Below are 56,400 nucleotides of genomic sequence, written 5' to 3' on the forward strand. Positions count from 1 at the left end.
GCATTCGCTCAGGAAACTATCCTCCGGACTCGCGTCTTCCCGGCGAGCACGAACTTGCGTCGATGCTCGGCGTCTCCCGCCCGATCGTGCGCGACGCCTTGGCACGGCTGCGCGATCAGGGAATCGTCTATGCCCGTCAGGGAGCCGGAACCTTTGTCAGCGCCCACGGTTCGCCGACCACGCAACTTTCCTATTCGCCGGTCAAGACGATCGCGGATATCCAGCGCTGCTATGAGTTTCGCCTGACGATCGAGCCTGCTGCCGCCTACTTTGCTGCCAAGCGCCGCGACGAGGCGGCGATCCAAAAGATTGCCGCTGCGCTTGCCGATCTGCGCGAGGCAACCAGCCACCAGCTTCATCGCACCGACGCCGATTTCACGTTCCATCGTGCGGTCACCGAAGCCGCCAACAATCACTACTACACAGCCTCGATCGACGCCCTGAAGGCACACATCGCTGTCGGCATGCACCTTCACGGCCTATCGCTTCTTGGTCCGCGTCAAGGCCTGGAGCAGGTCTACGAGGAACACAACAAGATTTACCTCGCGATCGTCGAAGGCCGCGCGGAAGACGCACGAGCCTTGATGAAGGCCCATCTTGAGGGCTCGCAGAGCCGCCTCTTCGAAGGCCGCGCTCTGGACCTTTCCATGTAGTTGCGGCAGTTGGCTTGACAGCTTTGCCGCTCTGGCTCTAACCTTTTCGCATTCACCAGGGGGGTCCCGGCAAGGGGCTGAGATACTGCTATCGCGCGCAGTGACCCGTTGAACCTGATCCAGTTCATACTGGCGTAGGGACGGTGCAAGCGCTCGAAGGCATTGGGTTCTCGCGTGGAATCCGTGCCGGCGTCTTTTCATCATTCCGGCTGATGACTGGGTCTCCAAACCTAAAACTTGGAGCCTCAAACCATGAATATTGCCGCAAAGAACATCCCCCCGACCGTTACAACGGGCCCGCTACCGGCCTCCCGCAAGATCTACATCCCGGGCGAGATCCACCCCCATATCCGCGTTCCCATGCGCGAGATCAGCGTCCATCCGACGTCAGGCGAGCCGCCGGTCACGGTTTATGATTCGTCGGGCATCTATACCGTCGAAAATGCGGACATCCGCATCGAGCAAGGGCTTCCGGAATTGCGCCGCAATTGGGTTCTCACTCGCGGCGACGTCGAAGCCTACCACGGCCGCCGGGTACGCCCGGAGGATAACGGCTTTGCCAGCGGCGAACGGTTGACGCCAGAATTTCCCGCCAAGCGTCAGCCGCTCCGCGCGAAGGACGGCAAAGCCGTCACCCAACTCGCCTATGCGCGCGCCGGAATCGTAACACCGGAGATGGAGTTCATCGCCATCCGCGAAAATCTCGGCCGCAAGGCGAAGGCTGAGGCTGTCAAGCGCGACGGTGAAAGCTTCGGCGCTCACATTCCCGATCACGTCACCCCCGAATTCGTCCGTCTGGAGGTGGCCGCCGGTCGCGCGATCATTCCCGCCAACATCAACCATCCCGAAGCCGAACCGATGATCATCGGCCGGAACTTCCTGGTGAAGATCAACGCCAATATCGGAAACTCCGCGGTTACGTCTTCGATGGCCGAAGAGGTCGAGAAAATGGTCTGGGCAGCCCGGTGGGGCGCCGACACCGTGATGGACCTCTCCACCGGCCGCAACATCCACAACATTCGCGAATGGATCATCCGCAACTCGCCGCTGCCGATCGGCACTGTCCCACTCTATCAGGCGCTGGAGAAGGTCGAGGGCATTGCCGAAAACCTGACCTGGGAGGTCTATCGCGATACGCTCATCGAGCAGGCGGAGCAGGGTGTCGACTATTTCACCATCCATGCCGGTGTCCGGCTTCACTACATCCCGCTGACCGTCAACCGCGTTACCGGCATCGTCTCGCGCGGCGGCTCGATCATGGCCAAGTGGTGTCTTCATCACCATCGTGAGAGTTTCCTCTACGAGCATTTCGAAGAGATCTGCGACATCTGCCGAGCCTACGACGTCTCATTCTCGCTCGGTGACGGGCTGCGTCCGGGTTCGATTGCCGACGCCAACGACGCCGCGCAATTCGCCGAACTGGAGACCCTCGGCGAACTGACGAAGATCGCCTGGGCCAAGGACTGCCAAGTCATGATCGAGGGCCCGGGCCATGTCCCGATGCACAAGATCAAGGAAAACATGGACAAGCAGCTCGCCGTCTGCGGCGAGGCGCCCTTCTACACGCTGGGACCACTGACGACAGATATCGCCCCCGGCTACGACCACATCACCTCGGGCATCGGTGCCGCGATGATCGGCTGGTTCGGCACGGCAATGCTCTGCTACGTCACGCCGAAGGAGCATCTTGGCCTGCCCGACCGCAACGACGTGAAGACCGGCGTCATCACCTACAAGATCGCCGCCCATGCCGCCGATCTCGCCAAGGGGCATCCGGCCGCTCAATTGCGCGATGACGCCCTGTCGCGCGCTCGTTTCGAGTTCCGATGGGAGGACCAATTCAACCTGTCGCTCGATCCGGAGACGGCCCGCAGCTTTCACGACGAGACGCTGCCGAAGGAAGCCCACAAGGTCGCGCACTTCTGCTCCATGTGCGGCCCGAAATTCTGCTCGATGCGGATATCACACGACATCCGCGCCGAGGCGCAGAAGGAAGGGCTCGACGCCATGGCGGCGAAATACCGCGAGGGCGGCGATCTCTATATGCCGATCGACCCCATCGAACAGTCGCGTGACTGAGATGCATGTCCTCGTCAAAGGGGCCGGCGTTGCCGGCCTTGCGGTCGCGCACGAACTCAGCCTTCGTGGCGCCGACATCACCGTTATGGATCCAGGTTCTCACCAAGCGGCCTCATGGTTTGCTGGTGGTATGCTTGCGCCCTGGTGTGAGTGTGAAAGCGCCGATGAAGCCGTCTTGCTGCGCGGCGGGGATGCCATCGACCGTTGGGACACAATGCTGCCTGGCGAGGTCCAGCGAAACGGAACGCTGGTCGTTGCTCCAGCGCGTGACCAAGGCGAACTTGATCGCTTCGCCGGCCGCACCAGCGGCCATGAATGGCTGAACGACGAACAAATCTCTGCATTGGAACCGGCTTTGGCAGGCCGCTTCCGACGCGCGCTTTTCTTCCCGCTGGAGGGCCATCTCAATCCAAGGCGGGCGCTGGGTCTGCTGCGAGAAAAGCTGATCGCTCGACGCGTCAAATTCATCGACCAGATGAATGAAACCACCGGCTACGACGACATCGTCGATTGCACGGGCGCAGCGCGCATAGGGCAGATGAGCGGACTTCGTGGCGTTCGCGGCGAGATGCTTTATCTGGACACTCAGGACGTTGCCCTCGCCAGACCGGTGCGCCTACTGCATCCCCGCTTCCCCGTCTATATCGTTCCGCGTGGAGATGGCTTGTTTATGGTTGGCGCCACCATGATCGAGACGGAACACGGTGGCCCGATTTCGGCGCGTTCAATGATGGAGCTGCTGAACGCCGCCTATGCCGTGCATCCCGCCTTTGCGGACGCGGCTGTCGTCGAAGCGGGTGTCGGAATCCGGCCGGCATTCGCCGATAATTTTCCGCGCGTGTCCCGCGAAGCCGATGCCGTCGTGCTGAACGGGCTCTACCGCCACGGCTTCTTGCTGGCGCCCGCGATGGCGAAGGAAGCGGTCGACCTTGTCTTCTCCCGAACCGAACCAGGAGGAAGTGACCGATGAAACTGATCGTCAACGGTGAGCATCACGACCTGATTGCACCAACGCTGTCCGAACTGCTGACGGTGATGGAATACGAAGGCGACTGGCTGGCGACCGCCGTCAACGGCGAAATCGTCCACCGCGAGGATCGCGCCGACCATGCACTCAACGACAACGACAGGATCGAAATCCTGTCACCAATGCAGGGAGGCTGATCATGCTGAAGCTTTATGACGCCGAAGTCTCTTCCCGCCTGCTTCTAGGAACAGCACGATACCCCTCACCGGCGATCCTCGCGGAGGCCGTTAAACGATCGGGAACGGAGATCGTCACGGTCTCGCTGCGCCGTGAAACCGCAGGCGGACGAAGTGGTGGTGCGTTCTTCGAAATGATCCGCTCGCTTGGCGTTCGGGTTCTGCCGAACACGGCCGGTTGCCATGGGGTCTCCGAGGCCGTTTTGACGGCCAAGATGGCACGTGAGCTGTTCGGCACCAACTGGATCAAGCTGGAGGTGATCGGCAATCACGACACGCTCCAGCCTGACGTGTTCGGTCTGGTAGAGGCGGCAAGCATCCTTTCAGCCGACGGTTTTGAGGTCTTTCCCTACACGACCGACGACCTCGTGGTGGCGGAGAAGCTGCTCGAAGCGGGTTGCGGGGTATTGATGCCCTGGTGCGCCCCGATCGGCAGCGCCGCGGGACCGCTGAACCCAACGGCGCTCCGTTCTATGCGCGCGCATTTCCCGGACATTCCGCTTATCGTTGACGCCGGCATCGGTCGGCCGTCACACGCGACATTTGTCATGGAACTCGGCTTCGATGCCGTCCTCCTGAACACCGCCGTTGCCGGCGCCGGCGACCCGGTTGCCATGGCCAGTGCATTCGCCAAGGCGATCGAATCGGGTCATGAAGCTTTCGGCGCCGGCATGCTCGAACCGCGCGATGTCGCGGTTCCCTCGACACCCATCATCGGAAAGGCCGTATTCGCATGAGGCTCGATCCCTTCTATCTCATCGTTGATAGCGCCGAATGGATCGCGCGTCTGGTGCCGCTCGGCGTCAAGCTTGTGCAACTCAGGATCAAGGAGAAGGAAACGACCGAGTTACGCGCCGAAATTCGAACCGCAAAGGCAATTTGCGCAGCGTATGACTGCCAGCTGATCGTCAACGACTATTGGCAGCTGGCGATCGAGGAAAGATGCGATTTCGTCCACCTCGGTCAGGAGGATCTGGAAGCGGCCGACCTCGATACCATTCGCGCCGCTGGCTTGAAACTCGGCCTCTCTACGCACGACGATGCGGAGCTCGAGACTGCAATGGCGGCAAAGCCGGACTATATTGCGCTTGGTCCGATCTATCCGACCATTCTCAAGCAGATGAAATGGTTGCCGCAGGGACCAGAACGCCTCCGCACATGGAAGGCGCAGGTGGGCGACCTGCCGCTCGTCGCCATCGGCGGCTTGAACGTCGATCGAATTGAACGGGTCTTCGCGCACGGAGCGGATAGCGCCGCTGTCGTGACCGATATCACGCGCAGCGCTGATCCCGAAACGCGGACACGGGAATGGCTCGCTGCCACCACACGCTGGCGAGCTGCCAAAACGTCACCGCATCGGTAGTAGGACCGGGCAGCGAGGGGCGTGCTGTCGCACGCCTTCAAAAATGATTGATTTGCGCATTCTCCTTCGCCATTTTCAAACAGGGGCGAACAACAGGTTGGGCTTGGCACGCATGTTACAACGGACCGAGGAAACGGATGCCGCGCTAATCGACAGGCTTCAGCAAGGCGCATTCAATTATTTCCCGAAGCACTACAATCCCGCCAACGGGCTCGTCGCGGACACGTCCATCACGGGGGTCCCCTGCAGCATCGCCGCGGTCGGTTTTTCCCTATCGTCCTATCCAGTCGCCGTCGAGCGTGGCTGGATGCAGCGGTCCGACGCGATCGACTACACACTGAAGACACTTTGTTTCTTTGCCAACGGTCACCAAGGCCGTGAGCGACACGCGATCGGCTATCGCGGCTTCTTCTATCACTTCCTGCATATGGATACGGGCCACCGCGCCTGGAACAGCGAGCTGTCGACGATCGACACTACGCTTCTGGTGGCAGGCATGTTGACCGCCGCCGCCTATTTCGACCGCAACACCGAAGCCGAAACGGAGATTCGCAGGCTCGCGAGTTTGGTTTACGAGAGGATCGACTGGCACTGGGCGCTAAACAAGGGCCAGACCGTCTCCATGGGCTGGAAGCCAGGCAGCGGCTTCCTGCGTTGGCGCTGGCAGGGCTACGACGAAGCGATCCTGCTTTATACGCTGGCGCTTGCCTCCCCGACGCATCCGATCCCACCGTCGAGCTACGATGCCTTTACCGCGAGCTATTCGTGGATGCTGTTCGGCGACCAGCCTTACGTCTATGCCGGCCCACTCTTCATTCACTTCTTCTCGCATGCGTGGATCGATTTCCGTGGGATCCAGGACAAGGCAATGGCCGAGCGCAACTGGGATTATTTCCGCAACACCCAGTTATCGATCGCCGTGCAGCGAGACTATGCCGAGCGTAATCCCGGCCACTTCGTCGGCTACAACAAGGACATATGGGGCCTGTCCGCCTCGGATGGCCCGCCTCCCACCCGCAACATGCGTGGCGGTCGGCATCCGCGCGTGCTCGGCTATGCTGCGCGTGGCGCACCGCTCGGGCCGGATGATGGCACGATTGCTCCCTGGGCAGCGCTTGCATCGCTCCCATATGACCGCCGAGCCTCGCTCGACGGTCTTCGCGCCCTGATATCCACCTATCCGAACCTGCTCTACGAGGATCGTTTCCCCGGCGGATTCAACCCGACAGTCAAGACCAAGCGACCTGAGGGCTGGGTCGACGACCGCTGCGTCGGCATCGACCAGGGACTGCTGGTGATGACAATCGAAAACGATCGGTCCGATTTCATTTGGAGCCTTATGCGGCGTTCATCGGTTATCCGGCGCGGTCTTGAGCTAGCGGGATATAGCGGCGGCTGGTTATCGGAAGACGAGAGTTCCGAACTCAAGATCGCCTGATCAGCGGCTTCCGAGAACATGCGCCTTGCCGGCGATGTCGAGACGCACATGATCTCCGCGCTCCGGAAGCGCCACGCTTGAGGTCTTGATCATGATAGGGGGCAGGGCAACGCCTTCCAGCGACACGGCGACGGTGCAGGTCGCCCCGCCGAACTCCACCTCGACGACCCGCCCGCGGTAGGTCTGCGCGCTTTCATCGGGAACGACGCGGATCTGTTCAGGCCGCAGCATGATCTCGACCTTACCTTTATGGCCGCCATCGACGGCGACGCGGCCGAGCGCACAATCGGCAAAGCCATTGCGAATAATGGCCGGAAGCATAACCGCGTCTCCGAGAAACAGGGCTGTCTCGCGATCAATCGGCTGCAGGTAAACCGATTGCGGTGACCCGGCCTGGATCAACCGGCCTTCCCGCAGGACGGCGACCTGATCGGCAAAGGAGAGCGCTTCCGCCTGGTCATGGGTGACGAGGATCGTCGTGATGCCTGCTGACTGTAGGACGCGCGCCACGGCCTTACGCATATTCTCACGCAGACCGGTATCGAGTGCCGAAAACGGTTCATCGAGCAGCATCAGGCGCGGCTTGCGGCCAAGCGCGCGGGCCAGGGCCACGCGCTGCTGCTGACCGCCGGAAAGCTGGTGCGGCCGGCGGGTGAGCATGTTGCGGTCAAGCTCAACCATATCGAGTAGATCGACAATGCGTCGCTCGCGATCGGGGGCGCCGCGCTCGAAGCCAAAACCGATGTTGTCGGCGACACTCAGATGCGGAAACAGCGCGCCATCCTGCGACACGATACCGATGCCTCGCTTGTGCGCGGGCACCGTTGCCGGACCGTCGGCCAGAAGCTCGTCATTCAGCGTGACGCGACCGCTATCAGGCTGCTCGAAGCCGGCAATAATGCGCAGCAGCGTCGTCTTTCCCGACCCCGAAGGCCCGACCACGGCGGTGCGGCTTCCGGCGGCGACATCGAATGAGATGTTCTGCAATGCCTGGACATGCCCGTAGCGCTTGCTGATGCGATCAATCGTAAGCAGCGTCATTGTCCGGCAGTCCGTTTCGATTGGGCATAGAGAAGGAGGGTGAGCGGCAGCGATAGCACGACCATCATGAATGCGTAAGGCGCGGCCGCGACGTAGTCGATCTCGCTGGTCAGCGACCAGAACTTCGTGGCGAGAGTTTCCACCCCATTGGGTGCCAGCATCAATGTCGCGGTGAGCTCATTGGTAATGCCGAGACCAACGAGGGCGACGCTGGCCGCCGCGCCCGGCGCGGCCAGTCGCATGGTGATCTGTCGCACAGCCTGGGCAGGCGTCCGCCCAAGGCCCATTGCGGCCCGCTCAAGCTCTACGGGCGCCTGGGCGATGCTTGCCCGCAGGCCTACCATGGCACGTGGCAGGAACAGCAGGATGTAGGCAGCAACAAGGGTCGCGAAGGTTTGATAGAGAGGCAGAACGAGCCGGACCGTAATCGTCACCAGCGCAAGCGCGACGACCACGCCAGGCAATGAGCCGACATAATAATGGCAGGCCTCGAGCAGGCGCTGAAGACGCCCCGGCGCTCGGACGGAAAGCCAAGCCATTGGTGCCGCGGCAATCGTGGCAAGAATGCCGCCGGAGATGGCAAGAATGATGGTTTGCACAAACGCATTGCCGACCGTGTCGACGCGCCAGACTTCAAGCCCACCCAGATAGAGCCACCGCACGAGCGTCACGAGGGGAACCCCGAGGGTCAATGCCGCCAGCCCCACCTGAAGCACGATCGCCGGCACTGCGAACCAGCCGAGCCGACGGCGATCCGCCGGCCGTGCCGAGCCGGAGCCGACGCGGGCATATCGTTCGTTGCCGCGCAACAGGATTTCGAGACCCAGCAAAAGCAAGCAGCAAGCGACCAGAACACCACCCAGCATGTTGGCGGCCGGGCTATTGTAAGCGGATTGGAACTGGTCGACGATCGCGGTCGCGAAGGTGTCGAATCGGATCATCACGAAGAGGCCGTACTCCGACAGCAGGTGCAGCCCGATCAGCAGCGAACCGCCGCAAATGGCGAAGCGCAGCTGCGGCAGGATCGTGCGAAAGAACAGACGCCAAGGCCCGAGGCCAAGGGAAGAAGCCGCGTCCTCAATGGCGGGATCAAGCCGGCGAAGCGCGGCAGCAACCGGCAAATAGAGAAACGGAAAATACGCCAGCACGGACACGAAGACACCGCTCTGCAGCCCACGCATCCCCGGTACGAGACTGATCCAGGCGTAGCTATGGACGAAGGCCGGCACCGCGAGGGGCGCGACAGCCAGCCACGACCAAAGCCGTGCGAAGGGTATGTCCGTCCGTTCGACCAGCCAGGCCAGCGTGACAGCAAGAGCTATCGACAGAGGAATGGTGAAGGCTTCCAACAGCACCGTGTTGACGAGCAGTTCGCCGACACGCGCGCGGAAAACGAGCTCCCTGACGGTCTGCCAGCCGACATCAAAGGTGATCCAGCCGATAAAACCAAGCGGAACCAGGCTAAACAACGCCACGACGGAGGCAAAGAGAATGACGGAAGCGTGAGGCAGACGCGCCCGCAGCCGATCTATTCCTGTCACGGGCCGTGCCATCGGCCCTTCATGGCCGGGAACAAGCAATCTGTTGTCCTGCAGCAAGGCCGCCGCCTTCACACGCTGAAAAAGGAAGGCAACCGCCCACGGAAGACGGTTGCCGATTTCGTCATGCCCTACGTTTTTCTTGAGCCAAAAGCAACAGTTTTGACCAGCCGGACATGTGTCAGAAGGACTTAGATGATACCGGCGGCGGTCATCAGTTCCGTCACCTTCTTGCTGTTCAAGTTGGCCGCATCGACCTTCGGCGCATCGAGGTCAGCCAGCGGGACCAGCTTGTCGTTCGATGCTGCATCCTTGCCGACAGCATATTCGTAGGAGGTGCCATTCTTCAGGATGTCCTGACCGGGCTTGCCGGTCACGAACTTCAGGAAAGCCTGAGCATCCTTGGCATGCTGGCTCGACTTCAAAACGCCGCCACCCGAGACGCTGACGAAAGCACCCGGATCCTGGTTCTTGAAGTAGTGCAGACCTACGTTCTTGCTGTTTTCACCGGTCTTCCCCTGATCGCCGAACCAGTAGTAGTGATAGATCACCGCCCCCTCGACTTCACCCGCATTCACCGCCTTCATCGCGACGCTGTTGCCCTTGTATGGTGTGGAGTTTTCCTTGAGCGCCTTAAGCCAAGCCGCAGTTGCTTCCTCGCCCTTGAGCTCGAGCAAGGCGCTGACGATCGCCTGGAAGTCAGCGCCGGCCGGCGAAGCACCCCAGCGACCCTTCCACGCCGGATCGGCGAGGTCGAGCAGCGACTTCGGGAGCTTGTCTTCGGTCAGCTTCGTCTTGTCGTAAGCAAAAACCGTCGAACGGGCAGCAATGCCGGTCCACATGCCGTCGGACGGACGATATTGCTCGGGAACCTGGTCCAGCGTTTCCTTGTCGACCGGCGCAAAGAGGCCAGCGGCGTCAACGAGCGTCATAGCCGGGGAGTTCTCAGTCAGGAAAACGTCGGCTGGCGACGCGTCGCCTTCCTGGACGATCTGATTGGCGAGCTGCATGTCGCTGCCCTGGCGCATCGTCACCTTGATGCCGGTTGCCTTGGTGAAGGCATCAATCCACTCGCGGCCAAGGCTCTCATGCTGAGCGTTGTAGACGACAATGCCTTCGGATTCTTGCGCCACGGCGGCGCCGGTGGCCAACGACGTTGCGGCAACGAGCGAAGCGGCAAGCGCCAGCGCGCCGGAAACGCGGTTAAGGTAAGTTTTCATGAAGCCCTCCATGGTGTTTCACCCGAGATCCCCAGGGTGATGGAGCCCGTATATTTTTGTTGATTTCGCATTTCAAGTTTTAGTGATGCCGTTGGCATCACAAATACTTGAAAACATTCGTCAACTTTAGAATCATTCTAGAGCGTGCGGATTGCGGCGATGACTTCATCCTCCACGTCAATGCCATGTTCCAGTGCCTGCCGTCGGGCCGTTTGGCCGCGACGTCCTGGAAGCCGTACACCGGGATCGGAGGAAATCTCGCCGACCAGCATAGCCACTCGATCGGCGACGCCTTTCCCACCGCTGGCCGCGGGGTTGATGACCATAAGCATCTGACCAAGGCCGGGCGCCGAGCCCTTGTCGTCAAAGAGCGAGGAGGACTCGAAGGAAAAATTGGCCCCGGTCAATGCACCGGCGAGGAACTCCACCATCATCGCCAATGCAGCGCCCTTGGCTTCTCCAGAGGGCGCCATTGCGCCCTCGAGCGCCGCAACCGCATCCGTCGTCGGCTCGCCATTGCGGTCAAAGGCCCAATCCGCAGGAATGGCGACGCCTTTTTGCCGCGCAGCCATCACCTTGCCGCGGGCGACGCGTGACAAAGCGAGATCAATGACAAGAGGGTCGGCACCCGGAATCGGCGCGGCGAACGCGATGGGATTCGTTCCAAAGACGGGTTTCCGTCCACCCCAAGCGGCCATGGACGCCGTGGCGTTCGCGACCATCAGAGCGACAAGGCCCATTTCCGCAAACCGCTCTACGGTTAAGGCAAGGACGCCGGCATGGTGCGAACGGTGAACCGCAGCCAAGGCGATCCCCTGCTGCAGGACAATCTCCGGAAGCGCAGTGACGGCAAGATCGAAGGCCGGATAGGCGTAGCCATGGCAGGCGTCGATCCGCACGACGGCGGGAAACGGCCGTTCGAGCCGCGGCTTGGCAAATCCATCGACCTTGCCTGCCTTCGCCTGCTTTGCGTAGGCCTCGACCCGGCGCAGACCATGACCACCCTGCCCGGCGGCTTCGGCGGCAACGAGAGCCCTTGCAACCGAGTGTGCATTGGCCTCGTCTACACGATTGCGCACCAGAGCGTCGACAACCAGCGTTTCCGCCGCAGATAGGGTCAGATGCATAGCGACCTGCGAAAAAGAAAGGGTGATGACGTGTTATGCCATCACCCTTACAGCTGCAATGCAGCAACGGTCATTCGACGTCGAACTTTACGCCCTGCGCAAGCGGCAAGGTCTTGCCGTAATTGACGGTGTTCGTCGCCCTACGCATGTAGGCTCTCCAGGCATCCGAACCGGATTCGCGGCCGCCGCCAGTTTCCTTTTCGCCGCCGAAGGCACCACCGATTTCGGCCCCGGACGGACCGAGGTTGACGTTGGCGATGCCGCAATCCGAACCGCGAGCAGAAACGAAGGTCTCGGCCTCGCGCATGTCGTTCGTGAAGATCGAAGAGGACAGCCCCTGCGGCACCGCGTTGTGCAGGTCCAGCACCTGGTCGAAATCCGTGTACTTCATCACGTAGAGAATCGGCGCAAAAGTCTCATGCTCCACAGGGCCGGTTTGATCGGGCATTTCAACGAGCGCCGGACGAACATAGAAGGCGTCTGCCGCGCCGTTTTCGACGCGCTCGCCACCCGTGACCTTACCGCCGCCAGCTCTCGCCTGCTCAAGAGCCGACTGCATGTTCATAAAGGCCTGCTTGTCGATCAGAGGCCCAACAAGCGTTCCCGTTTCCAGCGGGTTACCAATCGAGACCGAGCCATAGGCCTTCTGTAGGCGCGGAACGAGCTTGTCATAGACGCTCTCGTGAACGAACAGGCGGCGCAGCGTCGTGCAACGCTGACCGGCGGTCCCCATGGCGGAAAAGGCAACGCCCCGCAGCGTCAGGTCCAGATCGGCCGTCGGGCAGATGATCGCGGCATTGTTGCCGCCGAGCTCGAGGATCGATCGGGCAAAGCGCTGTGACAAGCGGGGGCCGACAACGCGGCCCATGGCCGTCGAGCCGGTGGCGGAGACGAGCGGCACCTTGGGATGGTCGACAAGGACTTCCCCGACATCGCGTCCACCAATGAGCAACGTCGACAGGTTCGACGGAGCCACTCCGCCTTCGGCGACAAAGCGCTTCAGAGCCTTTTCAAACAGGGCCTGAACGGCAAGCGCCGTCAGCGGCGTCTTCTCAGACGGCTTCCAGACTGTTGAGTTACCGCAAACCAGCGCCAGGGCAGCATTCCAGGACCAGACGGCCACCGGGAAATTGAAGGCCGAGATGATGCCGACCACGCCCAAGGGGTGCCAGCTTTCCATCATCCGGTGCTCTGAGCGTTCGGTGGCAATGGTCAGACCGTAGAGCTGACGCGACAAGCCGACGGCAAAGTCGCAGATGTCGATCATTTCCTGGACTTCGCCGAGACCCTCGGAGGTGATCTTGCCAACCTCGATCGAGACCAAGCGACCGAGTGCGGCTTTTGCCGCGCGGAGTTCTTCGCCGAGCAGGCGGACGAGTTCGCCGCGCTTCGGAGCCGGGACGGCCCGCCACTCGAGGAATGCCTTGTGTGCCGCCTCGATGGCGTCCTTTGCTTCCGAGGCAGAATGCTCCTTCAGCGCACCGATCTCCTTGCCGGTTACCGGCGAGGTAACGCGAAGGGTGCCGCCGGTATAGCGGTCGGCGCCGACGCCCAGTTCCGTAAGCAGGTTTTTCGTCTCGGTGGCGAGATCAAGTGCGGAGATGGTCATGGGTTCAACCTCGGTTCTCAAAATCGGGCGTCTGCGAAATGGGCCACTTGGGCGCCGGCTTCGTACCACATTTCCTTCACGGCGCGGAAGCTCGGTTCGGACGGCGCTGTCAGGGGCAGCGGCAGATCCGCTTCCGTTGTCTGCCCCAGGATGAGCTGCGCAAGCGTGCGGCCAAACACCGTACCGGGCGCGATCCCGCGACCATTATAGCCGGAGAAGCCTACAACATTCGGCGCGAACCTGTGGAAGCGCGGCAATGCATTGTCGGTCATTCCGATCTTGCCGTACCACTCGCATTCGAACTCGACATCGCCAAGCTGCGGAAAGAGCTTCTTCAAGGAGCGTTTGGCCCAGGCCGTGTGGATCTGAAGCCCGGTATTGCGTAGCGCACCGACACTGCCGAAGACCAAACGCCCGGCCTGGTCCATGCGATAGGAGGAGAGGATTTCCTTCGTATCCCATACGCCTTCGCGCCCAGCGAGGATGGAGCGGCGCAAATTGTCGCTGAGCGGCCGGGTTGCAAGATTGAAATAGGGCAGATGGACCTGCTCGTTGCGCACCGCTTCCCAAGGGCCGGTGCTATAGGCGTCCGTCGCCACAATGATCCAGTCGGCCGTAACCTCTCCCTTTGCCGTCCTGACGATCCAGCGATTGCCTTTCCGCTCAGTCCCGATGACGGCGCTCGACGTGTGGATTGAAACGCCAGCCTTGACCGCCGCATGCGCAAGGCCGCGCGCGTAGGCGAGCGGCTGCAGCGTACCGGCGCGCATATCCAGCAACGACCCCGTATAGGCGCTGCTGCCGACGCGCTTGGCCGTCTCCGCCGCGTCGAGCACTGTCACCGGCGCGCCGCGTGCCGCCCATTGCCGCGCACGATCCTCGATTTCCTTCAGGCCACTTTCGCCGACGGCGACGTGAAGCGTGCCGTTTCGTTCAAGCTCGCAAGCGATGCCGTGCTTGTCGATCAATTCCATTACAAGCCGTGGCGCGTTGCCCAACAAGTCGAGCAGACGTCCGCCGTAGACCGGGCCGAGAACGCCCGGAAGATCGTCCGGCATGACCCACATGCCGGCGTTGATGAGGCCGACGTTTCGGCCTGCACCACCGAAGCCGATCTCCTTGGCTTCCAGCAACACGACCTTCGAACCCGCGTCCGCCAGATGGAGACTGGAGGAAAGACCCGTATAGCCGCCCCCCACAACCACGACATCGGCACTCAAACTGCCCGCGAGTGAGGAGGTAACGGGCGGCTGAGGAGCGGTTTTTTCCCAGAGACCATGGGAGCGGGGATCGTTCAGCATCGATCAAAATCCATTGGTTAAGCAGGCAGCATTCTAGCGCCGTGCGATTGCTTGTTAAACCGCTGATCAGGTTGCCGATCGCAGCCCAGGAGGCCGTACCGGGCAGTTCGATCGTAATTTCAGTTCATTCCGATTCTGTCAGATGAATGACTTTACAAAGCTGGATAAGCCCTAAATATCGACATTTAGGAAATAGCTTATTCTGAAATGGAATGATTGGTGCTGCTTTCACGACGCTTTCTTCCATCGACATCCTTGCTTGTGGCCTTTGAGTCGGTCTCGCGCACAGGCAGCGTGACGGCCGCCGCGCGTGAACTCGACCTCACCCAGAGCGCCGTCAGCCGTCAGATAAAGGCGCTGGAAGAGCAGCTCGGCGTCGAGCTGTTCGTGCGCGAACGCCAGACGGTACGATTGACGCTCGCCGGCGACGGCTACGCCCGCGAGATACGCGAAGCGCTTCGGCGCATTTCGAGCGCATCGCTGAACCTGCGCGCCAATCCGCACGGCGGTACGCTCAATCTGGCGATTCTTCCTACCTTCGGGACGCGTTGGCTGGCACCCCGGCTGGGAGGCTTCCTGGCGGCCAATCCGGGAGTGACGATCAATCTTGTCACCCGGCTTTCGCCCTTCGACTTCCGGCTCGATTCGATCGATGCGGCCATTCATTTCGGCCACGCGCATTGGCCGGGGGCGGAGCTGACATTTCTGATGTCGGAGAAAACTGTGCCGGCCTGCAGCCCCGAATTCCGCAGCCGACACGCGATCAAAGTTGCCGAGGACCTGCTTCAAGCTCCGCTACTGCACCTGACGACGCGCCCGGATGCATGGGAGCGCTGGTTCGCAGACAGCGGCGTGAGCTTTCAAACCGTGCACGGCATGCTTTTCGATCAGTTTGCGACTGCGGCGCAAGCAGCGATGGCCGGTCTCGGTGTTGCGCTGCTTCCGACGTTCCTCATTCAAGATGAACTGAAACGCGGCGATCTGGTTGCAGCCGTCGACCGAGAAATGGAAAGCAGCGAGCACTACTATCTCGTCTATCCACCGGAGCGGGCCGACTACGCGCCGCTGGAAGCATTTCGCGATTGGATCGTTCGGGAAGCCGCCATCTGACGAACAGCTTGCGCCGGCATGGTGCTTTCGACCATTATGCCGCAAACCAAAATATGATGCAGGAAATTCCCATGAAGCCCATTTTCGTTCAGCTCCAATGCGCACCCGGCAAAACCTACGAGGTTGCCGATGCCATCTACCAGACAGAGCGCGCTTCAGAGCTCTACTCGACGAGCGGCGACTACGATCTTCTGCTCAAGGTCTACGTCGAGGAAGGCCAGGACATCGGCAAGTTCATCAATGACAACATCGCCAACATTCCCGGTATCGTGCGTTCGCTGACGACGCTGACGTTCAAGGCTTTCTGAGGAAGCCGTTTCAAACCCCTGGCAGCCGCGCAAGGGCGATCTCGGGCATTAAAATGAGGCGGCTCGCGAGCTGCCGAGGCTGGTGATCTGACCGGATGGCGCTTGTTCATCTGCCGATCCCGATAGCGGAAGCAGCCGGATGCGTTTTGCGCCGCCGGGGGCAAGGTGAAACCAGTCGTCGTCCGGTCGATAACCATCGACGCTGACATGGACGGACTGCGCGAACCTGTCGACTGCGATATCGAGCTCCCATTCATTGTCCTGCCGCGTCACCACCGCCTGGATCTCGGTATCGTGGAAGGCCTTGGCGCGGCCCAACGGAAAATGGAAAGCGTCGGCGACCACCGGGCCGCCATCCGGCAGACGTAGACGGGCAACGGTGACGTCGTGCGACGGTGGTCCGAAGCGAAACGCGTAGGTCGTATCAAAAAACGCGCCGAAGAGATCGGTTGCGGCAAACGTTTCACAGCTTCTGGGCGCCAAAGTCAGAATGCGGCCACCGCTGACGACGTGCTGCCTGCCGTAGCGCAGGCAAACCAGTTCGAGATCAAGCTGTAAGGTATGTTCGGTTTCATTCAGCACGTGGACGTCGAGGCCATTCGTCCCCTCGTCGGTCACCACCACCTGAACCGGCCGAAAGGCACGACGCAGGGCATACCACACGGGCTTCGGCTCGCCGGTCGAATCGATCACCCCCCAACCGGGACCTGGCATCAGATCCTGTAAGGTCCACACCAAGGCGCCGTTGCAGGTCGATCCGCTGCGCCGCCATTCGGCGAAGGTCGCTTCAGCAACTTCGCCGGTAACGACACGCGAGAGGTCCAGATAACGGTCGCGATCTTCACGACGAAGTCGCGCCGGATCCTCGCCGTAAAGTTCGGTCAGATAGAAATCGCGAACATCCTCGAAATCCCACGATGCGCCGCGATCGCGGGGAACGCGCGCCTTCCATAGCGGACTGTGGACCGGGGGAACGTCCAGATGCCGTTGCAGCGTTCGTTGTTGCGGCACCTGGGAGAAAGCCAGGCTCTCGGCCGCGAAGCGGACATTCGCACGACGGGCATCCACGAGCGGTCGCATATAGGCGCCGACCCCGTAATAATGAGTAACACCAGCATCTGACGAGAAGGGCATCGCGCCACCCGATGGTGAGTTCACCACATACGGCACGTCGGGCCTCATGCGGCCGGCGATCGCCGGAATGATCTCCTCCGTGATTGGGCCTGCCCAATATTCACGCGGCAGGCCAAGCATCGCCGCCTGCTGATAGACTTCGCTGCCGCCGCAGAGAACCGCCACCGATGGGCATCCCTGGACGGCGTGCAGGAATTCCTCGACCTCCGCGTGGACGTGCGCGGTTAGCGCCTTGTCGTTCTTCGGATAGTCGAAGTTGGCAAACATGAAGTCCTGCCAGACGAGCAGACCGAGTTCGTCGCAGAGCTGAAAGAACGCTGGCGTCTCGTAAGCCATGGTGCCGCCGATGCGGATCATGTTCATGCCTGCCTCGGCGGCAAGGCGCAGGAACGGCTCGTAGTCTGACTTGCCGCCCGGCAGCCGAACGATATCGGCGGTCGTCCAGACCGCCCCTCGGCAAAAGACACGCTCGCCGTTGACCAGCAGCGCAAAGTCATCACCCCCCGATCCGCGATCAACGTCGATGCGGCGAAAACCCGTTCGGCCCGCATGGTGCTCGACACCATCAATGATGATCGAGAAATCATAGAGCTGCGGTACACCGTGCGTATGCGGCCACCAGAGATCGACGTCCTCTAGCCTGAGGATTGCCGAATGGTGGTTCTCTCCGACTTTTTCGAAAGCCTGCTGAACAGCTCCGCACCGAAGCACGAGGTCCGGGTTGTCGACATTGGTATGAAGCGAAACACTCAGTCGCCCAGTGCCATCCGCCTCGAGCACGGCGCGGACCGAAACGTTATCGATCGAAACGACATCGCGGCGGACGACCGTGATGGGTCGCCACGGACCGACAGCATGAATTTCCGGACACCAGCCGGGCATGCGGCCCAGAAGCGTCGTGCGGACATTCTTCAAGCCTTGTGGCGTGATCATCTGCGGCCGCCAGCGGGCGCGTGGGCCGGGCTCGGCCAGCCTCGGCGCAAGGGCTCGGAAGCACAGCGCCAACTCGTCGCCGCCAGAGAGCGTCACAGGTATCTCGTGTATTGTGAACATGCTTTCCGACGACAGGATCTCTTGGCCGTTGAGAAAGACATGACACAGCGTCGCCAATCCCTCGAAGCGAAGGATCGCATCACCGGGCTGGACGTCAAAAAGCCGGCAGAGATACCATGCGTCGCGGGTGTCGAGCGGCTCCGGATTGTCCCGGTCGAACTGCCCCGCCTTTTCCAAAGCTGCGGCGACGGTACCTGGTACTTCGGCGGCAATAAACTGCGCGGACAAGGGAATGTCATGGGGCGTTGCGCAAGCGCCCGATTCCGTCAGGACCAGGTTCCACCCTTCGGCAAGCAGGGTTTCCTCCGCACCGACACTCGCCAACCGTCCCCGCATCCTCAGACTCCCGGCTTCACAAGCGCTCCTTGAGAGAAGCCATCATGGAATCCCATGCATCGGCTGCCGGATCAAGCGCCGTGCGCAGCGGATCGTACTTCTTCCGGGTCACTGCCCGGGCGAGCTGGAACTGCACCGACTTTGCGACTTCGGAAATTCGACGCGCGTCGTCAATGGCGGAGGAAAATTCGCTGGCCGAGACCCAAGCTAGGTGATCGCCGGCAAGCTCGAAATTGGCGCCGAACTGACGCAACGTATTGAACGCGTATTTGTGAAAGAAACCGAAGGGACGCTCTGCCACGGCTTCCACCTGCTGCGGAAACACTTCAGCGAAGGCGCGGATCGGATTGGTGGTCGGTCTGCGGCCGAAGTGAAGTCCGAGAAGCTCGCGTGCCATAGTGCTGACCTGCATCGCATCAGGCATGCGAACGGGAATTTTTGCAAACTCCGTGTAGGGGAGGAACGGCGGATCATCTGCGGACAAATGCAGCTGGAACAGCCCGTCGAAATCCTCTCCCACAAGCTGGAAATAGCCGCCGTTGTGAAAATACTCGATGCGCTTGCCGGTGAAGTCGAGCCTGTTGATTGCCACCGTGGTCTTGCCATGCTCGGTTCGGTAGGCCGTGCCCTGGGTATCGGGCATATAAAACGAGTCCATCTCGATCAGGCAGAGGCGACCTCGCGCAATCTGGGTTTCGACGTGCCGTTCGACCCGATCGAAGATAGCGAGTTCGGTAACCCGGATGTCGTAGAGTGACTCGAGATCCTCGAGAGGCACCTTGAAGAAGGTGAACTGGTCGCCCTCGAAATCCTGCGTCAGCGTGAAGCCAAGCATCGCCTCCGGCGCAGCACCCGCGGCGTTCAACACTTCGATCCAAAGGTCGACGTAGCAATTGGTTTCCGGCCACATGCGCTCGCTGGAGTGCAGCGGATGCGACTGATAGCCGTCCGGGCGCGCCCGCGGGAAGACGGCTGTCATCAAACCACTCAGCCCCACAGCGCTTGCCGCACCTTGGAAGGCCAGTGCTTGAGCTCCAGTCCGTGGTGATGGAAGAGCGCGAGCGCAATACGCTCAAGTCCGAAGCCGACACAGGCGGTATGGGCAACACTGCCGTCTTCAAGATAGAGGTCCCATTTCGTGCCGAACGCGTCCTGATGGTAGTTGAAGCTCATGCAGGCCGTCGGCTTGGCAACCGAGGTGATCGGAATGAGCAGCTCGAACTTCAGGTTCTGGTCGCGTTGGTTGTTGGCCAGCATCTTGCCGGCGCGGCCGAAGAAGGGATCGTTCGCGACATCGATCGTCACATCCAGGCCCACCGCCTTCATCATCTCGACGCCGCGGTCCATCCAGCGCTGCCGGAAATCCGTGACGTGCTGCTCCGTGCCCATACAGATGTATTCGCGCATGCGGAAAAGCTGCTGGCGCGCCGGATCCTGTGATGGCTCATGCCGGAAGCAGTAGGATTGCAGATCGAAAAGACCGCCACTCATCGGCAGTTTGCCGCGACGAGCAACAGTCGGATAGAGCGGGTAGCAGGCCGCAGGCGTCAGTACGATATCAGTTGCCTGCTGATCCTTCGTCCAGTCGTCGCCCACTTCCATGCATTGAAGCAGGCTGATGTGGTCGAGTTCGTTGCCGCAGAAACTATGGACAGTGCCGGCGAGCTGCGGGAAGCTCTTCATGTAACCGCTTTTCTCGAAGAAGGCGCGGTTCATGCCCGGCGGGAAACGCATTGCCTCGGCGCCGTCGGCGCCGCCGAATTTGTCGATCAAGCGCTCGAAGGCGGCAATCACATCTTCGAATTGTCCGCTGCGGCCATAGAGCCCGTCAACGCCGGTATCAATCAAAAGGCCCGATTCAAATAGCCTGTCCAAAAACGTTGTCTGCACGTCCATGTCGTCACCCCAGTAAGCTAGTGTCCTGCTTGTGAACAAGAAGCATGCTCGACGTGTTGCCGAGGATGCGGTCGTTCGAGATCATGAGTTGTGCGGAGTGGGCGTCGCGCAGGTGGCGTCCGACGCTGAACGGCGTGCCGTTCTTGTAGCCCATGATCCCGCAGATCAGCATCACATGATTGACGATCTCGAGGATCGTTTCCGACGATGCGATCTTCACGTTGTTCATCGTGACGGCAAAGCCGATGGAGGAAAGCTTGTCCGCGTCATCCTTGGCTCCTTCGTAAGCCTTGAGACCGGCGACGACATTTGAGCGAACCATCTGAAGCAGGTTGGAGACCTCGGCCAGCCGCAGGGCTCCGGGCGGCGGTGTTCCCGGCGACTTGCGTGCAGCGGCGCGCACGAACGACTGCGCCCGGCCCACCGCGTCGACGGCGATGCCATACCACACGCTGCTCCACAGGAGGTGCGACGATGCCAGCATCGATTGAGCAGCAATCTCGGCAAAGGGCTTCGGCAGGATTTGTTCGGCAGGCGCCTCACCTTTGAAGAGGAAGCCATCCGAACAAGTGCCGCGCATGCCGAGGGTGTTCCAGGCATGGGTCTTTTCCAGCGCGTACTGCTCCTCGAGGAAAACGGTCAGGACCTGATCGGAAGAAGCCGCATTTGCATGGGCCCGCGAGGTAATCATGATTGCATCGGCGTGGGAACCGTAGGATATGACGCTCGCGTCCTTCTCCAGACGGCAGGTATCGCCCTCGACCTCGATCGCGCAGATGCTATTTCGGAGATTGCCGCCGATGCCGCCTTCGGTCGTCGCAGACGCGATCAACAATTGCTCGCCAGCCACGCGTTGCATGAAGGCCCGATGCCATTCGCTCTCGCCGCCATGCTCGACGAGGCTGCAGAGTTTGATGTGATGCATCGCGAAGACCATGGCGGCGGCGGCACAACCCTGTCCAAGCGTCGAGCATAATTCAGCGATCTGAGCGATCGTCGCGCCTTCACCGCCGAGGTGACGCGGGATCTGAATTCCAAACAGCCGCTCGGCTCTCATGGCCTCCACGGCCTCGTGCGGGAACCTCCCATCAAAATCGACGGAGTCTGCATGCTTTGCCGCGATCGCTGCCACGCGGGCGACCCTGGCGGCAAGATCCTCTTGCGCGATTTTGACCGGAAAGTTCATTTAGGCGACCTTCCGGCTATCTTTGATCTGGTCGACAGTCCTCGCGATTGCTGCAATGCTGGCGAATGACTTGCGATTCAAAAGATTGTCAGGAAACTCGATATCGAAGGCCTCTTCGATACCAAGCATGAGCTGGACGGAAGCGAAGGAAGTCAAACCGACGGCATAGAGGTCGTCATCGTCGGCAACTTGGTCAACAGAAACGGGAAGCTTTCCGAATTTGACCAGGAGATCACGGATCGTAGTATTCATTATGACTTCTCCAAGATGATCATATCTCGAGTGGCGAAACGGCCTTGTTCTCGGGATAGGCGTAGTCCGGAAAAGACAAAATTCTGCTAAATGACGTAGTTAAAGCGAACTGATCACTTCAGCTAAATTCTTAGAAGAGACGACGACAGGAAGCGGAACTTAGTTGAGATTTCAAACCCTTGCCGCGATTGCAATCAACACGCCACGAAAGGGGTCTTCTGACACATTGTTCAGGAACAATACTTCTCTCGCGTTTTTTACTAGACGAGCGGCGGGTACAGGTGCTCGGTCCCGCGATAATCCGAAACCGAATAGCAGCCCTCGCCCATCGCTCTGATCGACTGTTCAGCGATCACGGCTTTGCCATGGCCACCAGGTATGTCGAGTATATAGGTGGGCTGGCAGAGACCAGAAATCCGACCGCGCAGAGCCGCGACGATCCTCTGTCCCTCTTCGATCGTGAGCCGAAAATGGCTCGTCCCGGGAGCCAGATCAGGATGGTGCAGATAATAGGGCTTTACGCGCGTCTCGACGAAAGCCTTCATCAGTTCCGTGAGCACGGCCGGATCGTCATTGACGCCCTTGAGCAGCACCGACTGGCTGACCATGACCACCCCGGCATCAATTAGGCGCGCACATGCCGCTCTTGCCTCGTCTGTCAGTTCGCGCGGATGATTGGCATGCAAAGCCACATAAACGCTCTTGCCACTCGCCCTCAGCGCCGCAATCAGGGCCGCATCGATCTTTGATGGATCGACAACAGGAACGCGCGTGTGGAACCGCACGATCTTCACGTGATCGATCAATGCCAGTTCGCGAAGGATCTCTTCGAGCCGTCGCGGGGAGAGGATTAACGGATCGCCGCCCGTCAGGATCACTTCCCAGATTTCGTGGTGGTCGCGAATATAGGCAAAAGCTGCCGACATTGCCTCGGAGTCCAATGTCCCCAAGCCTTGTGGACCAACCATTTCGCGTCGAAAACAGAACCGGCAGTAGACCGGGCACACATGCACGGCTTTCAACAGCACGCGATCCGGATAGCGATGAACGATGCCTTGTACGGGACTATGGGCCTCGTCGCCGATCGGATCCGCACGCTCTTCAGGCGCAACGATCAGCTCGGCCGCGTCAGGAACGAACTGCCGGGCAATCGGGTCGGCGTCATTCGCAGGATCAACCAGACCCACGACCGTCGGCGTCAATGCAATGGCGTACCGTGCGGCGACATCCGCCAAAGCGTCGCGGTCTCTTTCGCCGAGCAACCCGGCGCGTTCGAGACCCTCGACGGTCTTGATGGCTGTGATGCTGTTCATGTGCCGTACTCCGCGACCGGCGCCCATAGCACCTGATCGATCCGTGACGCCCCGGTTGCCAGCATCACCAGCCGATCGAAGCCGAGCGCGATGCCACTTGCCTCCGGCATTTTGGCGAGGGCCTCCAAGAAATCCTCGTCGAGCGGATAGCGTTCGCCGTAGATGCGAGCTTTCTCGGCCATCTCGGTCTCGAAGCGGCGGCGCTGTTCTGCCGCATTGGTGAGCTCCCCAAAACCGTTCGCGAGCTCAACGCCGCAGGCGTAGACCTCGAAACGTTCGGCAACCCGGGGATCGCTCGCGGAAGGACGCGCCAGCGCAGCTTCCGATACTGGATACCCGTCCAGAATCGTGACGCGGCCAAAGCCTAGATGCGGTTCCACCTTTTCGACCAGCACGCGGCTGAACAAATCCGCCCAGCCGTCATCTTCGGCAACGCGCATGCCGGTCCGCTTTACCTGGTCCGCGAGATGCGCCCGATCCGTGGCGCCGTCGGTCGAAACGGACGCCAGCAGATCTATGCCAGCGTAGCGGTCGAAGGCTGCGGCAACGCTTAGCCGGTTCGGCCCCGCGAACGGATCGCACTCGCTCCCGCGATAGGTGAGCCGCGTCGTCTTCATGGTTTCTGCAGCAAGGGCCAGAATGCGAACGCAATCCATCATCAGACTCTCATAGCTTTCGCCCACGCGATACCATTCAAGCATGGTGAATTCCGGATGATGCAACGGACCGCGCTCGCGGTTGCGATAAACGTGAGCGAAGCAGGCGATGCGCTGTTCTCCGGCCGAAAGCAGTTTCTTGCAGGCAAATTCAGGCGAAGTGTGCAGATATAGCGGCGCTGCTGTCTGGCCGTCAGTCGTCAGCGCTTTGGTGGCAAAGGCGTGCAGATGCGCCTCGTTGCCTGGCGACACTTGCAGCGTGGCAGTGTCGACCTCCAGAAAGTCCTCGCTTAGGAAGTAGCCGCGTAGGGCCGTCTGGATCGCATTCCGCCCGAGCAGAAACGGGCGGCGGTCCGCATGCACGCTCGGCGTCCACCACGGCGATACTTTGGCGATCGAGGGTTTCATTGACATCGTCCTGACCGGTCTATCCAACGCTGGGGCTGGCTATTTGCCGGATTTTAGGTTAGTTGCGCCCCCAAAGAACAATCAGTTGCGTCTCGGAGGCCGTATCGACAGTCCTCTACGACGCCAAAAGCCGAGTTACAAGGAAGTCTTAATGGTCAAGGTCATCGCCTCTTCCGTCCGCAAGGGCAACGTTCTCGACGTAGATGGCAAACTCTACGTCGTTCTGACTGCCCAGAACTTTCATCCGGGCAAGGGCACGCCGGTCACCCAGGTTGACATGCGTCGTATCGTCGACGGCGTAAAGGTTTCCGAACGCTGGCGTACGACCGAACAGGTCGAGCGCGCCTTCGTCGAAGACGTGAACTTCCAGTATCTTTACGAGGACGGCGAGGGGTTCCACTTCATGAACCCGGCGACCTATGACCAGGTGGTCGTGAACGATGAAACGATGGGCGATCAGAAGGCCTACCTGCAGGAAGGCATGACCTGCATCCTGTCGATCCATGAAGGTGTTCCGCTAGCCCTCGAGCTGCCGCGCCACGTCATTCTCGAAATCACCGAAACCGAACCGGTTGTGAAGGGCCAGACGGCGTCGTCTTCCTACAAACCGGCCATGCTTTCGAATGGCATCCGCACCTTGGTACCTCCGCATATTGACGCCGGCACGCGCGTCGTTATTGCAACGGAAGACAATTCCTACGTCGAACGCGCCAAGAATTGATCGATCGACAGCCGTGAATCAGAGGTCGCGTTTGCAGCGCGGCCTTTTTCTTTCTTACGGCTTTCGCCAAATAAAAAAGCGCCGGTCTAGCCGGCGCCTTGAACTTTCAAATCATGCCCAGCAGGGCAGCCCGGCCTAGTAGCGCGGGCAACGGGCCTCGTAGCGACGGCCATACCGGTCTCTGTAGACGCAGTAACCGCGACGCTCAACGGACTGGCCGATCAATGCGCCAGCAAGACCGCCGGCTACGGCACCAATTGCTGCCCCACCCCAGCTGTGGCTTACAGCACCGCCAATAATGGCGCCGCTGCCTGCACCAATCGCGGTTCCCTGTTCCGTCGCCGTACAGGACGCAAGCGCGCCAACCAGTGCACCAATAAGCACAATCTTTTTCATCATGACATATCTCCCAGATTTTTCCGTCGCTTAGATACGACCGAGCAACACAAGAATAATAATAATCACGAGAACTAGCCCTAAACCTCCGGAAGGTCCATAGCCCCAGCCGCGGCTGTAACCCCAATTTGGTAGAGCTCCGATCAAAAGCAGAATAAGGATAATGAGAAGTATGGTTCCAAGCATGGTTCAAGTCCTCGACGTCATTACACCAGGGAATGGACCAGAAACACGCATCACCGATTTTTGTTCCGCGTGTATCAAATGTTTAGCTTTGGCGGCAAAATCATACGAACCACATCGTTTTCTGCCGCTCCATGGAATGCAAGTAACATCGCGAAAAGGCTCCGGCCGAAATTCGCCTTAAGATTTTCGACAAAGGCAGTTGACAGAATGGATGCAAATCGCGCTGCACGCATGACGTGAATTTTCCGATTCAGCATCTTGTGGGAAAAAGCGATTCAAAATCAATACTTAGCCGTGAACAAACACTGAATCAGCCGGAGTCAGCGATTCGTCTCCGATTCGTTCTCAAGCTGTTCCGAATCGGAAAACGAGCAATCTGCAAGCTATTCGCGCAACAGAAACTGCGGAGGAAATTCAAATCAGCCCTTGCCTTTGCGACAACGGCTGTCCATGTGTTGTCTGCTTCGGAGAGGAGCTGACTTGATCTGGGGCTCCCCGGCCTCATCTGCAGGACCATGACACTGACATCGCAGCCGATGATACTGAGTGGACGCGGGGTAACCGCGGTGCTCGGGCCAACCAATACCGGCAAAACGCATTATGCCATTGAGCGCATGGTTGCACATGGCACCGGCGTGATCGGCCTGCCGCTGCGACTGCTGGCGCGTGAGGTTTACACGCGCGTCGCCGAAAAGGTCGGAGTGCAGAATGTTGCACTGGTAACGGGCGAGGAGAAGATATCGCCTCCCAATGCCCGCTTTTCGGTCTGCACGGTCGAGGCAATGCCACGCGAGACCAAGGCAGCGTTCGTCGCCATTGATGAAGTTCAGCTCGCTGGCGATCTGGAGCGGGGGCATATCTTCACGGATCGTATTCTGCATTTGCGCGGTCGCGACGAAACGCTGCTGCTTGGCGCCGGTACGATGCGACCGATCTTGCAGCAACTTCTCCCTGGGATCACGGTGGTTGAGCGACCCAGGCTTTCCCACCTTTTCTACGCTGGACAGAAGAAGATCACGCGCCTGCCGCAGCGCTCGGCAATCGTCGCCTTCTCGGCGGATGAAGTCTACGCGATCGCCGAATTGATCCGCAGACAGCGCGGCGGAGCAGCCGTCGTACTTGGCGCCCTTAGCCCGCGCACGCGCAATGCGCAGGTAGCGCTTTATCAGGCTGGAGACGTCGAGTATCTGGTCGCGACCGATGCGATCGGCATGGGGCTCAATCTCGACGTCGACCACGTCGCCTTTGCTCAAGATCGCAAATTCGACGGCTATCAGTTCCGCAACCTGAACCCCGCCGAACTCGGGCAGATTGCAGGCCGTGCCGGCAGGCACGTTCGCGACGGGACGTTTGGCGTCACAGGCCAGGTCGATCCCTTTGACGAGGAGCTGGTCGAACGCATCGAAGGCCATGAGTTCGACAATGTGAAAGTGCTGCAATGGCGCACGAAGAACCTCGATTTCGCTTCCATTCACGCGCTACGCACAAGCCTTGAGACCGGACCCACTGTTCCCGGCCTGACGCGCGCCTTGCCTGCGGTCGACCAGCAGGCGCTGGAACACCTGTCGCGCTATCCTGAAATCATCGACCTTGCGACCAATCCATCGCGCGTCGAGAAGCTGTGGGAGGCCTGCGCGCTTCCGGACTACCGGCGCATTGCGCCGGCGCAACATGCCGATCTGATCTCGACCCTCTTTTCCGATCTCGTTCGCTATGGCACGGTAAACGAGGACTTCCTCGCCGAGCAGGTCCATCGCGCGGACCGAACAGACGGCGAGATTGACACGCTTTCGGCGCGAATCGCGCAGATAAGGACTTGGACCTATGTGTCGAATCGGCCCAATTGGCTTGCCGATCCGACACACTGGCAGGAAAAGACGCGGGAAATCGAAGATCGATTGTCCGATGCGTTACATGAAAGGTTGACGAAACGCTTTGTTGATCGCAGGACATCTGTGCTCATGAAGCGCCTGAGAGAGAATGCGATGCTGGAAGCTGAAATCAGTGTAAATGGCGATGTCTTCGTTGAAGGACATCATGTAGGGCAGTTGTCGGGATTCCGGTTCACGCCCATTTCGGGAGCGGAAGGGCCGGACGCCAAGGCTGTTCAGTCTGCTTCGCAAAAGGCGCTCGCTTTGGAATTCGAGGCACGTGCTGCGCGCCTCCATGCGGCCGGCAACGGCGATCTCGCGATCAGCTCCGACGGCGCGATCCGTTGGTTGGGCGATCCGGTAGCGCGCCTTGCGGGCAGTGATCATGTGATGCGCCCGCGCGTCATCCTGCTCGCCGACGAGCAGCTGACCGGCAATGCCCGCGACCACGTGGCAGCCCGTATCGAGCGCTTCGTCAATCATCACATCAGCACGGTTCTGAAGCCGCTCGACGATCTGTCGCGTGCCGAAGACCTGCAGGGCCTGGCAAAGGGTCTGGCGTTCCAGCTCGTCGAGAATCTCGGCGTCCTGTTCCGACGCGACGTGACCGAAGAGGTGAAGTCACTGGATCAGGATGCGCGCGCCTCGATGCGCCGCTATGGCGTCCGGTTCGGCGCCTATCACATCTTCGTCCCTGCCCTTCTGAAGCCTGCTCCAGCCGAGCTCATCACGCTTCTCTGGGCGCTAAAGAACGACGGTCTCGACAAGCCGGGCTACGGCGATCTCATTCCCGTTCTGGCTGCAGGCCGCACGTCGGTGGTGACAGATCCAGCTTTCGAGCGCACCTTCTACAAGCTGGCCGGCTTCCGATTCCTTGGCAAACGCGCAGTTCGCATTGACATCCTGGAGCGCCTTGCGGATATCATCCGCCCGTTGCTTCAGTGGAAGCCTGGCCAGGCCAACCGTCCTGAAGGTGCATATGACGGCCGTCGCTTCACGACAACGACCGCCATGCTTTCGATCCTCGGTGCAACGCTCGAGGACATGGAAGAGATCCTGAAGGGGCTCGGCTATCGCGCCGATGCCGTAAAGGCAGAGGAGGCAGCAGCTCATCTGTCGGTTCAGGACGCCTCGACAGCGCCGACGGCCGAGACCGCAACCGAAGAGAGCGCGGAGAAGGCCGATCACGACGATGCCGACAGCGCGTCGGAGGAGCCTGCCTCGGAGGCTCCCACCGTTGAGGTCGCGGCTGAAGAACAGCCGGTTGCCGCAACGTCGGAAGAAGCAGAGGAACCGAAGCCGGTTCTTCTTTGGCGCCTCGGTGGCCGTACGGACAATCAGCGTCAGGCCCGCAGCCCGGGTGGCGAACGCCGCGGCGGCAACAATCGCGGCCAAGATCGCGGAAATGGCCAGCGTCGCCAAGGTGGTGAAGGTGGCGAGGGCCGTGATGGCAACCGCCAGCATCGCGGCAAGGATGGCGGTAAGCCGCAACAGGGACGGGGCGATCGTAACGAACAGCGCGGCGACCGTCAGGACCGCGGCGATCGCAAGGACCGCAACAACAACCGCGGCGGCCCGCAGCCGTTGCGCTTCGAGGCAAAGCCCCCACGCAAGGAAAAGCCGATCGATCCGGATTCTCCCTTCGCAAAGCTCGCTGCCTTGAAGGAGCAGATGAAGAAGTAAGCGCATGGGCGGGGAGACACAGCCAGGAGGCGGTTCGCGGCAACGCATCGACAAGTGGCTGTTCTTCACGCGCATGGTGAAATCGCGCTCGCTGGCACAAAGCCACATTCAATCCGGACATGTCAGGATCAACGGCGAGCGCGCCCTCCAGCCGAGCCAAATGGTCAAAGCCGGCGACAAGATCGAGCTGGCTCTTGAGCGGCGCGATATTGTCCTTGTCGTCAGGTCGGGCGGCGAGCGGCGTGGTCCTTACGAGGAAGCTCGGCTGCTTTATGAGGACCTGACGCCTCCGCCCGACGAGACAAAACGCCTCACCCCTTATGAGCAGGCAATGCGGGCCACAGGGGCGGGACGACCCACCAAAAAGGAACGTCGTGCAATCGACAAGCTGATGTCGGACGAGGATTAGAAAACTCTATCCGAACTGCCGGGTTTTGCGATTTCTTTATTCTTGAAATCCTCGGGCAAAGCCGGTACGTCACAATCAACTTGCCGGATAGCGTGAATGCCTCCCAAGCATCTCACTGCTTCCTTTCCGGTTGGGGAAAGGCGCGACGTTCCAGGTTGCCCGGCCCCATTGTATGGAAGTCCTGGAGTTCTTCATGACCTATGTCGTGACCGACAATTGCATTCGCTGCAAATATACCGACTGCGTGGAAGTCTGCCCCGTCGATTGCTTCTATGAGGGTGAAAACTTCCTCGTCATTCACCCTGACGAATGCATAGACTGTGGCGTTTGCGAACCGGAATGTCCCGCCGAGGCAATCAAGCCTGATACGGAGCCGGGCCTCGACAAGTGGCTCAAGGTCAACGCCGAGTATGCGAGCATCTGGCCGAACATTACGGTCAAGAAGGACGCCATGGCCGAAGCGAAGGAAATGGACGGCGAGACCGGCAAGTTCGAGAAGTACTTCTCTGAGAAGCCCGGATCGGGTGACTGATCCTTCATTCTCGCTACTAGGGCCTGAAACCGGGTTCAGTGAGCCAAAAAACGCCTGAAGTGTGTCCGCGTCATATGGGTGTCATGTGTTGCGCGCATGACTCAGGCGCAGTAAATTATTGATTTCCTCATATTTTTGTGATAGCTTTCGGACACTGATCCATTTGCGGCATGAAGCATGCCCAAACCACCACGAAAGCAAAACAAATCCAAAAACGCGGTTTCCGTGACATATCAACGCCTTGAGCCGTGAGGTTCCAAGCTTGTGCGCATGGATATGTTTGCTTTTATCCGGTGGGACCAGAAGTAAGTCACCCGACGGATCTGACCGTCTCACCCGGGCCTGACTGACCCGGCTCCGGCTGCAGCCGGAAGCGTAACAGGGAGTGTTTGAATAGAATGACGACCCAGCAGAAAAAACCTTCTTCCGCACGTCACGGCTTCAAGACCGGTGAATCGATCGTGTACCCCGCACATGGCGTCGGTACCATCAGCGCTATCGAAGAGCAAGAAGTAGCAGGCATGAAGCTTGAACTTTTCGTTATCGATTTCGAGAAGGACAAGATGCGCCTTAAAGTGCCGGTCGCCAAGGCCATGAGCATCGGCATGCGTAAGCTCTCCGAGACCGATTTCGTCGAGCGTGCATTGAAGGTTGTGCAGGGCAAGGCGCGCGTTAAGCGTACCATGTGGTCCCGTCGGGCGCAGGAATATGATGCAAAGATCAATTCCGGCGACCTCATTTCCATCGCTGAAGTTGTCCGCGATCTTTATCGCGCCGAGAACCAGCCGGAGCAGTCCTATTCCGAACGCCAGCTTTACGAAGCTGCGCTTGACCGCATGGCACGCGAAATTGCTGCGGTGAACAAGATGTCGGAAACGGAAGCTGTCCGCCTCGTAGAGACCAATCTCAACAAGGGGCCGAAGCGCGGCAAGGCGATCGAAGAAGACGAATCTCAGGACGAAGCTGCATAAGCTCCCTGTTTTTCCTGCAAAAAAACCCGGCCTTGTGCCGGGTTTTTTTTGGAACTTTTTCTCTGCTGGCACGTTTCAATAATGTAGCTGCGGACCGCGTCGGGAACTGACATCACCCTCGAACGCTCGCATATCTGTAAACGTTCGATGAGGAGCGGATCATGCTTTCCACGTTCTGCCTAGCGGGCAACTTGAGGAACTTGATCCCACCCCGCTGTACTACCGGCGCATAACCCTAAGCTAGGGCCCCATCTGGAAACGTCCAGAGTTCGGGGCCTTTATACGTTCAAGACATGAATTTGGTCTGGGCAGCGATGTCCGGAAGCAAGAATTCTTTGCCCTTTTTTGGCGTCACGCCTGAATTCAGGAGACCGATATGAAGAACATGTCTGCAGACCGGCGCATGATTAAAATCGCCATGGCGGCTCCCTACCTTGCTCGCGAAGAGGAACACGATCTCGCAATCCGCTGGAAGAACAATGATGACCGCGGCGCTCGCAATCAGATCGCCATGGCCCACATGCGCCTTGTTATCTCGATGGCAGGAAAGTTCCGCAACTTCGGTCTGCCGATGAGCGACCTCGTGCAGGAAGGTTACGTCGGTCTGCTGGAGGCGGCTGCGCGCTTCGAGCCCGAGCGTGACGTCCGCTTCTCTACCTACGCAAGCTGGTGGATCCGTGCCTCGATTCAGGACTATATCCTTCGCAATTGGTCGATCGTTCGCGGCGGTACGAGTTCGGCGCAGAAGGCCCTGTTCTTCAATCTTCGCCGCCTGCGCGCCAAGCTCGCCAGAGGCGACACGCAGCTGACACTTCAATCCATTCATCAAGAAATCGCAGCAGCACTCGGCGTCAGCCTTTCCGACGTCCAAACGATGGATGCCAGGCTTTCGAGCAACGATGCCTCGCTGCAGGCCCCATCGGTCTCCGGCGATGCCGACAGCGCCGAGAAGATGGACTTCCTCGTTAGCGACGAGCCTCTGCCGGATGAGCAAGTATCGAACATGATCGACGGCGAGCGCCGGCGCAACTGGCTCGCTTCTGCTTTGAAGCACCTCAATGAGCGGGAGATGAAGATCATCAGCGCTCGGAGGCTTGCTGAAGATGGCGCGACGCTCGAGGAACTCGGCGCAGATCTCGGCATCTCCAAGGAACGTGTTCGGCAGATCGAGAGCCGGGCGATGGAAAAACTACGCAGCGCACTCGTGAGCGCAGACCCCTACATGGCCGCATCGGCCTGAACGAGCTTACTCCCCCAGCGATGGACTTGGCCCGGTGAAAGCCGGGCCTCTTTTTATTCCGCAATAATCTTGACGCGATCGCCGGGAGAAACTGAGGCGCCGGTCGGCAGCGCATTGATAAGCTTGAACAGATCGAGCTTTCGATCCGTACCCATCATCCGTGCAGCAAGCGTCGTGATGTTTTCGCCCGGCCGCACTTTGACCACCCTGACGCGCAACGGCTTCAATGATGCCGTCTCTTCCGGGGTCATGCGACGGAAGCTTGCTCGCAATACGTCCGCCGTCTGCTGCAGAGCGGCACTACCTTTCGGCACGGCTGTCAGGAACCGGAAAATCTGAGCATTGTTACGGATCACCGTGACGTCGAAGTCCCAGCGATCTGCGCTCGCCCGCGCCGTGGCAGCCTCCATTCCATTGATCGTGGTCTGCTGAATGGTGGAGGGATCGAGGCCAGTAACCCACCCGCTCGAGATATAGTTCGTGAGGCTCTGGTTCTGATTGTCGGCCACGCCGTCAAAACGGATCGCAACATCGCCGGGCCCAGTCGCCATGACCGCCTCGACCTTGTTGTCGATCTTGAAATCAGGCGGCACGTCGAAGCGAATGCCAAGCCCGCCGTGCAGGAAGGTCTGCCCGCGCACATAGCCTTCCTCAGGGCTGTCGCCGTACAGCAAGCCGTCGATGCCGTTGAGATAATAGTCCCTGCCCGTATCGCCGACCTTGCCCTCCTGACCGAAGGCTCGCGCATGATCGCGCGCCAGTTCGATGCGCTGGGCGGAATTCGGATGGCTGGATAGGAAGTCGAGGCTCTGGTCCGCCTCGGGGTCGACAGACATGAAGCGGCTGTAGGCGGCCATGGAGTCCAGGAACCGCGCGGCGGCGTAGGGATCGTACCCTGCTTCCCCGAGCATCCGGACGCCGATAACGTCGGCCTGCAATTCCTGCTGTCGCGAGAAAGCTGCCAATCGCAGCTTGCCGCGCGCCAGCGCCTGCTTGCCGGCAATATCGCTCGACAACACCTCGGCCACGACGCGGCTGGCGATGACTTCTGCCTCCTCGCGCTTCTGCCGTTCGATGCCATGGTTTGCCGTGACGTGACCCATCTCGTGCGAGAGAACCGCGGCAACCTCGGATGCATCTTTGGCGAGCGCCAGCAAACCACGCGTCACGTAGAGATAGCCCCCGGGCAGGGCAAACGCGTTGATGGCCGGGGAGTTCAGGATGGTGATGCGGTAGGATTGGCTCGGATTCTCGGAGACAGCGGTCAGCGCCCCCGCGATACGGGCAACCAGACGCTCGGTCTTCGCATCCTTATACTCGCCGCCATAGCTCGCCACGATGCGCGGATGCTCGCGCGCACCCATGGCGGCACGCGGATCATTCTTCTGCACCTCGTCGACAATCTGCGGATTAGAGGACGGCGCAACACTTGGCTGATAGGATTGCTCAAGAATGGATTGGCAACCATATAGCGCCATGCTTGTCGCACATACGACCGAGGCTCGTCGTACCAGACGGCACGCCGACGAGAGCACATCACTGGAAGGCGCGGGGAATTTCCACGTCGGCATACTGTCCAGTCTGTCTCTCCAGGTCATCTTGCTTGTCGACCGGTTCGCTTCCGCGACCCGGTCGGTCTCATGGTGATTCAACAGGCGTCCGTCCCCGTCCTTGCACTGCACAATCGGGGACACAAGTCTTTGCTGTAACTGATTTCCGCATCGGTTGCATAGCGAGACTCTAAGTAAATGTGGCGCCGTTGTATTTTAGCAAGCCTAACGTGCTTTTGAGTTTCCTCGGTCGCCTCAAATTATGGCGAAAGTGCCGTTGCAACCGCCAGATTCGTTAACTGCGGAGAAATTGCGTCAATCCGGGATGATCCTGGCGGCCAATAAATTCATCGATTGGGGCGGCTACCGCGATCCTGCCGTTCTCGATGAAAAGACCAAAGTCTGCGATGCGTTTGACCTCGTCCGGATCGTGCGACACCACGACGACGGTATTGCTCGTCTCGCGATGCATGTCGAGCAGCAGCGCCGCCATTCCATTTCGCAAGCCGGGGTCAAGCGCTGCAAAAGGTTCGTCCAGCAGGAGCACCGGCCGGTTGCGAACTAGCGCACGTGCAAAGGCCACCCGCTGCCGTTCCCCGCCGGAAAGCGTTCCCGGCATTCGTCGTTCAAACCCGCGGAGCCCGACCTTTTCAAGCGAAGACGTGATCGATTGGCGGTCAGCAGTTGTGAGCTTCATCGACGGGTTGATGCCAAGGCCGATGTTGGTAAGGACATCGAGATGCGCGAACAGATTGTTGTCCTGAAAGACGAGAGAGACGGCCCGCCGGGCCGGGTACTCGCTGGTCACATCCTTCCCCGCGATCAAGATCTGCCCTCGCTCAGCCACATCAAAGCCAGCCAGCAGATTGAGGAAGGTTGACTTGCCAGCACCGGACGCGCCCGTCACAGCAATCACAGCACCGACAGGAAGCCGGCAATCGAAGTGAAACTCCTGCACACCAAATTGGAGACCGACGTCGCGCATCTCGACCGAGAACCGCGGCTCAACCATGGAAAGCCACCTCTCGTCGCGCTGGCCCCATGGTGCCGGCGATTGTGAGCAGCAGGCAGAGGATGCCAAGGATCAGCGCTAGACCATCCGCATCGTTCGTCCGGTAACTCCCCATGCGGCTATAAACGAGCCAAGGCAACGTGACGAAACTGTCCGAGCCGAACAACGCGACGGCGCCAAGATCGCCGAGCGACAGCGCCATCGCAAACGAAAATGCCGTGAGCACTGGTTTAATCAGGGCCGGCATATCGATCAGGCGCAGCCGCATCCAGCCCGAGACACCAAGACTCGCCGCAAGTTTCTGCGTTCGGCGCTTGTGGACGATGAAAGCCGGCTCGAGGACACGCATCACAAAGGGCAGGGACATCAAAGCGTTGATCGCGACAATCAGCAGCGGAGCCACGGCGCTGGCGTCACCGAAGCTTCTCAGCGCTAGAAACCAGCCCGTCGCCAGGACGATCGGCGGCACGAGCAATACCAACGATGATGCGCCACCCATGGCGGCAAAGAACGCTCCTGCGCCTGAGATCCCTGAACGCCGGAGAAGCGCCGCCCGGCGCGCACCCACCAGCATCATCGAGACAAGTAAGGCGATAGTGGCCGCAGAGATCGAGATGGCAAGACTGGTCGCAGCCGACTGCCAGAAAATGGGTTCACCGAGCAGCCTCATGAGATTGGACCGAAGGCCAGCCAGAAGCACCGACATCAGAGGTAAACCAAGGAACAGAGCGGCGAACAGCAGGATGCTTCCATCCACGAGCCGCGCTCCCAACAGCCTACCATCCGGGCGCCTGATCGCCTTTCCGACAGTCATCCCTTCATCCCCGGACGCAGGAAGACATGACAGCGCCCCAAGGACGACCGATGTAAGGGCGATCTGCAGCAGGGAAAGCGTGACGGCCCGGCCCGGATCAAAATCAAAACGCAGCGACTGATATATGGCAACCTCGACGGTCGTTGCGGCCGGCCCGCCACCCAGTGTCAGCACCAGCGTGAAGCTCGTGGCGCAGAGCATGAAGATCAGGCCGGCGATCCCAGGAATGACCGAGCGCAGAACCGGCCATTCGATGAAACGGAAAATCGAACCGGGCCGCATGCCGAGACCACTCGCCATCAGCCAGTATTCCGCCGGCACCCGCTCCAATGCCGCCAGCATCAGGCGGCAAGCCAGCGGCATGTTGAAGAAGACATGCGCCAACAGGATCCCGGAAAGCCCGTAGATGCTGATCGGTTCCGCCATGCCGAGCTTGAGCAGCAGCGCGTTCGTAAGGCCCTGCCGCCCCCAGATGCCGATCAACCCCAGCGCCCCGATTAGGACAGGAAGCCCCATCGGCACGGCCATCAGTCGAATGATCCAGATGCGACCGGGGAAATGCTGCTGACGCGCCAGGGCCTGCGCGACCGGAATGGCACAAGCGATCGAGAGCAGCGTCGAGAGCAAGGCCTGCAACAAGGTGAAACGCAGGACCTGCAGGATGTAGGGTTCAAGCACCGCCGTCAGAATGGAGGAAACATCGCTCGAAAGGAGCAAGACGAAGACTGCAAAGCCGACGAAAAGGGCAATGCCGGCGAGACTAAAAGCCCCACCCAGCACCGCCCGTCGCATCTCAGCCTCGGTCAAAGGCATCAATTCATGCTCATGGCGGCCAGCCACTCATCGACGAAGGCCTTGCGCTTCTCAGCGACTTCATCCGAGCTCATCAGAAAGGTCTTTGATGGATTTACAAGCTTGCCGAACGCATCCGGCAGCGGCTGCGACGTCGCCGAAACCGGCATCATCCAGTTGTTGGTTGGAATCGTATCTTGGAAGCCCGGCGTCACCATGAATTTCAGGAACTCGCGTGCAAGCTCCTTGTCCGGCGCATTCTTCAGCAGGCCCGCCACCTCGATCTGGATGTAGTGGCCCTCTGAAAACGCAGCCGCCTGATAGCGGTCGGTATTTTCGGCGACCATGTGATAGGCAGGCGAGGTCGTGTAGGAGAGCACCATCGGCGCCTCACCCTTGGTGAAGAGCCCATAGGCTTCCGACCAGCCGGGGGTCACCGTCAGCACCCGCTTTTTGAGTTTTGCCCAGGCCTCAGGCGCCTTATCGCCGTAGACCGACTTCACCCACAGCAAGAGGCCTAGCCCAGGCGTCGAGGTGCGCGGATCCTCAATAACGATCTTTTGCGAAAGATCGCCTTCGACCAGGTCCTTCATGCTTTTCGGAGGATTTTTGATCGTCTGCGTGTCGTAGATGACGGCGAAGTGGCCATAATCATAAGGCACAAATACCTCATCCTTGTAGTTTCCCGGCACCTTGAGCGCACTGACGTCGACACCGCTCGCATCGAAGAGGCCGGTTGCCTTCGCTTCCGTGGTCAGGTTCGTATCCAGACCGAGCACGACATCCGCCTTCGTCGCAGCGCCCTCAAGTTTCAGACGCGATAACAACGCCACGCCATCGGCTACGCTCACGAACTTGACGCTGCAGCCGCAGGTCTTCTCGAATGCTTCCTTGACCTTCGGCCCCGGACCCCATTCGGATGTGAAGCTCTCATAGGTGTAGACGGTGAGCGTCTTGTCTGCCGCCTGTGCGCCTTGGCCGGCCAAGCCGATGGTCGCGACAAAGATCGTGGCAAGCAACGAACGGCTCGTGAACTTGAATTTGAACATGGCACCTCTCCTCTGGTTTGCTTGAAGGGGAAAAGGGCGGTGCCAGATGTCACGCGTCTAATCCCTCCGCCGGTGTTAGCCGGATCAGGTTCCGCGGGTTGGCTTTGAGCCTCTCAGCCGCGCGCCTCATGGCACGGGGCACCCCGTTAGAGCGTTTGAGATGTATCGCCACGCTTGGCGTCTTGCAAGGGGCGGCCTTGCGGCCGCCATCGGCGTTTTACTCCGCGGCTTCGGCGTTGGCGGTCGGCCGCACCTCAACGACACGAGGCAACTGTGTTGGTTTCAGCATCAAGGCAGCGCAAAGGCCAATCAGAGCGATTACGCAGGATGCCATGAAAAGCGGCATGAACGCACTGCCATAGGCTTCGGCAACGGCTTGACGCGCCTGCTCCGGCAAAGCTGCCAGCATCTTTGGAGTGAGTTGCTCGATGTCGGCTACTCCCGGAATGGAAACGCCCGTTTTGCCGAGTTGCGAGCCTACGATCGCGCCGTAGATGGAGATGGCGATCGATGCTCCGCCCATACGCGACAGCGTCACCGATCCTGTTGCGGCGCCGACGTCGCGCGCCGGGGCAGCATTCTGGACGCCGATGACCGGAACCTGTTGTGCAAGACCGACACCGAAGCCGTGGAGGGCCATCACCGCCCCGATCAACAGGACCGGTGTTCCGACATGAACCCGCGTCAGCAGCACAAACGCAATGGCGCTGCAAGTCAGGCTTGCGATGGCGAACGGCTTGTAGCGACCAGTGATGGAGATGATGCGGCCTGCCGAGAGTGACCCGCAAACGATGCCGCCGGTCAGAAGAATAAAGAACGCTCCAGCCGCCGACGGCGAAAGACCGGTCGTCGTTTGTAGGAACAACGCGAAATAATTGACCATCCCAATTCCAATCGCGCCGCTCATGATCGACATGATGAGCAACAGGCTGAACGTCGAATTGTGAAATAGAGACAGGGGAACAATCGGCTCTGCAGCGCGGCGCTCGACGAAAATCCAACCGATGGCCGCAGCTACGCCGAGCGTCATGATGGCCAGGTTTTGCGGAGCAAACAGCGAGCCGAAGACCTGAGCGCCGTCGGCGGCCAGAACGATGCTTGCCGTCGTCAAGGCGAGCAGCAGGGCGCCAGCGTAATCGATCTTCGGGCGGCGGTTTGGTTTCCGGTAAGGTAGCATCAAAGCCAGGCCGACAAGGACGACGAAACCGATCGGAACGTTGACAAGGAAGATCGAGCGCCAGCCGAAGAGATCGCTCATTGCGCCGCCAAGGACAGGCCCGATGGCGCCCGATGCCATCAGCACGAGGCTGGAATAGCTCTGGTACCGCGCCCGTTCCCGCGGCTCGAACAGGTCCGCGTTGACGGCAAAGATCGACACCATGATACCGCCGCCGCCAAGTCCCTGCAGCACGCGGGCAGCAATCAGCGTATTCATCGATACAGCCAGTCCGCAGACGGCAGAGCCGACGGTGAAGATCATGATCGCGGCCATCATCACATATTTGCGGCCGAAGAGATCGCCGAGCTTGCCGTAGAGAGGCATCACGGCGCTTACGGCGAGAAGATAGGCTGAGCCGACCCAACTGAACCGCTCGAGGTGGCCGAACTCGCCAACGATCGTCGGCAGAGCCGTTGCGACGATCTGATTGTCGAGCGTCGCCATGAACATCGCGGCCATCAGGAAAAGGAAGAGAATGAACCGCCGGCGATGATCCGTCACAAGCGGCGCCGCAGCAGCAATTTGAGTGTCCATAAAGCGTCGTTCCAAACGATGAGTTGATCTCGTTATGTGCTATCAGCATATAATTGTCAATGTCACGCGCTTGACTTCGGCATATTCTCAATCGACGCGTGGCGTGTTATGGTTTCGGAATGAATGAGAGCCTGATGAAACTGAACGACCCTGACGCGAACGAAGACGCCGGCATTTTGCGCATTGGTCAAAGTATGACCCGCATGCGCCTGATGACCGGACGTCGATTGATCGGGCGGCTCGCCATCCAAACAGTGGCACCCGGTCTTGAGCTATCGCACCTTGACGTGCTGGACGCAGTACGACGCGCTCAGGAAAGCGGCGACGTGACGGTCGGGACGATTGCCGAGATGATGCGGATCGACCCGTCGCGCGCAAGCCGCATCGTCGCAGAGATGGTGGGGCGGAACATCCTGCGGCGAAAGGCATCTCAGGCGGATGCGCGGCGGATTATCGTCGTGATGACGCCACTTGGACAGAGGTTGCTGTCGGAAATACGTGCGCAGAAGCTCTCATTCGTTTCCGAGGTGGTCAAAGACTGGAAACCTGAAGAGATCGAGGCGTTCGGAGAACTGTTCGAGAAGTTCATTTCCGGCTTCGAGAGTGTTTTTGAGGCACGCGTCAAGGATATCGCAGACGAAGCCTGAGCGACGGCCCTTTCCCTTCCCCCCTGCTTTGCGCTATGGGCAGTGCCCATGAGCCAATCCACCTTCACCATTCTGCTTGGCGGCGAGCTGCAGATAACCGATCGCCTGCGAAATGCCGTCTCTGGCAGCCGTTTCATCGCCGCCGACGGTGGTATGCGTCACGCAGCAGCACTCGGCGTCATCCCAGAGCTGTGGGTCGGTGATTTCGACTCGACGCCCCCAGATCTCGAGGGTGCCTTTCCCGATGTGCCCAGGCAACCTTATCCCGCTGCGAAGGCATTCACCGATGGCGAGATTGCGGTTGCGGAAGCGATCGCCCGCGGCGCGAAACGTCTTGTATTGGCCGGCGCCCTTGCGGGCGAGCGTTCCGACCACGCGATCCAGCACCTGCTCTATGCCGTCAGCCTGGCAGAGCAGGGTTACGATATGCTTCTGACATCCGGCGGCGAGGAGGCTGTGCCGCTGATTTCAGGCGCAATCGAACTGGACCTGCCACCTGACAGTCTGTTTTCTGTTCCCGGCTTTAGCGAGCTTCGCGGCCTGACAATCGAGAACGCGCGCTACCCGCTTGCCGATTTCCATTTGCCCTTCGGCTCGTCACGCACCATTTCCAATGTCGCGAAAGGCAAGGTGCGCCTTTCGCTCGAGAGCGGTCGCGCCATTGTGCTCGCGCGCCCCTACGATCTTTCCGGAGTCTGATCTTTGGCGCCCCCCATCCTGAAACTCGACGACGTCTTTCTCAGCTTCGGCGGCACGCCGTTGCTCGCCGGTGCCGCGCTGCAGGTCGAGCCCGGGGACAAGATCTGCCTCGTCGGCCGCAACGGCTCCGGAAAGTCGACGTTGCTGAAGATCGCTGCCGGACTCGTCGAAGCGCAGTCGGGAGAGGTGTTCCGCCATCCTTCGTCAACCGTGCGTTATCTCGAACAGGCGCCCGATTTTGCCAGCTTCAAGACCGTGCAGGCTTATGCCGAGGCCGGCCTCGGCCCGGGCGACGATCACTACCGTGTCACCTATCTGCTCTCGCATCTCGGCCTCACCGGCGAGGAGGATCCCAAAAACCTGTCAGGCGGAGAGGCACGCCGCGCAGCCCTTGCGCGCGTTCTCGCGCCGGAGCCCGACATCCTTCTCCTTGACGAGCCGACCAATCATCTCGACCTGCCGACCATCGAATGGCTGGAAGGCGAACTGCAGAAGAGCCGCAGTGCCCTCGTGCTGATCTCCCACGACCGACGCTTCCTCGAGAAGGTCTCGACGGCGACGGTCTGGCTCGACCGTGGCACATCGCGTCGGCTCGACAGGGGCTTTGCGCATTTCGAAGCCTGGCGTGACCAAGTTCTGGAAGCGGAAGAGCTCGAGCAGCACAAGCTCGGCAAGGCAATCGAGCGCGAAGAGCATTGGCTGCGATACGGCGTCACGGCACGGCGCAAGCGCAACATGCGCCGCCTTGGTGAGTTGCAGACGATGCGATCGCAATATCGTGGCCACAAAGGCCCACAGGGCACCGTGCAGGCTACGGTTTCGGACGCGCAGGAGTCCGGCAAGCTCGTCATCGAGGCCGAGAAGATCACGAAAACCTTCGGCGACCGGCCGATTGTTACCCCCTTCTCCATTCGCGTACATCGCGGTGATTGCATCGGTCTCGTTGGCCCGAACGGCGCCGGCAAAACCACGCTGCTGAAGATGCTGACCGGCCAGCTGGCGCCTGATAGCGGCACCGTCAAGCTCGGAACCAATCTGGAGATTGCGACGCTCGATCAGAAGCGCGAGGACCTCAATCCGGAAGAGACGCTCGCCCATTACCTGACGGATGGCCGCGGCGAGAACCTCCTCGTCAACGGCGAGCAGCGGCACGTGACTGGTTATATGAAGGAATTCCTGTTCCAGCCGGAACAGGCCCGCACGCCGATCAGGAGCCTGTCCGGCGGCGAGCGCGCGCGGCTGATGCTCGCCCGCATCATGTCGCGCCCGGCGAACCTATTAATCCTCGACGAGCCGACCAACGACCTTGATATCGAGACGCTAGATCTGCTGCAGGAAATCGTCGCGGGCTTCCCCGGCACCGTGATCCTCGTCAGCCACGACCGCGACTTCCTAGACCGCACGGTGACCTCGACCATTGCACCTGCTGTGCCGGATGCGCCGGACGGTCGCTGGATTGAATATGCAGGCGGCTACTCAGACATGCTCGCGCAACGAAAAGGCGCCATCGAAGAGCGAAGGAAGGCCGAAAAGGCGGCAGGGCGAGCGAAGCCCCAGGAAACAGCCGCCTCCTCCGAGACGGCAAAAGCAAAGGGCAAGCTTTCCTTCAAACAAAAGTTCGCGCTCGAGAATCTTCCGAAGGAAATGGCCAAGGCAGAGGCCGAGATTGCCAAACGCGAGGAGCGCATGGCCGACCCCAGCCTGTTCACCAGGGACCCCACAACCTTCAACCGGCTTGCGGCGGAGATGGAGAAGCTCCGTGGCAGCCTGACGAAGATGGAAGAGGAATGGCTGGAACTCGAGATGCTTCGGGAGGAATTGGAGGGCTGAGCCTTCGCGCCCCTTCGACCTGATCGCACTTTATCCGCGTAACTCGATTTTCACGTTTCATTGATTCGTCAGTCCGCGATTGGCAAGATTAAGCTTGCCTATCCGCAACTTGCACGAGGCAAGGAAGCACATCATGCCATACATCCTCAAAACATCGACCGCGCTCATCTGGGCCGCGGGTTTCCTAACTATTGCATCGCACGTAGCGCTTGCGCAGGAAGCGCAGCGCGTGCGTGGAGCCATTGAGAGCCTGAACGGCAACACGCTGGTGGTAAAGACGCGAGAAGGCACAGAGCAAACGGTGACATTGAAGCCGGATTGGAAGGTCCGCGGCATCAAGAAAGCTTCCGTCGAAGACATCAAGCCGGGCGATTTCGTTGGCGTTGCGTCGCTGCCGAGTGCCGACGGCGGCGACGGCGCTCTTGAAGTGCTGATCTTCCCGGCCGCAATGAAGGGCACCGGCGAAGGCAGTCGCCCCTGGGACCTGAAGCCAAACAGCACGATGACCAACGCCACCGTCGCGAAGGCCGTCAAGGCAGTCGATGGCCATACCATCACGCTCACCTATCAGGGCAAGGAAAAGACGATATCCATCGCCGATGATACACCGATTGTCACCTTCGCTCCGGCTGACAAGGCCGACCTCGTCGCCGGCGCTCGCGTGATCGTGATGGGTCAGAAGGCACCTGACGGGACAGTGTCCGCCACAAACGTAACGGTCGGCACAAACGGCGTCGTCCCGCCCATGTAGGTCGTCAGACGACGGGCGCGGGCGCGTTTGCTGCTTTTGTCACCACCTTGGCCTCCGGCTTCGCGTGCAAAGCCTCCAGATGCAGCACACGAGGCTTGAAGGTCTCGACGTATGTGTCTGACCGGCCGATATAGATCATCGCCGCCTCCGGCATGGACGCAAGAACCTCCATCATTGTGGACTGCCATTCCGGCTCCATGCCTTCCAGCACTTCATCGAAGACAATCCACTTCGGGCGTACAAGAAGCAAGCGCGCGAAGCCTATAGCCCGCTGCTCATCGGAATCGAGCAGCTTGTCCCAGCGGGCTCGCGTATCAAGTCGGGAAACCAGATTGTGAAGGCCGGCCCTCTCCAATGCCACCACGACGTCGGCATTCTGATAAGTCTCCACGGGCTCCGGAAACGCTAGCGCTTCGCGAAGCGTGCCGCCCGGGATGTAGGCCGACTGCGGGACGAACAGCATGTCATCCGCGGGTGGCAGGCCGATCTTGCCGCCACCGCAGGGCCAGAGTTCGGAAAGCGCAAGGAAAAGCAGCTTGCGGTTCACGTTGTGATCGCCGTTGATCATGATCTTCTCACCGGCTTTGATCGTCACCGCGCCTTCCTGGATACGGAAGCCACCGCACTGGTCGATCTCTTCGCCGATCTTGGCGGCGATCCGGACATGATCGAGCGTCAGAGTTCCGGGAGGATTCCGCTCATACTTGATCGTGCCCCTCATGTTGATCTCGTCGTTCATGCTGGTAAGAGCCTGACGAAAATCGGTGACACGCATCAGCGTGGCACGCCATTCGGCAATGGGACCGAAGTTCGCGACATACCAGCGAAGGGCGGTGTTGACCTGGTTGAAGGCGCCGACCGACACCATCAACTGCCCGAACGTCAATCCGCCAGAGAAATAGGCCGGTGCTGCGACGATGATCGGGATAACAACGACGAGCCAGCCGTAACCGGCCGATACCCAGGTCAGATTGACATTGGCCATCGCTACCCGCTTGATAACGGTGAGAACCGCGCTGATGTCGGTATTGATACGCTTCTGCTCGTTTTCTTCCCCTCGAGCGACGGTGATAGCCGGCATGTTCTCGTTGGCATGCATCAACGCGAAGCGCAGTTCCGCCTCCTTCGAGAAGCGATCCGCGTTGAGCTTTACAAGCTTGCGACCCACCAGCTGACTGAGAATGGATGCGGATGCCGCGTAGAAAATGGCTGCCCAGACCATATAACCTGGAATGGAAAAGGAATGCGCGCCGAAACGAAAGACAAAGCCGCTGGACAGGTCCCATAGCACGCCGATGAAACTGATGAGCAGGATCGTCGCCTGCACCAGCCCGATCATGAGGCTTGTGGTGCTTTCAGCGAGGTTGCGCGCATCCTCATGCAGACGCTGATCGGGATTGACGCCGATCAGGCCGCTGGCCGAGAGACGGAGAGCACGCTTGCGCTGAAGCCACTGGCTGACCAGGTCCCGCGTCAGGCCCTCGCGCATGTAGACTGCGGTCATCTGATTGAGCCAGGCCTGCACGACGTTGAGCAGCAGCAGAATGCCCGCAATCACCGCGAAGACCTTCAACTGATGGAAAAACCCAGGCAGATCTCGTCGAGCGATGCTGTCGTAAAACGGGGCGTTCCACTGGTTGAGGATCACGGTCGCATAGGCAGTGGCGAGAATGATGCCAATCAGCGCCGGCGCGATCACCAGCACCTTTCCTCGCACCGGTGAATGCCAGAAAGCCGAGAACATCACCTTCAAGCGATAGCCCAGGCTCAGGTCGTACCCTACTCTGTCCTGCCCTTGAATGCTTGGCCTGCCTTCGAGGTCATCTGCCATTACGCGTCCCTAGCCGTCATTCTATTTCAATAACCATGGTGACTCGCCATGTCCACCAACAGATTCTAGCAGTCATTAACGCGGCAGTGACTTCACATCGACCCATCCATTCGTTTAGGCAATTGATTCGCTGAAGGACTAGCGCTATTTAAAACGCTCCGTGGTGATTTGGCCGGCCGGCTTGCAGCCACGTTAAAGAAGTTGCTAAAGGGCCGCGTGCGGACCGATAGCGATGTATTCGTTGTTTTGATCGAGTGACCGCAATGCCAATCAAGATCCCCGATACCTTGCCTGCGTTCGAAACCCTGGTTCAGGAAGGCGTTCGCGTGATGACCGAGACGGTGGCGATCCGTCAGGACATCCGGCCGCTGCAGATCGGCCTGCTCAACCTCATGCCGAACAAGATCAAGACGGAGTTGCAGGTGGCTCGCCTGGTCGGCGCCTCTCCGCTGCAGGTCGAGCTTTCGCTCATTCGCGTCGGTAATCACAAAGCAAAAAACACCTCGGAAGACCATCTTCTCGCCTTCTATCAGACGTGGGAGGAAGTGAAGCATCGCAAGTTCGATGGCTTCATCACTACCGGCGCGCCCATCGAGACGCTGCCCTACGAGGATGTGAACTATTGGGGCGAAATGCAGCAGATTTTCGACTGGACGGAAACCAATGTCCATTCATCGATGAACGTCTGCTGGGGTGCGATGGCCGCCATCTATCACTTCCACGGTGTTCCTAAGTACGAACTCAAGGAGAAGGCTTTCGGCGTCTACCGCCACCGGAACTTGAAGCCATCGTCGGTCTACTTGAACGGTTTCTCGGACAATTTCGAGGTTCCCGTTTCGCGTTGGACCGAGGTTCGCCGCGACGATATCGAGAAGTCGGAGAACCTGGAGATCCTGATGGAATCCAGCGAGATGGGCGTCTGCCTCGTGCATGAACGGAAGGGCAAGCGGCTCTACATGTTCAATCACGTGGAGTATGATTCAACGTCCCTGTCCGACGAGTATTTTCGCGACGTGAATGCCGGCGTGCCGATCAAGATGCCGCACAACTATTTCCCGCATAACGATCCCTCGCTGACGCCGCAGAACCGCTGGCGCAGCCACGCTCATCTGTTGTTTGGCAACTGGATCAACGAGATCTACCAAACCACCCCTTACGATCTCAACGATATCGGCAAGGACGCCTAACGCTGCCGGCGTTAGCACAACGCTGAAGAAGTGCAGGCAAACTGAAAGTATTACTTTTTTGCGGCACACCCGTTGCGGTTTGCGGTAAATGGGGGCACGTTCCTGCCTCACTTGAAGGTATATCAGGACAGTCGCAATGGCGGAAATGTTGAAACGGGAAGTTTTCGGGCAGACCAAATCGGGCGAAACCGTCCATCGCGTCGAGATCAAAGGCGGTGGGTTGACGGCCAAGGTTCTCACCTGGGGCGCCGTTATTCAGGATCTCCGCCTCGACGGCCACGAGGCGCCCCTCGTGCTCGGCTTCGACGACTTCGACAGCTACCCGACTCACTCCTCCTATTTTGGTGCGACACCAGGCCGCTGCGCGAACCGCATCGGTGGCGGCAAATTCACCTTGGACGGCGTGAAGTATCAGCTCGATCTCAACGAGAAGGGCGTGACGCATCTTCATGGCGGCAACGGCAATATCGCCCAGCAAAACTGGACAATCGTCGAGCATGACGTCGACCGGGTCGTCCTGAAGATCGTCGATGTGGACGGGCGCGCCGGCTACCCCGGCAATTGCACCATCCAGGCCACGTACCGGGTCCATGGCGACGGCGAACTGTCCGTCATCTACGAAACGATCAGCGACCAGCCTACGATCGCCAATGTTTGCCAACACACCTACTTCAACCTCGACGGCCGTGACGATGCCCTCGGCCACGACATCATGATCGCGGCCGACGGCTATCTCGTCACGGATGAGCTGCAGGTTCCGACGGGAGAAATCCGATCCGTTGCCGGAACCGTCTTCGACTTCCGCGAGATGTCCCCGATGCAGCGGTTCGACGGCAGCGAACAGGCGCTCTACGATCATAATTTCTGCCTCTCCGAGGATCGAACGGCGAAGCGGTCTGTCGCGCTCGCCCGCAGCCTGAATTCAGGCGTTTCGCTGGAGGTGCGCACGACGGAGCCCGGCGTGCAGTTCTATGCCGCCTTCAAACTCGACGTGACCGTTCCCGGCCTTGACGGGCGCAAATATGGCCCCTTCGCCGGCTTCTGCCTGGAAACACAAGTCTGGCCGGATGCAATCAACCATCGGGGGTTCCCCAACGCTGTTTTGCGCCCTGGCGAAGTGTTGCGTCAGGAAACGGACTATATTTTCTCGAAGAGCTAACGCGCGCTCCCTGCCCGATCAAAGAAAACCCTCACAGGCCGCCTGCGAGGGTTTTTTCTTTTCCAGCTGATTTTCGATCTTGTGATTGGTTCTAAATAGGTTCTATTATGGCGACATGGATAGAACCAGTCTGATGGCGGAACTGAAGAGCCGCGGCCTGCGCGACGAAGCGCTGACCGGACCGCTCTACAAGCGGCTGGGGCAAGCCCTGACCGGCCTCATTCAGGAAGGATTGTTGAAGCCTGGAACGGCCCTGCCTGGCGAGCGTGATCTGGCTGAAGCGTTGAAGGTGGGGCGCGTGACCGTTCGGACCGCCTATCGCGACTTGATGAATTCAGGCGTGCTCGAGTCGCGACACGGAAGCGGCACATTCGTCTCCAGCAAAGTCGAGCGCATGGAGCAGTCGCTATGGCGACTTTCCTCGTTCTCCGCGGACATGCGCTCACGCGGACGCGCGCCGGCCGCGAGGATCTTGTCGCGGACGGTCAATACGCCATCTCCTGAAGAAGCGTTCCTGCTTGGCCTAGGGCTCGACGAACCCGTCCTTCGGCTTGATCGTCTGCGCCTTGCCGACGGGCTGCCGCTGGCCATCGAACGCGCCGTCGTGCCGATAAAATTTCTTGGTGAAAATGGCGGCGGCGAGGGGTCCCTTTACGAAGCGCTTACGGCAAGCGGTCACCGCCCCGTTCGAGCGCTGCAGAGGCTGACGGCGGTCACTCTCGATCCGTCGTCGGCCGCTGCACTGCACGTGAATGCCGGTGCGCCAGCGTTGCTGATCGAACGTGTGTCGCGCTTGGAAGACCAGCGTGTCGTCGAATACACCCGCTCCCACTATCGTGGTGATGCATATGATTTTGTTGCGGAATTAAGAATTGGAGATGACTTATGAGTGAAACCCATTCGCTGATGTTGCAGGAAGCCGGCCAATCGCCGGAGGTCGTCGCAACACTGCTCCAGAAGGAAAAGCCTGCCTTTGACGCAATTGCGAAGCTGTTTGCATCGGGCGCCCCGAGCGTGGTGACCACAGCAGCGCGCGGATCTTCGGACCACGCCGCGACGTTCTTCAAATACCTGTTCGAGATTACCTGTGGAGTGCCGGTCGCTTCGATCGGTCCGTCGATCGCATCAGTCTACGGCGCGTCTCTGCATCTGAAGGGCGGCATTCACTTCACGGTGTCGCAATCCGGTGCAAGCCCCGACATCATCGCTTTGCAGGAGGCTGCGAAGCATGGCGGCGCAACGACCATCGCCGTCGTTAACGTCACCGACAGCCCACTCGCCAAGCAGGCCGACATTGTGCTCGGCCTCAACGCAGGCCCGGAAAAGAGCGTAGCGGCGACCAAGTCCTTCATCGCCTCGGTCGCCGCCCTTTCCGGCGTCACCGCCGCCATCAGCGGCAAGCGCGATCTGCACGCCTCGCTGGAAAAGCTGCCGGACGCCCTTGAGGCGACCAACGGAATCGATACGAAGGCAGCCGAGGACATTCTGTTTGAGGCAAGCTCGCTCTATACGGCGGGTCGTGGTCCCGCCTTCGCTATTGCGCTCGAGGCAGCACTGAAAGCCAAGGAAACGGCCGGTTTGCATGCGGAAGCCTTCTCGCTTGCCGAACTGATGCATGGTCCGATGCGGCTTGTGCAACCGGGCTTCCCGATTGTCGCCTTCACGCCTGACGATCCGGCATTTGCCAACAACGTCCAGGCGCTTGAGCGGCTACGCAAGCTCGGCGCGACGACCGTGCCGTTCTCCGGCCAGCCGGTCTCCGGTACCAATCTGCAGGTACCGACGACGGGAAGTGGCCTGCTCGACCCGCTCGTTTCGCTGCTGGTCTACTACCGCCTGATCGAGTCGGTAACGCGCCGCAAGGGCTTCGACCCGGACAAGCCGGCCAACCTGCTCAAGGTGACGGAGACGATGTGATGGTTCGCAAGATCTTCTCCGGCGCGCGGATCTTCGACGGTCAGCGCTTTCACGACGACAAAGCGCTCATCATCTCGGGCGGACGCGTCGAGGCCATTGCAGCGGCAGGTGAACTGCCGGACGGCGATCACATACGCTTCGACGGTGGTGTGCTTTCCGCAGGCTTCATTGACGCACAGGTGAATGGCGGTGGCGGCAGGATGCTCAACGACGAGCCGTCGCCCGCCTCCATGTACATGATTGCCGACGGCCATCGACCTTACGGAACGACCGCTCTGCTACCGACGCTGATCACCGATACGACGGATGCAACGGCGGCAGCGATCGAAGCGGCCAAGGAAGCCGTCAAGACGAACCGCGGCGTCGCGGGCCTCCACCTCGAAGGTCCACACCTGGCACCGGCGCGCAAGGGAGCCCATCTTGCCGAGCTTATGCGGCCGGTCGAAGAAAAGGACGTGAAAGCCTTCATTTCGGCCAAGGAGGCTATCGGCACCCTGTTGGTAACAATGGCTGCTGAACAAGTCACCGCGAAGCAGGTGCGCGAACTCAGCGAAGCCGGCGTCACCATCAGCATCGGCCATTCCGATAGCTCCAGCGAAGCAGCAGAGACGCGCTTTGATGCGGGCGCGCGCGGCGTCACCCATCTTTTCAACGCCATGAGCCAACTCGGCCACCGAGCGCCCGGCCTCGTCGGCGCGGCGATCGATCATCCTTCGGTTTGGTGCGGCATCATCGCCGATGGCCATCATGTCGATCCGAAGGCGCTTCGGGCTGCTCTTCGCGCAAAGCGCGGCGAAGGCAAACTCTTCTTCGTCACCGACGCGATGTCGCTGGTTGGCTCCGAGAAGGACTCCTTTACACTGAACGGCCGTACCGTCCGGCGCGAACGCGGCGGCTTTTGTTCAAAACTGGTCCTATCGGATGGCACGCTTGCCGGTTCCGACGTCGACATGGCGTCCACCATCCGCTATGGCGTGACCTATCTCGAGTTAACGCTCGCGGAAGCGCTTCGAATGGCGACGCTTTATCCTGCACGCTTTCTCAACCTTGAAGGCTACGGGCACCTTTCGCCGGGTGCGCGCGCTGATCTCGTCCACCTGACTGACGCTCTGGAGGTCACGCGGACCTTTATCAGTGGCGAACCGGCGTAGAAGCGAGGACGTGATGACTGCGATCACCGATGCCTATTTTTCCAACCTCATCGGCCGGCTCGAGACCTTAAGGAAGGAAATCGCCGAGCCGATGGCGTTGGCGGCCGATGCGATCCTCGAGGCCGCATGCAACGACAAGCGCGTCTACGTGTTCGGTACCGGCCACTCGCATATGCTGGCGGAAGAGGTGCACTACCGCGCAGGCGGGCTTGCTTTCACTGTTCCCGTTCTCGTCGGCTCCGCGATGCTGCACGAGGGCGCGGTGATCAGCTCCGTCTACGAGCGAACCGAAGGATTGGTGCGACCGGTGTTGGAACGATATGGCATGCAGCCTGGAGACGTCATCATCATCGCGTCGAATTCCGGCGTCAATGCAGCGCCGATCGAAGCCGCCGACTATGGCCGTGAGATTGGTGCGAAGGTGATCGCGATCACCTCGGTCTCCTATTCCAGTGCAGTCGCAAATGGCCGGCGCCGCTTGGCGGACATTGCCGACGTCGTATTGGACAACGGCCTTCCTCCCGGCGATGCGGTGATTGAACTGCCGGGTACGGAGCTGAAGGTCGGCCCAGTTTCGACCGCCATTGGTGCAACGGTCCTCAACGCGATCTTGGCTGAGGTGGCCTCGGAATTGGCGAAAGAGGGGGACGCACCGATTTATCTCAGCGCCAACATGCCCGGTGCCAAGGCGGTGAACGAGCAACTGGTAAAGAAGTATCGGCCCCGCAATCCTCACCTCTAGGTCCATCTGACGCCCGATTGTCAACACCACACCGACAGTCGGTCGTCAAAGTTCAATCTACCGCGCCGGAGCGATGAGGCGCATATTTCGTTCAACAACCACGGCGAGTCCATGTCCCGCCGGCTTTGAAAGGAACGATCCGATGGCCGAGATCATCTTGAATTCAGCGGTCGCCATCCTCATTGCGGCCGCCTTCATGACAACAGCGACAGCCGCCCTTCGCGGCGAAAACCGCGCTCTGCAGAGGGTACCAGTCAGGGCTAAGGCAAGACGCCACCCAAAGGGCTGAAAGACAGCCAAATAATTCCTCAAATCGGCCCCAATATCGACACCGGCTTGAACGACGAATGCCTCGTGGGGAATTTGGAGTGCAGGGCAATGACCAGAATTATCGGCGCGGCCGCAATGTTGACCATCGTCATGGCGGCCTATGCGGCATACTTGAATCCGTACGATACTCGCAGCCAGCAAGGCCGCTATTCGCAGCAGGTCGAGAGCCACGATAACGGCCTTACGGCGTCCATCCGCTAAACGAACAACTGCCCACCATTGGCGCTAAGCGTCGATCCGGTGATGAAGCCTGCGTCGTCGGAAACCAGGAAGACGACGCAGCGCGCGACTTCCTCAGGTTCTCCGAGACGACCCACCGGAATCTGCGGGATGATCCGTTCGTTCAGCACTTTTTCCGGAACCGCGAGAACCATCTCCGTGCCGATGTAGCCGGGGCATATGGCGTTCACGGTGATGTTCTTGGCGGCACCCTCCTGCGCAAGCGCCTTGGTGAACCCGAGGTCACCAGCCTTAGCAGCCGAGTAATTCGCCTGCCCCATCTGCCCCTTCTGGCCATTGATCGAGGAGATGTTGACGATCCGCCCGTAGCTTCGGTCGCGCATCCCGCCCCAGACCTGATGCGTCATGTTGAAAAGACCGGTGAGGTTGGTGTTGACGACCTCGTGCCACTGCTGCGGTGTCATCTTGTGGAACATTGCGTCCCGGGTAATGCCGGCGTTGTTGACTAGGACATCGACTGGACCCAGTTGCGCCTCGACCTTCGCGATACCCTCGCCGCATGATGCATAGTCGGAAACATCCCATTTGAAGACGGGAATGCCTGTTTCGCCATGAAAGGCGTTCGCCTTTTCATCATTGCCGGCATAGTTGGCGGCAACTGTATAGCCTGCATTCTTCAGTGCGACGGAAATCGCGGCGCCAATACCGCGCGTACCACCAGTGACAACAGCCACTCTGCTCATGTTCCGCTCCCTCATTTGAAGGCCCCGCTATTTCGCGGGGCTCAGGTTATAGTTGGACTGCCTGCTATTCAAAGAGCTTCAAAACACATTGCGACACCCATGCCGCCACCGATGCAAAGAGTCGCCAGTCCCTTTTTCGCGCCACGACGCTTCATCTCGAAGAGAAGCGTGTTGAGCACCCGCGCACCCGATGCGCCGATCGGATGGCCGATCGCGATCGCACCGCCGTTGACGTTGACGATCGACGGATCCCAGCCGAGGTCCTTGTTGACCGCACAGGCTTGGGCGGCGAAGGCCTCATTCGCTTCGACGAGATCGAGATCGCCAACGGACCAACCGGCTTTTTCCAGCGCCTTGCGCGATGCCGGGATGGGGCCGGTCCCCATGACCTGCGGATCAACGCCTGCGGTTGCCCAGGAGACGATGCGGACGAGCGGCTGGATGCCACGACGAGCGGCTTCGGCTTCGGTCATCAGGACAGCTGCGGCGGCGCCATCATTGAGGCCGGAGGCATTCGCCGCGGTAACCGTGCCCTCCTTGTCGAAGGCCGGACGCAGCTTGGCCATCGAGTCCAGCGTCGCGCCGTGCCGGATGTACTCGTCGGCATCGACAGTCACGTCGCCCTTTCGTGTCTGGATGACGTAGGGAATGATTTCATCCGCGAACCGGCCGGCCTTCTGCGCGGCTTCCGCCTTGTTCTGCGACGCGACGGCAAATCGGTCCTGCTCGTCGCGGGAGAGCTGCCATTGGCGCGCAATGTTCTCGGCAGTAATGCCCATGTGGTAGCCGTAGAAAGCGTCCGTCAGGCCATCCTTGATCATGGTGTCGACCATTTTCATGTCGCCCATTTTGACGCCGCCGCGAAGATGCGCGGCATGTGGCGCCATCGACATCGACTCTTGGCCGCCGGCGACGATGATCTTTGCATCGCCGAGGGCGATCTGCTGCATGCCGAGCGCGACGGCGCGAAGACCCGAACCGCAGAGCTGGTTGACACCCCAGGCGGTCGCTTCCTTCGGAATACCCGCCTTCATCGCCGCCTGGCGGGCCGGGTTCTGACCTTCGCCTGCCGGGAGAACCTGACCGAGAATGACCTCATCGACTTCCCCGGCGTCGACACCTGCACGCTCCAATGCGCCCTTGACCGCAGCCGCGCCCAATTCGTGGGCCGGGACAGTCGCGAAGGCGCCATTAAATGAGCCAACGGCAGTGCGGCCTGCACTAGCGATGACGATGGATGAACTCGACATGACAATCTCCTCGTTAACTCCACCAGATTAGAGGAAACTGACAAAGCTTCATCGCCGAGTCAAACGACAAGACTGCGTCATCCAATTTTAGGGATCACTTACACTGAAGCAAATTATCTCTGCTGTAAAAGGGCTTGCCGCATCGCACAAAGAGATTGTCACCGGGCTTCGTTTGCGTCTACATTCCTAGGTGGAGGAATTTCCATAACAATCAGACGGGCTTCGGGAGACTGATATGGCGAAGAATGACGGGCAGATCGTAATCAAGAAATACGCCAATCGCCGCCTCTACAACACAGGCACCAGCACTTACGTGACACTGGAAGACCTGGCGGAGATGGTGAAGAAGGGCGAGGATTTTACGGTCCAGGATGCGAAAAGCGGCGACGATATTACCCACTCCGTACTGACGCAGATCATTTTTGAGCAAGAATCCAAGACGGGTAACACGCTGCTGCCGATCTCCTTCCTTCGCCAGCTGATCACCTACTATGGCGACCAGATGCAGATGGTCGTTCCAAGCTTCCTGGAACATTCCATGCGCGCCTTTACAGAGCAGCAGTCTCAGATGCGCGAGCAAGTTACGCGCGCCTTCGGCGAAACGCCGATGGGCAAGAATCTGCAACTGCCGATGCAAATGGTCGAAGATCAGGTCCGCCGCAATACCGAGATGTTCCAGCAGGCCATGCAGATGTTCTCGCCGTTCATGACCCCACCGGCCAAGGAAAGCCGTAAGGCGGAAGCAAAGGACATCGACGAGCTGAAAGAACAGCTGCGCGCGCTTCAGAACAAACTCGATAATCTCTAAGCTCAGAGACCGATCGAAACGTCGCGGCCGGCGGTGCGAATAGATACGGCAAAGCCGCCAATCACATCGATCAATGCAATCGTCATCAGGATGAAGAAAACCTGGGTGGCCGCATCCTGGACGAGAAGAAACTCGACCAAGAACGCGATGAAGACAAGCATCGACAACATATGATTTGTCAGGCTGCCGTCACTGCGCGTCGCCTTCAGTATTTCGAAGAACAGCACCGCAAGCGCGACGACGATGAACAGATCGCCGAGCGACATGCTCCACATGGCTCCCGAAATCATGGACAAAACGATAACGTCGTTTTCCAGTGAAGGAAGCCCGCCGCCCCCCATCAGGCCAAGCATCGACATATTGTAAAGAATGAATGGAATAATCATCAGTGGTACGGCATTGAACATATGGCATAGCTCCCCTCAGCCGGAGAATAGTGCCGTAAACAACCGCATCACTTCAAGATATCACGACAATGTATTTGCCGAGTATTTGCTGATCGAAAAAGCAAAAGGCCGGCACAGGGCCGACCTCGCAAGTCCTACGCAGGCAGAACGCCCGTGTATTATGCGCTTTCCTTCGGCGTCAGAACCTGACGGCCGCGATACATACCGGTCTTCAGATCGATATGGTGCGGACGGCGCAGTTCGCCGGAGTTCTTGTCTTCAACGTAGGTCGCAGCCTTCAGCGCGTCGGCAGAGCGGCGCATACCGCGCTTCGACGGGCTCGTTTTTCTCTTCGGTACAGCCATTTCTCTTACTCCACTTCACGGGCAAACACATCCAACGGCCAGACTGGCGGCCGAAACGACGTATCGCGATTTCGGAAATTTTGCGCGCTTATACATGCCTTAGAGGTACTTGACCAGTCCCCAAGCTTATTTTTTGAAATTCCTGCGATTCACGGCTCAGACCTCGTCTTCCTCGACAATCCAGGGCTCGGATCGCGCCGCCTCTTCCCACTTTTTCCAGGCGGGATGCGCTTTGACGGCTGCAATATAACTTAGCGTGTCGCCGGCCGATACTAGGTCATAAACCTCGAAACGATTGACAACTGGCGCGAACATCGCGTCGGCTCCGGAAAACCCACCAAACAGGAACGGTCCGCCGGAGTGAGCCCGCAAGTCCCGCCAGATCGTCTCGATGCGGGCGACGTCGGCCATCACGCCGTCAGCAAGCGCGATCTTGCCCTTCGGCCGCCGGATATTCATCGGGCAAGCGTTCCGCAGCGCCCTGAAACCTGCCAGCATCTCCATAGAAACGGCGCGTGCAACACCTCGCCTCTCACGCTCCCTCGGCCATATCCCGGCTTCCGGGAAAAGCTCGGCCACATATTCGATGATCGCCAGCGACTGCCAGACACGAACATCGCCGTGCTGAAGCACGGGGACCTGACCGGTCGGCGAGAACTCCTTAAAGCGCGGATTGCCGGCGGCGAAATCGAAAGGAACCAGTACCTCCTCAAAGGGAATGCCGGCAGCCGTCATGGCGATCCATGGCCGAAACGACCAGGAAGAATAGTTCTTGTTGCCGATATAGAGCGTGAGTTTATCCATGGAATCTCCCGTTTACACTACAGGGGCGAACACCAGCCGCTCCTCGAAATGGTTCATATCGTTGAAAGCGCAGAAGGCCGGCAACTTCAAGCGCGGGCGAAAAAGCAGAAATCCTCGCTGGCAGTCCAGTCGCTGGTGGCGGGATTTCCGTTCATCGTATTGAAGCAACGAATGCCAGATGACACTCGTCAACACCAACGACTTATTGCGATATCAATCATAAATGCATCTGATGTAATCGCCCGACCCGCGAGCGCGTCGCTCGATGAGGCCGGCGAGTCGTCGCAATCCCCGACCGGGCTTGCCCGCGTTGCGATCAAAGGGATTGGGGAGCGACACGGCAAGAAGAGCGGCCTGCCGGCTGGTCAGTTTGGATGCCGGCACCTTGAAATGGTGGCGGGCCGCGGCCTCGATGCC

General features: G+C 59.8%; 55 protein-coding genes and 3 riboswitches (2 of these 58 running past the window's edge). Of the genes, 28 read left to right on the forward strand and 27 right to left on the reverse strand.

The window, feature by feature from the left end:
* The 7 genes from FHT97_RS17340 to FHT97_RS17370 form a co-directional block, all read left to right on the forward strand.
* Positions 1-653: the 3' portion of a FadR/GntR family transcriptional regulator gene (locus FHT97_RS17340; protein WP_183755105.1), read on the forward strand. 118 nt of this gene lie to the left of the window's left edge; 653 of the gene's 771 nt are visible here — the last part of the coding sequence; the start codon falls outside the window, past its left edge; its stop codon occupies positions 651-653.
* A 47-nt stretch (positions 654-700) separates the two neighbouring features.
* A riboswitch (TPP riboswitch) is annotated at positions 701-812 on the forward strand.
* A 93-nt stretch (positions 813-905) separates the two neighbouring features.
* A complete protein-coding gene (gene thiC / locus FHT97_RS17345; protein ID WP_183863775.1) occupies positions 906-2,732 on the forward strand; it encodes a phosphomethylpyrimidine synthase ThiC in 1,827 nt (608 codons plus the stop codon).
* Position 2,733: 1 nt separating this feature from the next.
* The gene (thiO, locus tag FHT97_RS17350; RefSeq protein WP_183863827.1) at positions 2,734-3,702 is read left to right on the forward strand and encodes a glycine oxidase ThiO; all 969 of its coding nucleotides are present in this window, start codon (positions 2,734-2,736) and stop codon (positions 3,700-3,702) included.
* Positions 3,699-3,896, forward strand: coding sequence for a sulfur carrier protein ThiS (gene thiS, locus FHT97_RS17355; RefSeq protein WP_028758962.1), 198 nt, complete (start codon positions 3,699-3,701; stop codon positions 3,894-3,896). The genes thiO and thiS overlap by 4 nt, the downstream gene beginning before the upstream one ends.
* A 2-nt stretch (positions 3,897-3,898) precedes the next feature.
* Complete coding sequence (locus tag FHT97_RS17360) at positions 3,899-4,672, forward strand: thiazole synthase (RefSeq protein ID WP_028758963.1); 774 nt, start codon at positions 3,899-3,901, stop codon at positions 4,670-4,672.
* Complete coding sequence (locus FHT97_RS17365) at positions 4,669-5,298, forward strand: thiamine phosphate synthase (RefSeq protein ID WP_183863776.1); 630 nt, start codon at positions 4,669-4,671, stop codon at positions 5,296-5,298. The genes FHT97_RS17360 and FHT97_RS17365 overlap by 4 nt, the downstream gene beginning before the upstream one ends.
* Before the next feature lie 112 nt (positions 5,299-5,410).
* Positions 5,411-6,736 (forward strand): glucoamylase family protein, encoded by a 1,326-nt coding sequence (locus FHT97_RS17370; RefSeq protein WP_183863777.1) that lies wholly within the window; start codon positions 5,411-5,413, stop codon positions 6,734-6,736.
* On the opposite strand, the gene FHT97_RS17375 is transcribed toward FHT97_RS17370, so the two are convergent.
* From FHT97_RS17375 to FHT97_RS17400, 6 genes are all read right to left on the reverse strand, one after another.
* Entirely contained in the window at positions 6,737-7,777 is a 1,041-nt protein-coding gene (locus FHT97_RS17375; protein ID WP_183863778.1) for an ABC transporter ATP-binding protein, read from the reverse strand.
* Positions 7,774-9,330 (reverse strand): iron ABC transporter permease, encoded by a 1,557-nt coding sequence (locus tag FHT97_RS17380; protein ID WP_210280862.1) that lies wholly within the window; start codon positions 9,328-9,330, stop codon positions 7,774-7,776. Before FHT97_RS17380 ends, FHT97_RS17375 begins: the two co-directional genes overlap by 4 nt.
* Before the next feature lie 176 nt (positions 9,331-9,506).
* Entirely contained in the window at positions 9,507-10,535 is a 1,029-nt protein-coding gene (locus tag FHT97_RS17385; RefSeq protein ID WP_183863779.1) for an iron ABC transporter substrate-binding protein, read from the reverse strand.
* A 137-nt stretch (positions 10,536-10,672) separates the two neighbouring features.
* Positions 10,673-11,662: an Ldh family oxidoreductase gene (locus FHT97_RS17390; protein ID WP_183863780.1), complete on the reverse strand. Its 990-nt coding sequence runs from the start codon at positions 11,660-11,662 to the stop codon at positions 10,673-10,675.
* A gap of 70 nt (positions 11,663-11,732) precedes the next feature.
* On the reverse strand, positions 11,733-13,271 hold the full coding sequence (locus FHT97_RS17395; RefSeq protein WP_183863781.1) for an aldehyde dehydrogenase family protein: 1,539 nt from the start codon (positions 13,269-13,271) through the stop codon (positions 11,733-11,735).
* A gap of 17 nt (positions 13,272-13,288) precedes the next feature.
* Positions 13,289-14,572, reverse strand: a complete 1,284-nt coding sequence (locus FHT97_RS17400) for an FAD-binding oxidoreductase (RefSeq protein WP_183863782.1) — start codon at positions 14,570-14,572, stop codon at positions 13,289-13,291.
* Between the two features lie 219 nt (positions 14,573-14,791).
* Between FHT97_RS17400 and FHT97_RS17405 the strand changes: the two genes are divergently transcribed.
* Complete coding sequence (locus FHT97_RS17405) at positions 14,792-15,682, forward strand: LysR family transcriptional regulator (RefSeq protein WP_183863783.1); 891 nt, start codon at positions 14,792-14,794, stop codon at positions 15,680-15,682.
* A 71-nt stretch (positions 15,683-15,753) separates the two neighbouring features.
* Positions 15,754-15,990 carry an Lrp/AsnC ligand binding domain-containing protein gene (locus tag FHT97_RS17410; protein ID WP_024315373.1) on the forward strand — a complete coding sequence of 79 codons (237 nt, stop codon included), beginning with the start codon at positions 15,754-15,756 and terminating at the stop codon, positions 15,988-15,990.
* Between the two features lie 48 nt (positions 15,991-16,038).
* Here FHT97_RS17410 and FHT97_RS17415 read toward each other — a convergent pair whose 3' ends face one another.
* The 7 genes from FHT97_RS17415 to epmA form a co-directional block, all read right to left on the reverse strand.
* A complete protein-coding gene (locus FHT97_RS17415; RefSeq protein WP_183863784.1) occupies positions 16,039-18,513 on the reverse strand; it encodes a glycoside hydrolase family 2 protein in 2,475 nt (824 codons plus the stop codon).
* Positions 18,514-18,529: 16 nt separating this feature from the next.
* Entirely contained in the window at positions 18,530-19,492 is a 963-nt protein-coding gene (locus FHT97_RS17420) for a DUF1839 family protein (protein WP_183863785.1), read from the reverse strand.
* An 8-nt stretch (positions 19,493-19,500) separates the two neighbouring features.
* Positions 19,501-20,409 carry an amino acid--[acyl-carrier-protein] ligase gene (locus FHT97_RS17425; RefSeq protein WP_183863786.1) on the reverse strand — a complete coding sequence of 303 codons (909 nt, stop codon included), beginning with the start codon at positions 20,407-20,409 and terminating at the stop codon, positions 19,501-19,503.
* Positions 20,410-20,413: 4 nt separating this feature from the next.
* A complete protein-coding gene (locus tag FHT97_RS17430) occupies positions 20,414-21,595 on the reverse strand; it encodes an acyl-CoA dehydrogenase family protein (protein ID WP_183863787.1) in 1,182 nt (393 codons plus the stop codon).
* Positions 21,596-21,847 carry an acyl carrier protein gene (locus tag FHT97_RS17435; protein WP_183863788.1) on the reverse strand — a complete coding sequence of 84 codons (252 nt, stop codon included), beginning with the start codon at positions 21,845-21,847 and terminating at the stop codon, positions 21,596-21,598.
* Positions 21,848-22,107: 260 nt separating this feature from the next.
* Entirely contained in the window at positions 22,108-23,160 is a 1,053-nt protein-coding gene (locus tag FHT97_RS17440) for a lysine-2,3-aminomutase-like protein (protein WP_183863789.1), read from the reverse strand.
* Positions 23,157-24,224, reverse strand: coding sequence for an EF-P lysine aminoacylase EpmA (gene epmA / locus FHT97_RS17445; RefSeq protein ID WP_183863790.1), 1,068 nt, complete (start codon positions 24,222-24,224; stop codon positions 23,157-23,159). The genes FHT97_RS17440 and epmA overlap by 4 nt, the downstream gene beginning before the upstream one ends.
* A gap of 151 nt (positions 24,225-24,375) precedes the next feature.
* Between epmA and efp the strand changes: the two genes are divergently transcribed.
* Positions 24,376-24,945 carry an elongation factor P gene (efp, locus tag FHT97_RS17450; protein WP_016556716.1) on the forward strand — a complete coding sequence of 190 codons (570 nt, stop codon included), beginning with the start codon at positions 24,376-24,378 and terminating at the stop codon, positions 24,943-24,945.
* Positions 24,946-25,080: 135 nt separating this feature from the next.
* Here the strand turns inward: efp and FHT97_RS17455 are convergent, their stop codons facing one another.
* On the reverse strand, positions 25,081-25,344 hold the full coding sequence (locus FHT97_RS17455; protein ID WP_018855881.1) for a YMGG-like glycine zipper-containing protein: 264 nt from the start codon (positions 25,342-25,344) through the stop codon (positions 25,081-25,083).
* Between the two features lie 27 nt (positions 25,345-25,371).
* Positions 25,372-25,527 carry a DUF3309 family protein gene (locus FHT97_RS17460; RefSeq protein ID WP_007794620.1) on the reverse strand — a complete coding sequence of 52 codons (156 nt, stop codon included), beginning with the start codon at positions 25,525-25,527 and terminating at the stop codon, positions 25,372-25,374.
* A gap of 515 nt (positions 25,528-26,042) precedes the next feature.
* Between FHT97_RS17460 and FHT97_RS17465 the strand changes: the two genes are divergently transcribed.
* From FHT97_RS17465 to FHT97_RS17485, 5 genes are all read left to right on the forward strand, one after another.
* A complete protein-coding gene (locus tag FHT97_RS17465; RefSeq protein ID WP_183863791.1) occupies positions 26,043-29,081 on the forward strand; it encodes a helicase-related protein in 3,039 nt (1,012 codons plus the stop codon).
* Between the two features lie 4 nt (positions 29,082-29,085).
* The gene (locus FHT97_RS17470; protein ID WP_183863792.1) at positions 29,086-29,490 is read left to right on the forward strand and encodes an RNA-binding S4 domain-containing protein; all 405 of its coding nucleotides are present in this window, start codon (positions 29,086-29,088) and stop codon (positions 29,488-29,490) included.
* 193 nt (positions 29,491-29,683) lie between these two features.
* Positions 29,684-30,022, forward strand: coding sequence for a ferredoxin FdxA (gene fdxA / locus FHT97_RS17475; protein WP_183863793.1), 339 nt, complete (start codon positions 29,684-29,686; stop codon positions 30,020-30,022).
* A gap of 398 nt (positions 30,023-30,420) precedes the next feature.
* Entirely contained in the window at positions 30,421-30,993 is a 573-nt protein-coding gene (locus tag FHT97_RS17480; RefSeq protein WP_007528356.1) for a CarD family transcriptional regulator, read from the forward strand.
* Between the two features lie 376 nt (positions 30,994-31,369).
* Positions 31,370-32,233, forward strand: coding sequence for an RNA polymerase factor sigma-32 (locus FHT97_RS17485; RefSeq protein ID WP_007528357.1), 864 nt, complete (start codon positions 31,370-31,372; stop codon positions 32,231-32,233).
* A 53-nt stretch (positions 32,234-32,286) separates the two neighbouring features.
* On the opposite strand, the gene FHT97_RS17490 is transcribed toward FHT97_RS17485, so the two are convergent.
* The 5 genes from FHT97_RS17490 to FHT97_RS17510 all read right to left on the reverse strand — a co-directional run bounded on the left by FHT97_RS17490 (position 32,287) and on the right by FHT97_RS17510 (position 39,203).
* Positions 32,287-33,831 carry a M48 family metalloprotease gene (locus tag FHT97_RS17490; RefSeq protein ID WP_183863794.1) on the reverse strand — a complete coding sequence of 515 codons (1,545 nt, stop codon included), beginning with the start codon at positions 33,829-33,831 and terminating at the stop codon, positions 32,287-32,289.
* Between the two features lie 247 nt (positions 33,832-34,078).
* Positions 34,079-34,795 carry an ATP-binding cassette domain-containing protein gene (locus FHT97_RS17495; RefSeq protein ID WP_183863795.1) on the reverse strand — a complete coding sequence of 239 codons (717 nt, stop codon included), beginning with the start codon at positions 34,793-34,795 and terminating at the stop codon, positions 34,079-34,081.
* Positions 34,788-36,422, reverse strand: a complete 1,635-nt coding sequence (thiP, locus tag FHT97_RS17500; RefSeq protein WP_183863796.1) for a thiamine/thiamine pyrophosphate ABC transporter permease ThiP — start codon at positions 36,420-36,422, stop codon at positions 34,788-34,790. Before thiP ends, FHT97_RS17495 begins: the two co-directional genes overlap by 8 nt.
* The gene (gene thiB, locus FHT97_RS17505) at positions 36,422-37,450 is read right to left on the reverse strand and encodes a thiamine ABC transporter substrate binding subunit (RefSeq protein ID WP_183863797.1); all 1,029 of its coding nucleotides are present in this window, start codon (positions 37,448-37,450) and stop codon (positions 36,422-36,424) included. Before thiB ends, thiP begins: the two co-directional genes overlap by 1 nt.
* A gap of 44 nt (positions 37,451-37,494) precedes the next feature.
* A riboswitch (TPP riboswitch) is annotated at positions 37,495-37,606 on the reverse strand.
* A gap of 61 nt (positions 37,607-37,667) precedes the next feature.
* Entirely contained in the window at positions 37,668-39,203 is a 1,536-nt protein-coding gene (locus tag FHT97_RS17510) for an MDR family MFS transporter (protein ID WP_183863798.1), read from the reverse strand.
* Positions 39,204-39,322: 119 nt separating this feature from the next.
* On the opposite strand from FHT97_RS17510, the gene FHT97_RS17515 reads away from it, so the two are divergent.
* From FHT97_RS17515 to FHT97_RS17530, 4 genes are all read left to right on the forward strand, one after another.
* Positions 39,323-39,850, forward strand: coding sequence for a MarR family transcriptional regulator (locus FHT97_RS17515; RefSeq protein ID WP_183755082.1), 528 nt, complete (start codon positions 39,323-39,325; stop codon positions 39,848-39,850).
* A 48-nt stretch (positions 39,851-39,898) separates the two neighbouring features.
* Positions 39,899-40,549 (forward strand): thiamine diphosphokinase, encoded by a 651-nt coding sequence (locus FHT97_RS17520; protein ID WP_183863799.1) that lies wholly within the window; start codon positions 39,899-39,901, stop codon positions 40,547-40,549.
* A gap of 3 nt (positions 40,550-40,552) precedes the next feature.
* The gene (locus FHT97_RS17525; RefSeq protein ID WP_183863800.1) at positions 40,553-42,379 is read left to right on the forward strand and encodes an ABC-F family ATP-binding cassette domain-containing protein; all 1,827 of its coding nucleotides are present in this window, start codon (positions 40,553-40,555) and stop codon (positions 42,377-42,379) included.
* 133 nt (positions 42,380-42,512) lie between these two features.
* The gene (locus FHT97_RS17530; protein WP_183863801.1) at positions 42,513-43,130 is read left to right on the forward strand and encodes a DUF5666 domain-containing protein; all 618 of its coding nucleotides are present in this window, start codon (positions 42,513-42,515) and stop codon (positions 43,128-43,130) included.
* A gap of 4 nt (positions 43,131-43,134) precedes the next feature.
* Here FHT97_RS17530 and FHT97_RS17535 read toward each other — a convergent pair whose 3' ends face one another.
* On the reverse strand, positions 43,135-44,961 hold the full coding sequence (locus tag FHT97_RS17535; protein WP_183755078.1) for an ABC transporter ATP-binding protein/permease: 1,827 nt from the start codon (positions 44,959-44,961) through the stop codon (positions 43,135-43,137).
* A gap of 150 nt (positions 44,962-45,111) precedes the next feature.
* Positions 45,112-45,189: riboswitch (SAM riboswitch) on the forward strand.
* A gap of 35 nt (positions 45,190-45,224) precedes the next feature.
* On the opposite strand from FHT97_RS17535, the gene metA reads away from it, so the two are divergent.
* From metA to FHT97_RS17575, 8 genes are all read left to right on the forward strand, one after another.
* Positions 45,225-46,148: a homoserine O-succinyltransferase gene (gene metA, locus FHT97_RS17540; protein WP_183863802.1), complete on the forward strand. Its 924-nt coding sequence runs from the start codon at positions 45,225-45,227 to the stop codon at positions 46,146-46,148.
* A 136-nt stretch (positions 46,149-46,284) separates the two neighbouring features.
* Complete coding sequence (locus tag FHT97_RS17545) at positions 46,285-47,307, forward strand: aldose epimerase family protein (RefSeq protein ID WP_183863803.1); 1,023 nt, start codon at positions 46,285-46,287, stop codon at positions 47,305-47,307.
* Positions 47,308-47,422: 115 nt separating this feature from the next.
* Positions 47,423-48,196 (forward strand): GntR family transcriptional regulator, encoded by a 774-nt coding sequence (locus tag FHT97_RS17550; protein WP_040675493.1) that lies wholly within the window; start codon positions 47,423-47,425, stop codon positions 48,194-48,196.
* A complete protein-coding gene (locus tag FHT97_RS17555) occupies positions 48,193-49,224 on the forward strand; it encodes an SIS domain-containing protein (protein ID WP_183863804.1) in 1,032 nt (343 codons plus the stop codon). Before FHT97_RS17550 ends, FHT97_RS17555 begins: the two co-directional genes overlap by 4 nt.
* On the forward strand, positions 49,224-50,375 hold the full coding sequence (nagA, locus tag FHT97_RS17560; RefSeq protein ID WP_183863805.1) for an N-acetylglucosamine-6-phosphate deacetylase: 1,152 nt from the start codon (positions 49,224-49,226) through the stop codon (positions 50,373-50,375). The genes FHT97_RS17555 and nagA overlap by 1 nt, the downstream gene beginning before the upstream one ends.
* A gap of 13 nt (positions 50,376-50,388) precedes the next feature.
* Positions 50,389-51,117 (forward strand): SIS domain-containing protein, encoded by a 729-nt coding sequence (locus FHT97_RS17565; RefSeq protein ID WP_183863806.1) that lies wholly within the window; start codon positions 50,389-50,391, stop codon positions 51,115-51,117.
* A gap of 142 nt (positions 51,118-51,259) precedes the next feature.
* A complete protein-coding gene (locus FHT97_RS17570; RefSeq protein WP_183863807.1) occupies positions 51,260-51,406 on the forward strand; it encodes a hypothetical protein in 147 nt (48 codons plus the stop codon).
* A gap of 89 nt (positions 51,407-51,495) precedes the next feature.
* Entirely contained in the window at positions 51,496-51,648 is a 153-nt protein-coding gene (locus FHT97_RS17575) for a hypothetical protein (protein WP_183755071.1), read from the forward strand.
* On the opposite strand, the gene FHT97_RS17580 is transcribed toward FHT97_RS17575, so the two are convergent.
* Together FHT97_RS17580 and FHT97_RS17585 are read right to left on the reverse strand one after the other, a co-directional pair.
* Positions 51,645-52,370, reverse strand: a complete 726-nt coding sequence (locus FHT97_RS17580) for a beta-ketoacyl-ACP reductase (RefSeq protein ID WP_183755070.1) — start codon at positions 52,368-52,370, stop codon at positions 51,645-51,647. The two genes, FHT97_RS17575 and FHT97_RS17580, sit on opposite strands and share 4 nt — an antisense overlap.
* Positions 52,371-52,438: 68 nt before the next feature.
* Positions 52,439-53,620 (reverse strand): acetyl-CoA C-acetyltransferase, encoded by a 1,182-nt coding sequence (locus tag FHT97_RS17585; protein ID WP_183755068.1) that lies wholly within the window; start codon positions 53,618-53,620, stop codon positions 52,439-52,441.
* A gap of 235 nt (positions 53,621-53,855) precedes the next feature.
* Between FHT97_RS17585 and phaR the strand changes: the two genes are divergently transcribed.
* The gene (gene phaR, locus FHT97_RS17590; protein WP_016556740.1) at positions 53,856-54,428 is read left to right on the forward strand and encodes a polyhydroxyalkanoate synthesis repressor PhaR; all 573 of its coding nucleotides are present in this window, start codon (positions 53,856-53,858) and stop codon (positions 54,426-54,428) included.
* Positions 54,429-54,430: 2 nt separating this feature from the next.
* On the opposite strand, the gene FHT97_RS17595 is transcribed toward phaR, so the two are convergent.
* The 4 genes from FHT97_RS17595 to mtgA all read right to left on the reverse strand — a co-directional run.
* On the reverse strand, positions 54,431-54,835 hold the full coding sequence (locus FHT97_RS17595) for a hypothetical protein (protein WP_183755067.1): 405 nt from the start codon (positions 54,833-54,835) through the stop codon (positions 54,431-54,433).
* A gap of 158 nt (positions 54,836-54,993) precedes the next feature.
* Complete coding sequence (gene rpmF, locus FHT97_RS17600) at positions 54,994-55,179, reverse strand: 50S ribosomal protein L32 (protein WP_016556742.1); 186 nt, start codon at positions 55,177-55,179, stop codon at positions 54,994-54,996.
* A 156-nt stretch (positions 55,180-55,335) separates the two neighbouring features.
* The gene (locus tag FHT97_RS17605) at positions 55,336-55,983 is read right to left on the reverse strand and encodes a glutathione S-transferase family protein (RefSeq protein WP_183755065.1); all 648 of its coding nucleotides are present in this window, start codon (positions 55,981-55,983) and stop codon (positions 55,336-55,338) included.
* 213 nt (positions 55,984-56,196) lie between these two features.
* Positions 56,197-56,400, reverse strand: the 3' end of a protein-coding gene (mtgA, locus tag FHT97_RS17610; RefSeq protein ID WP_183863808.1) for a monofunctional biosynthetic peptidoglycan transglycosylase. It continues 543 nt past the right edge of the window; only the last 204 of its 747 coding nucleotides appear in the window; its start codon lies beyond the right edge, outside the window; it ends in the stop codon at positions 56,197-56,199.

Source organism: Rhizobium sp. BK399, assembly GCF_014194695.1.
Lineage (GTDB): Bacteria > Pseudomonadota > Alphaproteobacteria > Rhizobiales > Rhizobiaceae > Rhizobium.

What these genes read in the sequence shown, in the direction of transcription:
- thiC (WP_183863775.1), top strand. Translation starts at nt 906, where the DNA reads ATGAATATTGCCGCAAAGAACATCCCCCCGACCGTTACAACGGGCCCG.
- thiO (WP_183863827.1), top strand. Translation starts at nt 2,734, where the DNA reads ATGCATGTCCTCGTCAAAGGGGCCGGCGTTGCCGGCCTTGCGGTCGCG.
- thiS (WP_028758962.1), top strand. Translation starts at nt 3,699, where the DNA reads ATGAAACTGATCGTCAACGGTGAGCATCACGACCTGATTGCACCAACG.
- FHT97_RS17360 (WP_028758963.1), top strand. Translation starts at nt 3,899, where the DNA reads ATGCTGAAGCTTTATGACGCCGAAGTCTCTTCCCGCCTGCTTCTAGGA.
- FHT97_RS17365 (WP_183863776.1), top strand. Translation starts at nt 4,669, where the DNA reads ATGAGGCTCGATCCCTTCTATCTCATCGTTGATAGCGCCGAATGGATC.
- FHT97_RS17370 (WP_183863777.1), top strand. Translation starts at nt 5,411, where the DNA reads ATGTTACAACGGACCGAGGAAACGGATGCCGCGCTAATCGACAGGCTT.
- FHT97_RS17375 (WP_183863778.1), bottom strand. Translation starts at nt 7,777, where the DNA reads ATGACGCTGCTTACGATTGATCGCATCAGCAAGCGCTACGGGCATGTC.
- FHT97_RS17380 (WP_210280862.1), bottom strand. Translation starts at nt 9,330, where the DNA reads ATGGCACGGCCCGTGACAGGAATAGATCGGCTGCGGGCGCGTCTGCCT.
- FHT97_RS17385 (WP_183863779.1), bottom strand. Translation starts at nt 10,535, where the DNA reads ATGAAAACTTACCTTAACCGCGTTTCCGGCGCGCTGGCGCTTGCCGCT.
- FHT97_RS17390 (WP_183863780.1), bottom strand. Translation starts at nt 11,662, where the DNA reads ATGCATCTGACCCTATCTGCGGCGGAAACGCTGGTTGTCGACGCTCTG.
- FHT97_RS17395 (WP_183863781.1), bottom strand. Translation starts at nt 13,271, where the DNA reads ATGACCATCTCCGCACTTGATCTCGCCACCGAGACGAAAAACCTGCTT.
- FHT97_RS17400 (WP_183863782.1), bottom strand. Translation starts at nt 14,572, where the DNA reads ATGCTGAACGATCCCCGCTCCCATGGTCTCTGGGAAAAAACCGCTCCT.
- FHT97_RS17410 (WP_024315373.1), top strand. Translation starts at nt 15,754, where the DNA reads ATGAAGCCCATTTTCGTTCAGCTCCAATGCGCACCCGGCAAAACCTAC.
- FHT97_RS17415 (WP_183863784.1), bottom strand. Translation starts at nt 18,513, where the DNA reads ATGCGGGGACGGTTGGCGAGTGTCGGTGCGGAGGAAACCCTGCTTGCC.
- FHT97_RS17420 (WP_183863785.1), bottom strand. Translation starts at nt 19,492, where the DNA reads ATGACAGCCGTCTTCCCGCGGGCGCGCCCGGACGGCTATCAGTCGCAT.
- FHT97_RS17425 (WP_183863786.1), bottom strand. Translation starts at nt 20,409, where the DNA reads ATGGACGTGCAGACAACGTTTTTGGACAGGCTATTTGAATCGGGCCTT.
- FHT97_RS17430 (WP_183863787.1), bottom strand. Translation starts at nt 21,595, where the DNA reads ATGAACTTTCCGGTCAAAATCGCGCAAGAGGATCTTGCCGCCAGGGTC.
- FHT97_RS17435 (WP_183863788.1), bottom strand. Translation starts at nt 21,847, where the DNA reads ATGAATACTACGATCCGTGATCTCCTGGTCAAATTCGGAAAGCTTCCC.
- FHT97_RS17440 (WP_183863789.1), bottom strand. Translation starts at nt 23,160, where the DNA reads ATGAACAGCATCACAGCCATCAAGACCGTCGAGGGTCTCGAACGCGCC.
- epmA (WP_183863790.1), bottom strand. Translation starts at nt 24,224, where the DNA reads ATGAAACCCTCGATCGCCAAAGTATCGCCGTGGTGGACGCCGAGCGTG.
- efp (WP_016556716.1), top strand. Translation starts at nt 24,376, where the DNA reads ATGGTCAAGGTCATCGCCTCTTCCGTCCGCAAGGGCAACGTTCTCGAC.
- FHT97_RS17455 (WP_018855881.1), bottom strand. Translation starts at nt 25,344, where the DNA reads ATGATGAAAAAGATTGTGCTTATTGGTGCACTGGTTGGCGCGCTTGCG.
- FHT97_RS17460 (WP_007794620.1), bottom strand. Translation starts at nt 25,527, where the DNA reads ATGCTTGGAACCATACTTCTCATTATCCTTATTCTGCTTTTGATCGGA.
- FHT97_RS17465 (WP_183863791.1), top strand. Translation starts at nt 26,043, where the DNA reads ATGACACTGACATCGCAGCCGATGATACTGAGTGGACGCGGGGTAACC.
- FHT97_RS17470 (WP_183863792.1), top strand. Translation starts at nt 29,086, where the DNA reads ATGGGCGGGGAGACACAGCCAGGAGGCGGTTCGCGGCAACGCATCGAC.
- fdxA (WP_183863793.1), top strand. Translation starts at nt 29,684, where the DNA reads ATGACCTATGTCGTGACCGACAATTGCATTCGCTGCAAATATACCGAC.
- FHT97_RS17480 (WP_007528356.1), top strand. Translation starts at nt 30,421, where the DNA reads ATGACGACCCAGCAGAAAAAACCTTCTTCCGCACGTCACGGCTTCAAG.
- FHT97_RS17485 (WP_007528357.1), top strand. Translation starts at nt 31,370, where the DNA reads ATGAAGAACATGTCTGCAGACCGGCGCATGATTAAAATCGCCATGGCG.
- FHT97_RS17490 (WP_183863794.1), bottom strand. Translation starts at nt 33,831, where the DNA reads ATGACCTGGAGAGACAGACTGGACAGTATGCCGACGTGGAAATTCCCC.
- FHT97_RS17495 (WP_183863795.1), bottom strand. Translation starts at nt 34,795, where the DNA reads ATGGTTGAGCCGCGGTTCTCGGTCGAGATGCGCGACGTCGGTCTCCAA.
- thiP (WP_183863796.1), bottom strand. Translation starts at nt 36,422, where the DNA reads ATGCCTTTGACCGAGGCTGAGATGCGACGGGCGGTGCTGGGTGGGGCT.
- thiB (WP_183863797.1), bottom strand. Translation starts at nt 37,450, where the DNA reads ATGTTCAAATTCAAGTTCACGAGCCGTTCGTTGCTTGCCACGATCTTT.
- FHT97_RS17510 (WP_183863798.1), bottom strand. Translation starts at nt 39,203, where the DNA reads ATGGACACTCAAATTGCTGCTGCGGCGCCGCTTGTGACGGATCATCGC.
- FHT97_RS17515 (WP_183755082.1), top strand. Translation starts at nt 39,323, where the DNA reads ATGAATGAGAGCCTGATGAAACTGAACGACCCTGACGCGAACGAAGAC.
- FHT97_RS17520 (WP_183863799.1), top strand. Translation starts at nt 39,899, where the DNA reads ATGAGCCAATCCACCTTCACCATTCTGCTTGGCGGCGAGCTGCAGATA.
- FHT97_RS17530 (WP_183863801.1), top strand. Translation starts at nt 42,513, where the DNA reads ATGCCATACATCCTCAAAACATCGACCGCGCTCATCTGGGCCGCGGGT.
- FHT97_RS17535 (WP_183755078.1), bottom strand. Translation starts at nt 44,961, where the DNA reads ATGGCAGATGACCTCGAAGGCAGGCCAAGCATTCAAGGGCAGGACAGA.
- metA (WP_183863802.1), top strand. Translation starts at nt 45,225, where the DNA reads ATGCCAATCAAGATCCCCGATACCTTGCCTGCGTTCGAAACCCTGGTT.
- FHT97_RS17545 (WP_183863803.1), top strand. Translation starts at nt 46,285, where the DNA reads ATGGCGGAAATGTTGAAACGGGAAGTTTTCGGGCAGACCAAATCGGGC.
- FHT97_RS17550 (WP_040675493.1), top strand. Translation starts at nt 47,423, where the DNA reads ATGGATAGAACCAGTCTGATGGCGGAACTGAAGAGCCGCGGCCTGCGC.
- FHT97_RS17555 (WP_183863804.1), top strand. Translation starts at nt 48,193, where the DNA reads ATGAGTGAAACCCATTCGCTGATGTTGCAGGAAGCCGGCCAATCGCCG.
- nagA (WP_183863805.1), top strand. Translation starts at nt 49,224, where the DNA reads ATGGTTCGCAAGATCTTCTCCGGCGCGCGGATCTTCGACGGTCAGCGC.
- FHT97_RS17565 (WP_183863806.1), top strand. Translation starts at nt 50,389, where the DNA reads ATGACTGCGATCACCGATGCCTATTTTTCCAACCTCATCGGCCGGCTC.
- FHT97_RS17570 (WP_183863807.1), top strand. Translation starts at nt 51,260, where the DNA reads ATGGCCGAGATCATCTTGAATTCAGCGGTCGCCATCCTCATTGCGGCC.
- FHT97_RS17575 (WP_183755071.1), top strand. Translation starts at nt 51,496, where the DNA reads ATGACCAGAATTATCGGCGCGGCCGCAATGTTGACCATCGTCATGGCG.
- FHT97_RS17580 (WP_183755070.1), bottom strand. Translation starts at nt 52,370, where the DNA reads ATGAGCAGAGTGGCTGTTGTCACTGGTGGTACGCGCGGTATTGGCGCC.
- FHT97_RS17585 (WP_183755068.1), bottom strand. Translation starts at nt 53,620, where the DNA reads ATGTCGAGTTCATCCATCGTCATCGCTAGTGCAGGCCGCACTGCCGTT.
- phaR (WP_016556740.1), top strand. Translation starts at nt 53,856, where the DNA reads ATGGCGAAGAATGACGGGCAGATCGTAATCAAGAAATACGCCAATCGC.
- FHT97_RS17595 (WP_183755067.1), bottom strand. Translation starts at nt 54,835, where the DNA reads ATGTTCAATGCCGTACCACTGATGATTATTCCATTCATTCTTTACAAT.
- rpmF (WP_016556742.1), bottom strand. Translation starts at nt 55,179, where the DNA reads ATGGCTGTACCGAAGAGAAAAACGAGCCCGTCGAAGCGCGGTATGCGC.
- FHT97_RS17605 (WP_183755065.1), bottom strand. Translation starts at nt 55,983, where the DNA reads ATGGATAAACTCACGCTCTATATCGGCAACAAGAACTATTCTTCCTGG.